General features: G+C 40.8%; 51 protein-coding genes (1 of these 51 running past the window's edge). 27 read left to right on the plus strand and 24 right to left on the minus strand.

The window, feature by feature from the left end; all coding sequences use genetic code 11:
- Positions 1-309 precede the first annotated feature (309 nt).
- Together J8M01_RS18160 and J8M01_RS18165 are read right to left on the minus strand one after the other, a co-directional pair.
- The gene (locus tag J8M01_RS18160; RefSeq protein WP_211058878.1) at positions 310-2001 is read right to left on the minus strand and encodes a methyl-accepting chemotaxis protein; all 1692 of its coding nucleotides are present in this window, start codon (positions 1999-2001) and stop codon (positions 310-312) included.
- 15 nt (positions 2002-2016) lie between these two features.
- Entirely contained in the window at positions 2017-2436 is a 420-nt protein-coding gene (locus tag J8M01_RS18165) for a BLUF domain-containing protein (protein ID WP_211058879.1), read from the minus strand.
- 589 nt (positions 2437-3025) lie between these two features.
- Between J8M01_RS18165 and J8M01_RS18170 the strand changes: the two genes are divergently transcribed.
- The 5 genes from J8M01_RS18170 (at position 3026) to J8M01_RS18190 (ending at position 9513) form a co-directional block, all read left to right on the plus strand.
- On the plus strand, positions 3026-5599 hold the full coding sequence (locus tag J8M01_RS18170; RefSeq protein ID WP_211058880.1) for a reprolysin-like metallopeptidase: 2574 nt from the start codon (positions 3026-3028) through the stop codon (positions 5597-5599).
- Complete coding sequence (locus tag J8M01_RS18175; RefSeq protein WP_211058881.1) at positions 5592-5945, plus strand: hypothetical protein; 354 nt, start codon at positions 5592-5594, stop codon at positions 5943-5945. Before J8M01_RS18170 ends, J8M01_RS18175 begins: the two co-directional genes overlap by 8 nt.
- A gap of 98 nt (positions 5946-6043) precedes the next feature.
- Positions 6044-6730, plus strand: a complete 687-nt coding sequence (locus J8M01_RS18180; protein ID WP_348772763.1) for a response regulator — start codon at positions 6044-6046, stop codon at positions 6728-6730.
- Between the two features lies 1 nt (position 6731).
- Positions 6732-8015, plus strand: a complete 1284-nt coding sequence (locus J8M01_RS18185) for an ATP-binding protein (protein WP_211058883.1) — start codon at positions 6732-6734, stop codon at positions 8013-8015.
- A gap of 328 nt (positions 8016-8343) precedes the next feature.
- Positions 8344-9513: an aspartyl protease family protein gene (locus J8M01_RS18190; protein ID WP_211058884.1), complete on the plus strand. Its 1170-nt coding sequence runs from the start codon at positions 8344-8346 to the stop codon at positions 9511-9513.
- 84 nt (positions 9514-9597) lie between these two features.
- On the opposite strand, the gene J8M01_RS18195 is transcribed toward J8M01_RS18190, so the two are convergent.
- The gene (locus J8M01_RS18195; RefSeq protein WP_211058885.1) at positions 9598-10128 is read right to left on the minus strand and encodes a cytochrome b/b6 domain-containing protein; all 531 of its coding nucleotides are present in this window, start codon (positions 10126-10128) and stop codon (positions 9598-9600) included.
- Between the two features lie 99 nt (positions 10129-10227).
- Between J8M01_RS18195 and J8M01_RS18200 the strand changes: the two genes are divergently transcribed.
- Entirely contained in the window at positions 10228-11151 is a 924-nt protein-coding gene (locus J8M01_RS18200; protein WP_210995937.1) for a LysR family transcriptional regulator, read from the plus strand.
- Positions 11152-11507: 356 nt separating this feature from the next.
- Here the strand turns inward: J8M01_RS18200 and J8M01_RS18205 are convergent, their stop codons facing one another.
- The 3 genes from J8M01_RS18205 to J8M01_RS18215 are packed head-to-tail and all read right to left on the minus strand — an operon-like array spanning position 11508 to position 13697.
- The gene (locus tag J8M01_RS18205) at positions 11508-12479 is read right to left on the minus strand and encodes a glutathione S-transferase family protein (protein ID WP_211058886.1); all 972 of its coding nucleotides are present in this window, start codon (positions 12477-12479) and stop codon (positions 11508-11510) included.
- Positions 12480-12520: 41 nt separating this feature from the next.
- Positions 12521-13216, minus strand: coding sequence for a pirin family protein (locus tag J8M01_RS18210; protein ID WP_211058887.1), 696 nt, complete (start codon positions 13214-13216; stop codon positions 12521-12523).
- Positions 13217-13253: 37 nt separating this feature from the next.
- The gene (locus J8M01_RS18215; protein ID WP_192506444.1) at positions 13254-13697 is read right to left on the minus strand and encodes a DoxX family protein; all 444 of its coding nucleotides are present in this window, start codon (positions 13695-13697) and stop codon (positions 13254-13256) included.
- 158 nt (positions 13698-13855) lie between these two features.
- On the opposite strand from J8M01_RS18215, the gene J8M01_RS18220 reads away from it, so the two are divergent.
- The 3 genes from J8M01_RS18220 (at position 13856) to J8M01_RS18230 (ending at position 17920) form a co-directional block, all read left to right on the plus strand.
- Entirely contained in the window at positions 13856-14749 is an 894-nt protein-coding gene (locus J8M01_RS18220; protein WP_211058888.1) for a LysR family transcriptional regulator, read from the plus strand.
- A gap of 197 nt (positions 14750-14946) precedes the next feature.
- Positions 14947-16239, plus strand: coding sequence for a hypothetical protein (locus J8M01_RS18225; RefSeq protein WP_247671192.1), 1293 nt, complete (start codon positions 14947-14949; stop codon positions 16237-16239).
- A gap of 418 nt (positions 16240-16657) precedes the next feature.
- Entirely contained in the window at positions 16658-17920 is a 1263-nt protein-coding gene (locus J8M01_RS18230; RefSeq protein ID WP_211058889.1) for a peroxidase, FMP-type, read from the plus strand.
- 162 nt (positions 17921-18082) lie between these two features.
- Here J8M01_RS18230 and J8M01_RS18235 read toward each other — a convergent pair whose 3' ends face one another.
- From J8M01_RS18235 to J8M01_RS18250, 4 genes are all read right to left on the minus strand, one after another.
- Positions 18083-19624, minus strand: a complete 1542-nt coding sequence (locus J8M01_RS18235) for a lipase family protein (protein ID WP_211058890.1) — start codon at positions 19622-19624, stop codon at positions 18083-18085.
- Positions 19625-19948: 324 nt separating this feature from the next.
- A complete protein-coding gene (locus J8M01_RS18240) occupies positions 19949-21679 on the minus strand; it encodes a hypothetical protein (RefSeq protein ID WP_211058891.1) in 1731 nt (576 codons plus the stop codon).
- A 47-nt stretch (positions 21680-21726) separates the two neighbouring features.
- Positions 21727-21885 (minus strand): hypothetical protein, encoded by a 159-nt coding sequence (locus J8M01_RS18245; RefSeq protein WP_211058892.1) that lies wholly within the window; start codon positions 21883-21885, stop codon positions 21727-21729.
- A 212-nt stretch (positions 21886-22097) separates the two neighbouring features.
- Entirely contained in the window at positions 22098-24053 is a 1956-nt protein-coding gene (locus tag J8M01_RS18250) for a hypothetical protein (RefSeq protein ID WP_211058893.1), read from the minus strand.
- 277 nt (positions 24054-24330) lie between these two features.
- On the opposite strand from J8M01_RS18250, the gene J8M01_RS18255 reads away from it, so the two are divergent.
- Entirely contained in the window at positions 24331-25170 is an 840-nt protein-coding gene (locus J8M01_RS18255; protein ID WP_211058894.1) for a GNAT family N-acetyltransferase, read from the plus strand.
- A gap of 185 nt (positions 25171-25355) precedes the next feature.
- Here the strand turns inward: J8M01_RS18255 and J8M01_RS18260 are convergent, their stop codons facing one another.
- On the minus strand, positions 25356-27179 hold the full coding sequence (locus J8M01_RS18260; RefSeq protein WP_211058895.1) for a serine hydrolase domain-containing protein: 1824 nt from the start codon (positions 27177-27179) through the stop codon (positions 25356-25358).
- Between the two features lie 50 nt (positions 27180-27229).
- Positions 27230-28303: a type 1 glutamine amidotransferase domain-containing protein gene (locus J8M01_RS18265; RefSeq protein ID WP_211058896.1), complete on the minus strand. Its 1074-nt coding sequence runs from the start codon at positions 28301-28303 to the stop codon at positions 27230-27232.
- Positions 28304-28856: 553 nt separating this feature from the next.
- Here J8M01_RS18265 and J8M01_RS18270 point away from each other — a divergent pair.
- Complete coding sequence (locus tag J8M01_RS18270) at positions 28857-29348, plus strand: hypothetical protein (protein WP_211058897.1); 492 nt, start codon at positions 28857-28859, stop codon at positions 29346-29348.
- A gap of 105 nt (positions 29349-29453) precedes the next feature.
- Here J8M01_RS18270 and J8M01_RS18275 read toward each other — a convergent pair whose 3' ends face one another.
- Entirely contained in the window at positions 29454-32027 is a 2574-nt protein-coding gene (locus J8M01_RS18275) for a fibrinogen-like YCDxxxxGGGW domain-containing protein (RefSeq protein ID WP_211058898.1), read from the minus strand.
- Positions 32028-32300: 273 nt separating this feature from the next.
- On the opposite strand from J8M01_RS18275, the gene J8M01_RS18280 reads away from it, so the two are divergent.
- Positions 32301-32636 carry a zinc ribbon domain-containing protein YjdM gene (locus tag J8M01_RS18280; RefSeq protein ID WP_211058899.1) on the plus strand — a complete coding sequence of 112 codons (336 nt, stop codon included), beginning with the start codon at positions 32301-32303 and terminating at the stop codon, positions 32634-32636.
- Positions 32637-32698: 62 nt separating this feature from the next.
- Here J8M01_RS18280 and J8M01_RS24015 read toward each other — a convergent pair whose 3' ends face one another.
- Positions 32699-33010 carry a biopolymer transporter ExbD gene (locus J8M01_RS24015; protein WP_348772765.1) on the minus strand — a complete coding sequence of 104 codons (312 nt, stop codon included), beginning with the start codon at positions 33008-33010 and terminating at the stop codon, positions 32699-32701.
- A complete protein-coding gene (locus J8M01_RS24020; RefSeq protein WP_247671193.1) occupies positions 32926-33102 on the minus strand; it encodes a biopolymer transporter ExbD in 177 nt (58 codons plus the stop codon). The genes J8M01_RS24015 and J8M01_RS24020 overlap by 85 nt, the downstream gene beginning before the upstream one ends.
- Before the next feature lie 401 nt (positions 33103-33503).
- Here J8M01_RS24020 and J8M01_RS18290 point away from each other — a divergent pair, with 401 nt between their 5' ends.
- Positions 33504-35498, plus strand: a complete 1995-nt coding sequence (locus J8M01_RS18290; protein WP_211058900.1) for a methyl-accepting chemotaxis protein — start codon at positions 33504-33506, stop codon at positions 35496-35498.
- Positions 35499-35693: 195 nt separating this feature from the next.
- Here J8M01_RS18290 and J8M01_RS18295 read toward each other — a convergent pair whose 3' ends face one another.
- Entirely contained in the window at positions 35694-36389 is a 696-nt protein-coding gene (locus J8M01_RS18295) for an amino acid racemase (RefSeq protein WP_211058901.1), read from the minus strand.
- An 11-nt stretch (positions 36390-36400) separates the two neighbouring features.
- Here J8M01_RS18295 and J8M01_RS18300 point away from each other — a divergent pair, with 11 nt between their 5' ends.
- The 4 genes from J8M01_RS18300 (at position 36401) to J8M01_RS18310 (ending at position 41318) form a co-directional block, all read left to right on the plus strand.
- A complete protein-coding gene (locus J8M01_RS18300; RefSeq protein WP_211058902.1) occupies positions 36401-36538 on the plus strand; it encodes a hypothetical protein in 138 nt (45 codons plus the stop codon).
- A gap of 328 nt (positions 36539-36866) precedes the next feature.
- Positions 36867-36998, plus strand: coding sequence for a hypothetical protein (locus J8M01_RS24250; RefSeq protein WP_282100536.1), 132 nt, complete (start codon positions 36867-36869; stop codon positions 36996-36998).
- An 893-nt stretch (positions 36999-37891) separates the two neighbouring features.
- On the plus strand, positions 37892-38458 hold the full coding sequence (locus J8M01_RS18305) for a hypothetical protein (RefSeq protein WP_211058903.1): 567 nt from the start codon (positions 37892-37894) through the stop codon (positions 38456-38458).
- A 622-nt stretch (positions 38459-39080) separates the two neighbouring features.
- On the plus strand, positions 39081-41318 hold the full coding sequence (locus J8M01_RS18310; protein ID WP_211058904.1) for a TonB-dependent receptor: 2238 nt from the start codon (positions 39081-39083) through the stop codon (positions 41316-41318).
- A gap of 87 nt (positions 41319-41405) precedes the next feature.
- Here the strand turns inward: J8M01_RS18310 and katG are convergent, their stop codons facing one another.
- A complete protein-coding gene (katG, locus tag J8M01_RS18315; protein WP_211058905.1) occupies positions 41406-43676 on the minus strand; it encodes a catalase/peroxidase HPI in 2271 nt (756 codons plus the stop codon).
- A 38-nt stretch (positions 43677-43714) separates the two neighbouring features.
- Between katG and J8M01_RS18320 the strand changes: the two genes are divergently transcribed.
- Complete coding sequence (locus J8M01_RS18320) at positions 43715-43867, plus strand: hypothetical protein (protein ID WP_211058906.1); 153 nt, start codon at positions 43715-43717, stop codon at positions 43865-43867.
- Positions 43868-44660: 793 nt separating this feature from the next.
- Entirely contained in the window at positions 44661-45374 is a 714-nt protein-coding gene (locus J8M01_RS18325) for a hypothetical protein (RefSeq protein WP_211052552.1), read from the plus strand.
- Between the two features lie 16 nt (positions 45375-45390).
- Here J8M01_RS18325 and J8M01_RS18330 read toward each other — a convergent pair whose 3' ends face one another.
- Positions 45391-46293 (minus strand): LysR family transcriptional regulator, encoded by a 903-nt coding sequence (locus J8M01_RS18330; protein WP_211052553.1) that lies wholly within the window; start codon positions 46291-46293, stop codon positions 45391-45393.
- A 126-nt stretch (positions 46294-46419) separates the two neighbouring features.
- On the opposite strand from J8M01_RS18330, the gene J8M01_RS18335 reads away from it, so the two are divergent.
- Both J8M01_RS18335 and J8M01_RS18340 read left to right on the plus strand, forming a co-directional pair.
- A complete protein-coding gene (locus J8M01_RS18335; protein WP_211058907.1) occupies positions 46420-47109 on the plus strand; it encodes a pirin family protein in 690 nt (229 codons plus the stop codon).
- A gap of 23 nt (positions 47110-47132) precedes the next feature.
- Positions 47133-47351, plus strand: a complete 219-nt coding sequence (locus tag J8M01_RS18340) for a hypothetical protein (protein WP_211058908.1) — start codon at positions 47133-47135, stop codon at positions 47349-47351.
- 51 nt (positions 47352-47402) lie between these two features.
- On the opposite strand, the gene J8M01_RS18345 is transcribed toward J8M01_RS18340, so the two are convergent.
- Positions 47403-48146 carry an alpha/beta fold hydrolase gene (locus J8M01_RS18345; RefSeq protein ID WP_211058909.1) on the minus strand — a complete coding sequence of 248 codons (744 nt, stop codon included), beginning with the start codon at positions 48144-48146 and terminating at the stop codon, positions 47403-47405.
- A gap of 391 nt (positions 48147-48537) precedes the next feature.
- On the opposite strand from J8M01_RS18345, the gene J8M01_RS18350 reads away from it, so the two are divergent.
- Positions 48538-49644 (plus strand): MBL fold metallo-hydrolase, encoded by a 1107-nt coding sequence (locus tag J8M01_RS18350; RefSeq protein WP_211058910.1) that lies wholly within the window; start codon positions 48538-48540, stop codon positions 49642-49644.
- 142 nt (positions 49645-49786) lie between these two features.
- Entirely contained in the window at positions 49787-50359 is a 573-nt protein-coding gene (locus J8M01_RS18355) for a hypothetical protein (RefSeq protein WP_211058911.1), read from the plus strand.
- Between the two features lie 47 nt (positions 50360-50406).
- Here J8M01_RS18355 and J8M01_RS18360 read toward each other — a convergent pair whose 3' ends face one another.
- The 4 genes from J8M01_RS18360 to J8M01_RS18375 all read right to left on the minus strand — a co-directional run bounded on the left by J8M01_RS18360 (position 50407) and on the right by J8M01_RS18375 (position 53768).
- On the minus strand, positions 50407-51849 hold the full coding sequence (locus J8M01_RS18360; RefSeq protein WP_211058912.1) for a hypothetical protein: 1443 nt from the start codon (positions 51847-51849) through the stop codon (positions 50407-50409).
- Between the two features lie 460 nt (positions 51850-52309).
- Entirely contained in the window at positions 52310-52702 is a 393-nt protein-coding gene (locus J8M01_RS18365) for a DUF6463 family protein (protein WP_211058913.1), read from the minus strand.
- A gap of 2 nt (positions 52703-52704) precedes the next feature.
- Positions 52705-53268 carry a TetR/AcrR family transcriptional regulator gene (locus tag J8M01_RS18370; RefSeq protein ID WP_211058914.1) on the minus strand — a complete coding sequence of 188 codons (564 nt, stop codon included), beginning with the start codon at positions 53266-53268 and terminating at the stop codon, positions 52705-52707.
- The gene (locus J8M01_RS18375) at positions 53265-53768 is read right to left on the minus strand and encodes a DUF2867 domain-containing protein (protein ID WP_211058915.1); all 504 of its coding nucleotides are present in this window, start codon (positions 53766-53768) and stop codon (positions 53265-53267) included. The genes J8M01_RS18370 and J8M01_RS18375 overlap by 4 nt, the downstream gene beginning before the upstream one ends.
- Before the next feature lie 71 nt (positions 53769-53839).
- On the opposite strand from J8M01_RS18375, the gene arfA reads away from it, so the two are divergent.
- A complete protein-coding gene (gene arfA, locus J8M01_RS24380) occupies positions 53840-54016 on the plus strand; it encodes an alternative ribosome rescue factor ArfA (protein WP_348772764.1) in 177 nt (58 codons plus the stop codon).
- A 148-nt stretch (positions 54017-54164) separates the two neighbouring features.
- Here arfA and J8M01_RS18385 read toward each other — a convergent pair whose 3' ends face one another.
- Positions 54165-54713, minus strand: coding sequence for a rhomboid family intramembrane serine protease (locus tag J8M01_RS18385; protein WP_211058916.1), 549 nt, complete (start codon positions 54711-54713; stop codon positions 54165-54167).
- A gap of 296 nt (positions 54714-55009) precedes the next feature.
- Between J8M01_RS18385 and J8M01_RS18390 the strand changes: the two genes are divergently transcribed.
- The 3 genes in view from J8M01_RS18390 to J8M01_RS18400 are tightly spaced (at most 26 nt apart) and all read left to right on the plus strand, a layout consistent with a single transcriptional unit that may run on beyond the window.
- A complete protein-coding gene (locus tag J8M01_RS18390; RefSeq protein ID WP_211058917.1) occupies positions 55010-55963 on the plus strand; it encodes a CHAD domain-containing protein in 954 nt (317 codons plus the stop codon).
- Between the two features lie 26 nt (positions 55964-55989).
- A complete protein-coding gene (locus tag J8M01_RS18395) occupies positions 55990-56889 on the plus strand; it encodes a DUF350 domain-containing protein (protein WP_192506479.1) in 900 nt (299 codons plus the stop codon).
- 3 nt (positions 56890-56892) lie between these two features.
- On the plus strand, positions 56893-57671 hold the beginning of the coding sequence (locus J8M01_RS18400) for a polyamine aminopropyltransferase (RefSeq protein ID WP_211058918.1). Its footprint extends 958 nt past the window's final position; the window shows 779 of its 1737 coding nt (coding positions 1-779); its start codon is at positions 56893-56895; the stop codon falls past the right edge of the window.

The following is a 57671-nucleotide window of genomic DNA, read 5'->3' on the forward strand; positions in this document are numbered from 1 at the left end:
AGCGCCTTGATATTGAACAAAATATCATCATTGGATTGTACGTAAGTTTTTTCAAAACATTTTCTATTCCAAAACCTTTATCCAAACCTGAGGTTAAATAGAGCTGTATGGTATTGACTCACCCTAAATGAAATAACGCCAGCTTTGTAAAAAAGGTGGTGTTTTATCATTGGCTGTGTGTTGCGTACGGCATGCATTTTTGGCTAACAATAGGCACTAATGCTTAATTATATAGGCGTGTTTTTATTGACACAGTTCTATGTAAACCAAGCTGTTTTTTCTCACGTAATTTACTACGTACTGTTTAGCTTAAATTTGAAACATATTCAGGTTTTTATGCAAATCAATGACACTTTTAGCGATACTTTCACTGGCATCAGCTGTATTTTTAGTTTCATTATTCGTTACTTCTGCGACTTCTCTGATACTCTCTAAACTCTCATGAATTTCTTGAGCCACTTCATGTTGTTGTTCAGCAACGGATGCAATTTGTTGGTTTAAATCTGCAATTTCATTTACTGATTCGGCAGCTAGAGAGAACCGCTGGGCAGACTCGGTACTTCTAGTCAGACACTCTTGCGCACTATCTGTTCCTTTGTTCATACTGTTAATGGCATTTTGGGCTTCCGCTTTTAAACGCACTATTAATTGTTGTATACCAACAGTGGACTCTTGTGTCCTTTGCGCTAGCGATCTCACTTCGTCGGCTACAACTGCAAACCCTCGCCCGGTTTCACCTGCTCGAGCAGCTTCAATTGCGGCATTCAATGCCAGTAAGTTCGTTTGCTCTGCAATGCCTTGAATTGAGTCGAGTACCACTCCTATATTGTTGGTTTCTGCAACTAAGTTTTCAATAACAGATGAGGCTTCGGCGACTTCATCAGCCATATTAGTGATCACATCTTGAGTGGCAATGGCTTCTTTATGACCATCAAGTACACGCTGTTTAACCGTGTCAGTTACGGTTGATGCATTACTGGCGTTTTGTGCGACTTCTTTGGTGGTGATGTTCATTTGGTTAATAGATGCCGCGACATTTTCAATATCTTCTCTTTGTTTTTCAACGTTCTTAAGCGTACGTTGCATTGCAACAAGCGCGCTCTCACTTGAACGTCCTAGACTTTCAGCGCCTAAATTGACTTGGCTGATCATACTGCTAAGTACTGATAAAAAGTGATTAAATGCGCCTGCTACGGCACCAGTTTCATCTTTGGATGAATCATCCATTTTTATGGTCAGATCACCGTCACCACTTGCAATTTGCGTTAGCCTGCTTGTCATCGTTTGGATGGGTTTACGGATCGCATTGGCAATAGTAAATGGTAAAAATGCTCCAATAACGCTAGCAAAAACAAAAATAGCAACCATCCATTTAATGGCCTCTTGTTCATCATGCTCGGCTTTTAATGCACTATTTAAGGTAAAATTTTGCACCTGTTCTAGCAGTTCAATTAATTTTTTATCAAGCTGGTCTTCCAATTCTTCAACATCATGAGATTGCGTTAACATCGCCGCTATTTGACCATTGCTGCCCAGTGTCAATACCTCATCGACCTGAACAATGAGCGTGCTGTAAATAGTTTTTATTTTTTCTAGCTCGACTAGTAGCTCTGAGAATTCATTTTTGGCTTTATCGGAATGGAGTACGGGGATAGCGATTTCAATAAAGTTTTGCACTTTAGTGATTTCTTTCGCTGTGCTTTTTACTAAGCTTTTCGTGTCATTTATGGCTTTATCAAACGTGGCACGATCTTCCATGTTTTGTTCATACCTAATGGCTTTTATCATTGCCCGCTCAAAGAGAATGGCTTGCTCTAGTTGGTGTTCGGTTACACTGGTGAGCATTTTCGTTAACGGAATGTCTTCCTCTGCAATATCTACCAATGATTTACCAATTTTATCCATCTGAGCAATGGAATAGGCCCCCATAATGGCCAATAAAAGAAATTGAGTAAAACCGAGGAAATAAATTTTTTTGCCTATATCGATTTTATGTAGCATGGTTATTCGTTCCAGTTATTGGTTGTCTCTAAAATATCGCAGCATTTTTATTGCGAAATTTTGTTGATTTGATAAATGTTCGTATGAATTTTTTGCTTGCATAAACTGGCTAAACCCTTCTAATTCTGCGACATTTTCGTTGGACAATAATTTAAATCCCATTTCCCATTGCCCAAAGCTTCTTTGGGCAATGGGCTGATAGCCAATCCGATTAATATTAGTATGCCGGTTGTCATTTTTGATATGTTCGAAGAGTGTTTTTACGTCATTTTCGGTACCTTCAAGTACTTGGATAAAGCTGCCAAAGCCATCATAAAGTAACAAGCCAGTTATCTTATTGTGCGTATTATTTCGTCGAGAAACGGCCAATAATTCTGCAAGCTGCTGCTCGTTAAAACGTTTCTGTGCTCGGCTTATATAAATTAATTCAACCATGTAAACCTCTTATTTTAACTTTGACTAATCGTTAGTGAAGTTGAGTTTAAAGTTATAAGTTGCCTAGCTGCAAAAAGCAAAATGGGTGTTACTTAAGAAAATAAAAGTCGCCATTTGCATCGATATTTACTCAGCCTTATGTTAACGCTAAAGGTACGCTCTATTTTTTATCTTGACGAATGTACAAAAAAATTAAAATCAAATGTTTAAGAGTTTTTTCTCGTTGTATTACAGATTGAACGGGTGTTAATTTTTAAGACTAAGTTCATTACCAAGTTTAGTCATAAAACGAGGTTCCTGCCAAATTTGATGTAATGAGCAAATACCGTGTGAGAGAGGTCAATGCTTAAAGAGTCAGTGCTTGTTTTACTGAGGAAGTTGTCGCTGAAAAAGGCTGTAAAGGTGAGATCAGTTGCCTGCAAAGAGGCCTTTTAACTCAGCCACTGAAAACGGTTTTTAACAGCCATATTCTTGATAACCCTTTGTATCCAGTTTGATACAAATCAACCACAAACGGATACCCTATACAGGTTGCGAACCAGATAGAGTGTTTTATGAACAAAAACACTCTCACAACAGGACACTCGCAATGAAAATCGCAATAAAAAAATCTCTCGTCGCCATTGTTGCGGCACAATTTATTGGCCTCACTGTTCATGCCGACCCGTTATGGCAACCCATTAATAAAGCAAAAAATACACCTACCAGCGAGACACAAAGTACTCATCAGTTAAGTACGTCAGCTTTGCTAAGTCGCTTGGCTGTTGAGGGGACAACCGAGGTAGCTGTACCGTTGCCGTCTGGTAAGCTGGTTACTTTTAAACTAACCCCTTCAGTGGTTATGGCGCCTGAACTCTCTCAAAAATACCCGCAAATACAAACATTTCACGGTGTACAAATTGATAACCCTGCTAATACAGGGCGTTTCGACATGAGCCCGAATGGGTTTTATGGGGTGTTTAATTTTCAGAATGAACGGGTATATATTGATCCGGTAAAAGGCACAGATGCAAGGCTTTATAGAAGTTACCGTGCAGCGGGGGCGCAAAGTGATGCAGCGCATATGACACGAAGAATGCCACGCAAGAAACTGGGGCAATATCAAGCGAAAAATACGCTTCTGAAGACGGCTGAGTTGCCAAACACCAGCATCGTATATCGCATTGCTTTAGCCACAACGGGAGAATATGCTGCATTTCATGGTGGGACCAAAGAGAAAACACTCGCGGCTATCGTCACCATGGTGAATCGCCTTAATGATGTTTATCATCGTGACTTAGCGATGACGTTTGAACTGATTGCAGACAATGATAAATTGATTTATCTCGATGCCAGTAATGACCCCTTTAAAAATACCGATGAAGACATTGATAAATTGACAGAAGTTATCAATACCGCGGTTGGCGTGGATAATTATGATATTGGTCATTTAGTGAGTACTGGTGGCGGGGGACTCGCTGGTTTTGAAGTTGTTTGCACTGATTTAAAAGCTGAGGGGCTAACAGGAAGTGAGACGCCGACCAATGATGCGTTTCATATTGATTATGTGGCCCATGAAATCGGGCATCAATTGGGGGCTGATCATACATTTAACGGCTCGTCAGGTGCTTGTGGCGGCGGGAATAGAGCCGATAATAGCGCCTATGAACCGGGCAGTGCGTCAACCATTATGGGGTATGCGGGAATTTGTGACGAACAAGATTTACAGGCAAATTCAGACCCCTTTTTCCATATTCATTCATTGGATCAAATGAATGCATTTAGTCGAATGAAAGAGGGGAAATCATGTGGTAAACACACTGAGCTGACTAACAACAAACCAGTCGTCAATGCTGGTCGTGATTATACGATTCCTGCCCGTACACCGTTTACATTAAATGGCAGTGCCACAGATGCGAATACAGATACATTGTCTTACTCATGGCAACAATTTAATTTGGGCGCAACATCATCAAGTAAAGTACAAGACAGTGAAGATGATGGTAAACGACCACTCTTTAGAGCGTTTAGCCCGATAAAGTCAGCGAGTCGCACGTTGCCAAAAATGGTGGATGTTTTGTCTGGCAATCTTAGCTATGGAGAGGCATATGCTACATCAACCCGTGATTTAGACTTTCGCCTAATTGTACGAGATGGTAAAGGTGGAGTGAGTGACGATGCCGTGAAAATTTCCGTCGTCGGTGGTGACAAGGGGTTTAGCGTACTTTCACCTGATGGCAGTTCGAAATGGCAATCAAATACGCAACTTGTACAGTGGCATACGGCAAATTCAGACAAAGCGCCGGTCTCATGTGCACATGTTAATATTTTACTCTCTTTAGATTCAGGGTTGTCTTTTCCTATAACGCTCGCAAATCAAGTAGAGAATAATGGCCAATATGAAGTGAGCCTACAAGGTCAACAAAGTGCCAAAGCGCGTGTGTTAATAAAGTGTAGTGACAATATTTTTTTTGCTGTCAACCAAGGGGATTTTACCATTAATCCAGGGCCGGATTCCCCAGTTAAACCACACATAACAGGACAAAGTCCGCTACAGTTCAATGAAGATAGCAACTTGACACTTAAGGTCTCTGATATACAGTTCGCGACAGCGCAAACAATTGATAAATTGACATTATCATCAGGTGAAAACTATACCGTCAACAACAATAGTATCACGCCAAAACAAGATTTTAATGGTGAGCTTAATATTGCTGTGACCGCGACACGTGGTCAATTAACGAGTGATGTATATATGCTTAAGGCGACAGTACTGGCCGTGAATGATGCACCAATCGCGCAAGATGATGTGCGTACTTTGGAGCATGACCAGCAAGACTCTGCAATTGATGTACTTAGCAATGACACAGATGTTGATAATGATAGCCTTAAATTGACGTTAATCGATTATATAGGCAAGGCGACGGTGAGTATTAAAAGTAACAAGTTAAGCTATACACCAGAAAAAGGCTTTTCGGGTATTGAACACATTATTTATACGGTGAGTGATGAACAAGGTGGGACTGCCACAGCGACTCTAGCAGTGACAGTCAGCCCAGCTAAAAAAACGGAAACGGGTAAGAATGAAGGGAAAAAGTCGTCGTCAGGCAGTGTGTCTTTGTGGTTGATATTTATCATGCTGTTAAGTGTCTCAACGCGTTACTATAGGGTGAAATATGATTAGAGCCATAGGTGCTGTACATGTAATCATGTTGACAGGCTGTGCTATGCAGCCTGATACATCATTACATAACACGACTGCAGTTGAACGTGTTTTGGCAGATGCCATTGAGCAGGCCAAAGCTCGTGATGACACGCGCTTACTTGCGATGCGCACCCGACGGTTGGTTATTCCGGGGTATGAGCATTTGGATAGTCATAAAATTAAGGCTCAGTGTGGCGTTAAATATCACAGAGAGAGTAAGGATACGTTAAAAGAGAATGATGATAGAAAGCAGCAACTTGTACAATATCAATTTGCCCGAGAATACAATTTGGCACTCTATCCTTATTGTTATTTAAGTCAGTAACCTAAAGTGGGTAAGAGATATTTACCCACTGTTTTTATTTTTATCCAGTGGTAAGCTTTATGCTCAGCAGTCAATTAAATAAATTGGGGTATTTGTACGTGCACAGAATTTTAATCATTGATGACGATGCTGAATTAACGAATCTAATTAGTCAGTTTTTAACACAAAATGGCTACCATGTTGATGTTATTAATGATGGTAACCGAGCTGCTGAACGCGTTGAATTACTCTTACCTGATTTGATCATCTTAGATCTTATGCTGCCAGGGACAGATGGACTGAGTATTTGCAAAACGATTCGCCCACGTTTCACCGGCCCAATTATTATGCTGACCGCGCTTGTGGATGACATTGATGAAGTAACCGGGTTAGAAGTTGGCGCAGATGACTATTTATGTAAGCCACTAAAACCACGCGTACTACTGGCTCATATTAGAGCACAATTACGGCGTCAGTCTAACCTTAATGATGTTACTCAAGAGTTAAAGTTACTTTGTGATCAAAAGCTTAAAATAGATACACGAAGTCGTCGCGTTACTTTTGATGAGCAGAATGTGGTTTTATCTAGTGCTGAATTTGATCTACTTATCGTATTAGCCGACTGTGCTGGTAGTATTATTTCTCGAGATGCGTTACATCAAAAAATATTTAAACTAGAGTACGATGCTATGGATCGCTCTATTGATTTACGGGTATCGCGGTTACGCAAGAAATTAGGCGATGATCCAAAACAGCCAACCATTATTAAAACAATAAGAAATAAAGGCTATCTCCTTGCTCTTTAATATGAAGCACATACTGATTGGTATGTTAAGTGTGATCTTACTTAATATCATCGTTGCAAGTTTGACTCAGACGCATTTGGTATATGCATTAGATAACATCATATTTGATCAATATGGTGCGTATCTCATAGAGGGTAATCGGCAAGTTCAGGGGATCATGACTTCCACATCAGATATTAATCTTGCAATATTAAAACTTAACAACCAATTCGATATAGAGGCTTATACAGCTACTCTGTCAGAGTTTAATCAAGATGTTTATTTGATGGCGCAATTGAGTGAAACGGCTGTAAATTCCAGTTTTATTGATGTTGAAACGGCAAGTATTTATTATCGAATAGCGGGCGAAGAACTTTTAGTATTAGGCCCCATTGTATTTGAAAATACGTTAACACGACTGGCAGACTGGTTACTGTGGTTAATCGCCGCGGGGTTGAATTTATTGATTGCACTGCTGACTGTATGGAGAATTAATAACAAGTATGTTCAGATATCGACTCAAATCCAACGCTTACCGATCACCTTCAACGTAAAAAATGATGTGACGAGTGAGATTGATGAAATTGAGCAGCACTTATATTTAATACAGGCACAAACCCTAGAGCGGATCAATTTACAGCGAGATTTATTGCATGGAGTGGCGCATGAGTTTCGCAGTCCTATGGCAAGGATGCAGTTTGCACTCGATATGTTAGAGGATGCTCAACCAAGTGAAAAAGCCGAGCTGACGGCAACCATTCATAAGTCTTTACAGGGCTTAGATGACTTAGTGAAAGAGTTACTATATTACGCGAAGCTTAAAGATGGCAGTGCTTTATTGCACTTTACGCCCACTAACCTTTCAGAACTGATTGACGATGCCATTGCGGTTGTTTCAGGGTTTTATCCCCATGTGACGTTTGTAAATAGTGGTAAAAATATCACTCTTGATGCCGACAGCAATCTACTAAAACGATTACTGGTGAATATACTTCGTAATGCGGGTCGTTTCGCTCATGCTCAGTGTAACGTTACAATTTTGCGTTTACATTATGAGGTTAAAATTTATATCGAAGACGATGGAATTGGCATTCCACCGGGGAAAAGTGAGCGAATATTTGAGCCATTCACCAGACTCGATCCCAGTCGTTCTCGTGATTCAGGAGGGTGTGGGTTAGGGCTTGCTATTGCCCATTCTATTGCTCAATTGCATCGAGGCCATATCTTAGTTGAAGAGGCTCAGGGCAGTGAAAACGCATTGAGCGGTGCTTGTTTTAGTTTGACGCTGCCACTCACACAATCATAAAGTGCGTTATTAAATCGATTGTTTGTGTAGAAGGAACTACACAGCACGTTGGCCGCTATATTTTATTTGTTCATCTGAAAGCCCCCTTTAAAAGCGCATCTAAGACAAGCTGATACTTTTAGGCGGGTTATGCAGTGCGTTTACCATGATGCGGTTGTTACAAATATTAAGTTTGCTTACATTTGTATTTTGCTTTGTGGTTTGTATTTCAATTAAGCTGAACTTTTCGTGTTGAAATTTAACTTAGCTAAAGGCAAGCGCAATGAAACGGAATTTTTATATATGCATTATTGTTATTATGTTGATACCGCTTATAGGGTGCGACGTAATGAATACGGTTAGTATGAAATGGGCCAATAATGGCATTACACCTACATGGTTAGGTAATCAAAGCAAAGCGGCGCTTAAGGTACGTTACATCGGCAATAAACCTCATGTTTATGCCAAAGTGAATGGCAAAGAATTACTTTTTTTACTCGATACAGGTGCAAGCTTTACTATTTTGGATAGCACTGAAAAGGTTAAGTCACTGAACTTAACAATGGGTGATAAATTAGCTGTTGGTGGTTGGGGCGATGATGGGGCGACTTCAGCCCATAAAAGCCATATTGATCACATTGATTTCGGGTCGTTTAGCTTTCAAGATGTGAATATTGCGTATGTGCCTATTATAAAAAGTAAGTACTATCTACGTGCAGATGAAGCGGTGGTAGATGGGGTCATTGGCCATGATTTAATGCAACATTTTGCGTGGACATTTGACCGAGAAACCGAAACCATCTTAGCGTCAGCAACACCTTATGTCGCACCAGTAAAAGCGCAAGCACTGCCGTTTAACCGGTTTTTAAGCAAAATCAGTGTTAATGCTCAGGCTGATTTTGGTGATGAGCATAAGGTCACGGAACCTTTTATTATTGATACAGGGTCTAGGCATTACGTTAAATTAAGTGCGCTATATGTTGAAAATAATAAGATAGAAGTCGGGCCCACGGTAACCGCGTCAGATTTTGGCTTATCGGGCCAGATGATACATACACGTTTTACTATGCCTGAGCTGCAATTAGGCAAGATTAAAATCCCGAGCGTTAAAACCAACTTAGTACCTAATGTAGATGAAGATGATTTGTGGGTGATTGGCAGTGCAATTTTTAAGAACTTTGTAACGACCATTGATTATCATACTGATACACTTTATTTGGAACAGAAGCGTCCAATTGTAGTGAGATATAACTTAATTGGTTTGGAATTACGAAAGATCCGCAGTGGCGAGTTTGTTGTACGTTATGTGATGCCAGATTTACCAACAGCGAATTTAGCTATTAACGTTGGAGATTTAATTACAAAGCTCAATGGAGTACAGGCAAAAGATATTACGCAAGAACACTGGTTAGACATTGCAGGGACCGCCGCAAAGCATACGGTTTGCTGGGTTAACGAAAACGCCAATGAGACATGCCACACAATTCAAGCCAATGCGATATTTGGCTATTCATCTTAAGGCGAGCATCTTTATTCTATCCGCGTATGATTGCAATGCATCATACGCGGACAGATGCTGAGTATTCAGAGCGCTTAGCGCTCTTTACTTGTTCGCAAACCAAGGCCTCATTTTGTAAAGCGTGTTGTCCTTTAGAATAAACTTATGTCTAAGCACGCCAGCAATATGCAAAATTACCAATGCGATTAGCGCTTTAACACAAGAAGCATGGACGAAACGCGCGGTATTAAATAAGTCTGTGTCATGATTGCCATTAAGTGCAATGCTGGCAAAAAGTTGTACTGGCAACTGATGGAAGTTGGCCGTGATGTAACCTGTAAGCGGTACTAACACCATGAGTGCGTATAAAGCATAATGGGTGAGTTGTGCGATGGTTACGAATGTTGGCGGCTGCTCATGCTTTGGCTGCTTATGCTTTAAAATGAAACGCTTGAAAAGGCGTATCATTATTAACAAGCTGATGAAAGTACCTATGCTAGAGTGGCCTATCAGCATGACACTGTGGTCAGTGTCACTCATTTGTTGGTTAAAGCCGACTAATGCAAAGCACATGAGGATAATAAGCACGGCGGATAACCAATGCAGCAATTTATAAGACCAACTATAAGAAGTCATTGTTCATCTCCAATTTAAAATAAATGGTTTAAGATTGATAGTTTAATTGATATTTTTATATAGATAATCAGGCTGAAATTTAAAAGACTGTTTTTATATATGAACAATGATTTAAACCAAATCCGTATTTTTTGCCAAGTGGCACAATTGCAAAGTTTTACTCAAGCCGCGGAATCGTTAGGTATTGAAAAGTCCACAGTCAGTAACAAAGTGAGTCAATTAGAGGCCCGCTTAGGGGTTAAGTTGTTGCAAAGAACCACGCGTTCGGTGAAATTAACCGATGAAGGAGCGCAGTATTTACAGTTTTGCCAACAGGCAATGCGCCAACTTGAGCTGGGTGAAGCACTCATTAGTGATATGCAGCAGCAAGCTGTGGGTCATTTACGCGTTGCGGTGCCTCAGAATTTTGCCGATGTTATGGCTGCCATGGTGGTTGTGCCTTTTTTATCAGAGCACCCGAAAGTCACGCTTGAAATGCAACAAGGCGCCCAGAATGTTGATCTTATTAAAGAGGGCTTTGATCTTGCTATTAGAGCCAGTTTTAGTGAAGTGGATGATTCGAGTTTAATTTATAGGAAAATTTATCAGTCTCAACGTATTTTTGTTGCGTCAGCTGAGCATGTGGCTAAATTTGGCAATGCAGCCAATATAAAGCAGTTGCGTGAGCAACCTTATATTGCAAGTTATGCCGGTGAGCGCAGTGATACGTCATTTAACCAAGTGTATGTTGATGGCCGCTGGCATACACTGCAGGCACGTTTCACGGTCAACTCAATTGCAGCCATTGTTCAGTCGATGCAAGCTAATTTGGGTTTCGCTATTATGCCAATTACCATGGTGCGAGATAAGTTAGCATCGGGTGAGCTAGTACAAATTGCCCCTCACGTTGCGTTGACGGACTCTGTCATTTATTTGGTCTACCCCAGTCGAAAAGGGCAACCCGCAAAACTCAAAGCGTTTATTGATACTCTGGTGTGTTGGGGTGATAAAATGATGCGGGAAAATCACCGACGAGCAGATTAATTAACCTCAGATTTGGGTAAGGGTTTTGGAATAGAAAATGTTTTGAAAACAAACTTATGTACAATCCAATGAGGATATTTAGTTCAATACCAAGGCGCTTTTATACAGTAATAGCGGGCTATTACAAATGAAAGCAACGCCGAGAGTGAGAAAAATAGCTTTATTGGGCAAATTCGCTTATCCAGAGCTGAGGTTAATTAATAGGGCGCTGAATATAGGCGCCTGCAGCGCCCTAATTACTTTGTAGATATGGGGCTGTAGGTGCCACTTATAGCATGTTAGGCCATGATTTAATCACCGCGGTTATACGCCATAATATTCGTTTATATAAAAATACCGATGACATCGGATACCTTTTAAACCCGATTATGCTCAGTGGTATAATCAATATCAGGCCCTAGCGGGACTATTTGTGTCGGGTTTATCATGGTGTGACTGAAATAATAGTGACGTTTTATATGATGAAAATCGACCGTGTCAGCAACTCCTGGATATTGATATAACGCACGAATGTAGTTTGCAATGTGTGGATACTGCTCCAGTTGACGTAGGTTACATTTAAAGTGGCCAAAATATACGGCATCAAATCTAATCAGTGTTGTAAATAAGCGCCAGTCAGCCTCGGTGATAGTATCACCTGTTAAGTAGCGCTGCTGAGATAATTGTGTTTCGACCTTATCTAATGCTGAAAACAAATTGTGGTAGGCAACTTGGTAAGCATCTTGGGTGGTGGCAAAGCCCGTTTTATAGACACCATTATTTATGCTGTGATAAACCAAGTTATTCATTTCATCAATGGCTGCTCTTTTTGATTCAGGGTAGAAATTAAGTGTATTGTTAGTTATATCGTTAAATGCGGTATTAAACATGCGTATGATTTCAGATGACTCATTACTAACAATACATTTTTGTTTTTTATCCCATAATACAGGCACTGTGACTCGGCCACTGTAATGTGCTGCATGGTGTGTATAAACCTGATGCATATAATCAAAGTTAAATAACTCATCACCACTGCTGTTTTTTGAGGTGTCAAAGGTCCAGCCATTTTCTAACATATCTGGACTAACGACTGACACAGAAATATGTGCTGTTAAGCCTTTTAAGGCCCTAAAAATGAGTGTGCGATGCGCCCACGGACACGCCAGAGAAACATATAAGTGATACCTACCAGATTCAGCTTTAAAGCCATTTTTACCCGATGGCCCAGCTTCACCATCATGGGTAACCCAATTACGTAACTGTGCTTCTTCACGCTCAAACTTTCCTTTACTTGTATTTGTGTCATACCAGCGGTTATGCCAAATGCCATCAACTAATAAACCCATAATATTGTCCTCTTTCCTGTCCTGATTTGATCAACTTTTTATTACAGCAACTCAAAGATTAATGCGGTTGTATCGCGATTACTTTGGTTATGGAATGTCAGTGTGTTTTCATCCGTGATTTTTGCGCCATCGCCTTCATAGAGCATGGTATGATTTATTCGTACCGTGCCTGCGATGATATGCACATAAATATTGTTGCCCATTGTTTTTTGAAAATCGAAGCTGTCAGTTGGTTTAACAATCAACTGATGTAGCTTTGCCGTTTGCTTAATTTGTAGGGTGTGGTTTTCTCCTGATGGGCTTGCAATAGTGCTTAAGCCATATGCACGACCAAAGTTTTTTTGTTGATAGCGTGGTGTATCCCCTGTTACATTTGGCGCTATCCAAATTTGTAAAAAACGTAATGGCTGGGTTTTTGAAGCGTTGTACTCGCTGTGGTATATCCCTTTTCCCGCCGACATTAATTGAAACTCTCCCGCTGATAACGTTTGAATATTGCCAGCACTGTCTTTGTGCTCTATAGCGCCTTCGAGTATATAGCTGATGATCTCCATATCGAGGTGACCGTGGGAATCAAACCCTGCACCTGGGTGAACGATATCATCATTGATCACCCGCAGTGCTGAGAAACCCATATGGTTTGGATCGTAATAGTTTCCAAATGAAAAGGTATGTTTGCTATTGAGCCAGCCAAAGTTTGCGTTTCCTCTATCTTGTGATTTTCTGACACTTAACATGTTATCTCGCCTCTCAATACGTAATAAATATAGGCACTTAAGCGAATCGATTCGCCAAATGATTGTCTAAAGCGAGTTTACCGCTACCAGAAATAACCAAAGAAGCACTGGCAGCGAGTAACGCGAGCGCAAACTCATAACCGTTATTGCTCATAAATAGACCATGGGTCAAGTGCACAGCAAAGATGGCAACGAGCATTGTGATAGCGAGTACAGATGCCGCAGGACGAGTTAATAAACCAAGTAAGATGAATAACCCGCCGACGAATTCACTACAGCCAGCCAAAAGTGCCATTAGTAAGCCCGGCGCAAGACCTATTGATGCCATAAACCCTGCGGTTCCATCTAGCCCGTAGCCACCAAACCATCCGAATAGCTTTTGTCCGCCATGCGCCATAAAAATAACGCCCACAGGCAATCGAAGTGCGAATGACGCATAACTTGAGTGAGATGCAGTTAACGTTCTGAGTAATGTTTTCATTCTATTATCCTCAATTTTTTTAAATAAAGAGTACAGCATGATTTATTCACCAAGTTGCTGTTTAAAGCCAGTATAGATATGGTAGTGTCAGTTAAAAATCGAAATGTTTTGAATTATTAGTTCAAAAAAATTGAATGTTGATTTGTAAGAAGGTGATTATGTATCCGGCTATTACTATTGAGGCACTTAAAGCGCTTGACGCGATTGATAAAAAAGGGAGCTTTGCGGCGGCAGCCCAGTCTCTTTATAAAGTGCCTTCGGCGCTAACTTACACGATTAAAAAACTGGAAGAAGATATCGGCACTGCATTATTTGATCGTTCAAAGCAAAGAGCGGTACTCACTCCTGCAGGAAAGTTGGTATTGGCACATGGTCGAGATATATTGCAAGCGACAAATGAGATGGTAGATGCAGTTGCTCAGTTAGCATCAGGGTGGGAGCGACAATTACGGATTGCACGTGATACGGTGATCCCTCCAGATATTTTGTTTGAGTTATTGGCTGAATTCACTCAGCTACCACAAAGCGTTGATGTAACTTTGAGTGAAGAAGCCTTAGGGGGCGGTTGGGATGCTTTGCACAGTAAGCGGGCTGATATTGTCATTGGTGCATCAGGAGAGCTGCCAAAAGGGTTGTTTAATACGCATAAAATATCACAGGTGCATTTTGTGTTTGCCGTTGCATCACATCACCCACTAGCCAGTGTCAGCGAGGTGATTGATATTGAACATTTAAGGCAATATCCCTCGATTGTGGTTGCAGATAGTTCGCAAGTACTCCCGGCAAGAGACAGTGGTTGGTTTAACAGTAAACAAGTGATTCGAGTGAATAGCATGAGTGCAAAGTTAATGGCTCAATTACAGGGAATTGGTGTGGGGTTTTTACCACGGCATTTAGCTGACCCTTATTTAAAAGAGGGCACTTTGATACAAAAAAAGTGTGCGATCCCTCGGCCAAATCAAGACTTATATATTGCTTGGAATAAAGGGCAAGAAGGTAACGCTTTAACGTGGTTTATACAGCGGCTTTGCCAGAGTGATTGGGCGTGCTAAGTCATTGCATTTGAAAATTAAAGACGCTTTTATTGTTTAGGTAATGTCATCGAAAAATAGAATCACAAAGAGTACGCTGAGCATTAAAATAGCGCCCTATCGAGCGTGTAAATAAGTGCACTTGTAATGCGCTGTAATCGCACATTTCCTAAGCTGTGTAATTCTTTTACTTAATATTAATGTAAAGGAAGAGCGACATGAAAGCATATATTGATAGTAATTACTTCTGTATCTATCACGCACTGAGGACAAGACTATATCAAGCAAATGGTGTCTTTTTGTTGGTAGCGATGATGTTAGTAACCGTATTTTCATCGCTTGCGCAAGCTGCGAATCATCCAATGTCAACCCCAGCAAATGATGATGGGCAAGGTAACCTTATCTACTTAGATAGACATGCGTTAGATTGTGCAAACAATGTAATAAGTTCATTGCGCTTGTTTAGACCATCAACGACGCAAATAGCGTATGCATATACGTGTACTGAAACAGGTGACATAGCTGGAGCTAGCACATATACGCCTGCAAATAGTGATGGTGCGGGCAATATCATTTATTTGGATCGACATACAGTCAATTGTGAAAACAAAGGGCTGCAATATTTACATTTAGAAAGACCAACGGGTAATACGGTTCAATATCACTATAAATGTGGTAGTAAAAGTTTAACGGATGTACAAGATTATTTTACGCCTGCAAATGCAGATGGCGGGGGCAATACGATTTACTTAGACAGGCATAATGTGAGCTGCCCAAACAATAAAGTACTGAGTTATTTAAAGTTAGAAAGACCCACAGGTAATACCATTCGATATCACTATAAATGCGGCACGTTTGATAACGGCGTAATTAACGGGTTTGTTGATGCCTTCGCGCCAGCAAACTGGAACATATCGGGTGTTGCTACAACCAATATGACGGCCGCAGCATTAACGGCATCAGTGAACTTTGGTGGTGGCGGTGTGACGGCGGCTATTACAATACCTGAGACAGGACATATTAATTTTGATTGGGCTATGACGCTCCATTCTGCAGGCCAATATGGCGATGTTATTAGGTACGTAATAAATGGTACTGCGTATGACTTATCTACAGCGGGAAGTGCCTCTGGTTCTGTTGCCAGTGTTGCTGTAGAAACAGGGGATGTATTTGAGTTTTTAACTTGGGGGACGACTCAGTCTTCAAGCTATAACGCAACGTTTGATAACTTTAGTTTTGTTCCCGAGAATCACATGTTAGCCCCGCAATGTGCTTTTTCAGGAGACAACCAAGGTCGCAATGATGTCGGTTTTTCAGGGCAAACATTCGTTTATCATAATACCAGTTATGGCTCAAATCGGTTTATGTGGGATGGTGTAAACAAAGGGGACGTACCAATTGGGACGCACTCTGTAACGGATACTCAGGGGAATGTATTTACATTCGGGGCTGAAGTATCACATCCATATGCTGACCTTTGGTATTATGAAATTTGCGTAAATATGCCTTGAGTTGCTTTGTTTATCGCAATAAATATTAGAGCAGTTTTAAAGGTATAAATAAAAGGGAGGGGTGAGCGACATTCTATGCTGTTCACCTTTCATTATTACCTGATCTTTATATAAGGTATGGGCGTCACTGTAAGCATATGGTGCTATAACTGGCTGATTAGCAAGTGCACTAGCCTATCGCATATTCAATACTGTTCTCATACGATACATCATCTCCCTATTTCGTTAGTGAATGCATGTTAGTTTGCATGGATGTAATGCGTTGTAATTGGTTTGAGGTGCTTTTTGGCTTATCTTTTTTTAGTACTTATTACCGTCACCAGCTTTTTATGCCAAGCACTTAGGGGGTTGTTTTAATGTGCAAGGACATTGGCTGGGTCATATAACCCCTCAATACTGTAAAGTTATGGAGAGTAAAATGTCTAAGGAACCACAAGTATCTTCTGTTAAACCATATAAAGAGTGGCAAGAAAATCAACCGTCTGGGCCTCAGTTCGGAATATTATCAAAGCTGCATGGCACATGGGTGAATTGGAAAGATGGGCCAAGTGGCCTACACACAACCTGCATGCCTTCACCAGGGACTTCTTCAGAAACGATTTTCGGTGTTTTCCACTTTAAATCTCAACAGTACCGAGAACAACTCAAGTTCACACGGGTTAACGCGCCGGTTCGTAACCGCGGGGGATCTAACGAGCAGTTTAATGGTGCGCTAAAATATGAAACCGCGATCATCGATAATGACAATGCTTTACAGCACTTTGAAAATGGCATGTATTTATGGCTAGGTGATAACACTATGCCTTGGCAAGAAGATAGCCCTTATCAAAACCCTCCGACTATGTTTAAGCATAGGTCGAGCGCTGAATCGGTGAAAACCGATGCCGCCGAGCCCGTAATGGGAGCCGGGGAGTTAGGGCCACAGTTCGTACCGCCACACTCAATTTCTCGCTCTGGGGTGATCCCCCATGGCACGACAATTCATTTAACCGGTCAGGTAGCGCAAAGCAGTGATGAGGGCATAGCACCAGACATTGGTGCGCTGTGGGAACAGCAGTATTTATCCATATCGCCAACGATGGGAATGGATCCAGCGCGAGATTTAATCGCAGGATCGCGTGAAAAACCTAAGTGGACCGTTCTCCCACGAGAAGATCAAGAGGGCGGAGGGGTTAATAGTGCTCGCGCTTATTTTCAGCGTATTTTTAATTATGATCAATTTGGTGCCAAATACCCCTATACCGTGCAACCTAACCTGCTGTTAACTGATGCTAATAAAAATTTGAAATTTAAAAGATTCGACTTGATTGAGCTAGATTCGCAACATGACACCGGAGTACAAGGGGCAACGGTGAATAATGTGATGATAGAACGCTATTGCCGAGTTGCTAGAATGCGGCACCGTATGTGGCTAGAAGAAATCGAAGTTAAGGGCAAAGATGGCAAGATAAAGGTGATTGATCAACTGCAATACGAGCAAATAGTGGATTTTGAGTTTATGTTTGGGTCAAGTGGTGACACGACATTATGGCCGCATATTCAAGTCAATACGTTACGTAGAGTGGAAGATATTCCGCTTGATGAGCAGCTCCCAGCTATTAAACTTCCTGAAGAAGAAGATAAAGCCACTGATGGGGCACCAGAACCTGTAGTACGTCACATGAAACACACACTCGACTAATGCGCATTTGAGCCCAGAGTATGGATGGGGTCGCCGTTGCAATATGCTGAGCTGGTTGTTTGGTGATTGATGTTGAACATGAATATCAATCACCATTTACCAGGCTTCGTTGTACATTTTGTCAGATGATTATTCTCTTGCGTACAGTTATGTGTCGTGTGGTTAATTGCGTTTACGCGCAATGGCGGTCAACTTTTTCCGGTATAGTTGCATAGAATGAAACTTAATGGGCATGCCGACATTCACCAAGGCATGCCTGAAAAACCAAGTCATGCGGTCATGAAGTGATGGGTTTGGAATTAACTCAGTTTGCTGACCATCACTTTTAGCTGGTATGTCAGTGAGGTAGCGCAAGTCACCTGTGTGGCGATACAGTGAAAGCACATCGAGCTTTTCTTCTATGGAGCGTAAGGTTATTTGCGGCCCAGAGTTATTGCGCCCCTCTTTCCATTCAAGCAATAATCGCATGGCTTTCGGTAATAATGAAAATAGGCTTAAAACGTAATTTGACGGTAGTCTAGGCACAATATCAGAGCAGTTAACCACCCGATAAATCGGCGTTTTGAGCCCATTAAAATAATTGTAGTCAGCCGCTTTTGGTGCGCCATAGGTATAACATGCGCCATTACTATCTGGTGCGAGCTCTCTGGTTGCTATGCAGGCCAAAGCACCACCAAGTGAGTGGCCGGTAAAAAATACCGGGGTTACATCATTGGCGAGCGGATCATAGGGCTCGCCTTGTGATTTTTCGAGTATGTTTATTATTTGTGCTTTGACGCTCATAAATGAGCAGAAAAAGCCGCTATGAACGCTGAAGTTGTTGCCAACACTTTGATGTGCGTTACTCACTTGTTGTTGTTCTTGCGATAAGGGCGTTGCGTAGATATTGGTAAGCCAATCTTCGAGACGGGTTTCTGAACCTCTAAATACCACAACAATATAGGGTTTTTCATTATCGATGTTACCCGCTGCAGGTGTGTATTTACACACAAACCCTTGTGCACTCAGTTGGTGTGATAGCCCGAGTGGCTGACTCGCAAAATCCATCGTGTGTTCATCACCTGCGCTATGAAAAGTACCGTCAAATGTGCCTTCTAAGGTAAACCCTGCTTTTTTCAACGATGATTTTAGTAATGTTTCGCCCACAATAAGCGCGTGCTCCTTTTGAGTCACTAAACTTTCAAGTGGGGCTTTTACATTGTGAGCGTGTGGGTTGACACTAAAGTGGCTATCGAACACCGCGTTTATTTGTGCTGTTAAGCCTTGGACTTCGTTATCAATGACACTAAAGCGGATGTAAGCCAATTGTGAGAGCTCAGCCATAATATAAGAGACGCGGTCGCTATAGCCAATACGTCGCCAAGGTAGCTTAAGTAGGTTTGGGTGCATGAAATAATCATGGGTAACTGTATTGGTTGTGACTCGCCCAAGATAGACAGAGAGTAATCCATAGCCTGCGGCGATCAGGGCTAGCGCACTTTGCCAAAAGTGGTGAGCGAATAGGCTGTTTGCTAAAGAGGATAAGTGTGCAAGATAACCTTCAAGCGTACGTATAATGGCGTCAAAACTCAGGCCCTCTAGGGCGCCACCTGTCATCGCGATACCAACCAGCAAAGAAGACATCACGGCGTAGATGACCCCTAAAAACCATAATGAGATGCCGATGCTTCTAAATACTCTGGCCTTACTCGCTCCGTGTTTCATAGTTACCTTTTCAGCATACGGTTACATCAAAAGTGTGTTTTTTAACCATAAACCGAAAGGTACAGGTTTTCAAGAGTGCCTAAGAACACAATAGATGTTTCTGTTGATTGTATGAGGAGAGAGTCGTAGCACTGAATGGCATGTGTGTCATGGGGTTAAGTGCATATTTGGGAATTCATGAACGCAACGTATGTGAATGTGCAATTAGGCGTTATAGCTCTTGTGTGATGAAAAGCATTAGCACAGCGTATTTTAGTACAAAAGAGGCTACCTAAATTTTAAAGGTAGCCACATAGTTACGAACAAATTCAATGTGAGCTAAGATTAATCGCGCTTTTCAAATCTTCTCGTTGTTTCGAATGCGTGTAATTGGCCATAGTACATAGCCATATAACCGTATTTAAAGGTATAAATATCCCCTTCTATTTTGAGTAGTTTGATATTTCTGACTCTAGGGACACCGTACTTTTCTGTAGCAAATGCATGACATTCATCAAAATCACGGGATTCAATCTCTTGACAAAACCTCTGTCTGATAAATGTGTAACTGCCATCTTCTTCTATTTTGAAAATATCACTTTCTAATGGTACAAATATGTCAGGATATAGGTAATAGACTGCTTTATCAGTACCTAAATACATATTGTAAGGAGGCGAAAGTGGATAGGTAAGGTGTGTGTATGAACCTATATAATCACTTGAAGTAAAAGTTGTATCGAGTTCATAGTGAACAAAACCCTTATTATCATACGCTTTGTTACTGTCTTGAGCGGTTAGTTGCATACTCATGAAGGCTTTGCCTGAGGGGGATGTGTATAGTTTGTATTTATGAAGGGTTTCACCGAATGTTAGGCTGAGTTCGGAACCGCTTTGTGAATAATGAAAAGTACGTATTTCATCAAGTGATTTATCGGCGGTAGAGAGTGTAACGGTACCTGTACTATCGTCAGTAAGGGTAAACTCTATTCCCCCTTTATAATTATAATCACCGAGTGTCCACTTTAGTTGGTCAGGTGCAATTTTACCCGCATATGTTTTTCCCGCTTGCAGTGGCGTGGTAAATCCGCTTAATACATCTATCGGGTATGCAATGAGGTCTGACTGAGGAATTAACAGTTCAGATAAAGTAGACTTCCATTCTGGGCTCGCGTCAATATCAACTCCTTGTGTAATGAGTTGATACGTGTAACTAGATTCAATAATTAGATGATCTTGTATTTTACCTAGTATCTTTAGGGTGTCGTATTGTATTGCAAATTCTAATCTTACATCTGGGTAACGGTAATAAGTGAAACTTTGATTGATTGTTTGTTCTTCAGGGGTAAATTTACCTGAACGATTATTATACGTACCGATTACTGAGTTTATATCGTAGTGAATGTTAGCAGGGTCAGCTGATGAGTAATGTTTGGGCATAAGTGAGCGGGCGCTCAATGTAGCAAGGCGCTTGTCATTACTGTTAAGATTAATAATATCTGCGTGTATCTCTGATTCAGGTGTTCTTGCGTACACTTTTTCACCTGACACAGGCGATGTTTTACGCAGCATATAGGTTTGTTTGTCATTGTTGTCGGTTGAAAGTACGACGTAGAGTTTGTCAGGAGACTTGGCAAGAATTTTTAGCCCATTGTATTGTTCAAGGTCACAATCGTACTTACATCCATACTGGTACATATTGAGTTTATCTAAGTAGTCACTGTTGTATTCAAAGCGACTGAGAGCACCGTTGTTAATTAATAGGCCTTGTTCTTTCTGGTCGAAAATTAAACCGAGATGTTGTTGTTTGTCTTCCCATGCGCCTGTAAGTTCTGCCGCGGAAATATCAATAGGCGCCCACGCTTGGGGGTTATCAATGACATTCACAGTAAGCTCATAAGAGGTTGAGGCTTTGCCATCTGATACACTGATGGGGTACGTGTGGGTCTCGATATCTAAAAAGTCTGGCGATACGCTGAGTTTTACTTGGTTATTTTCTAGGGTATACGACAGCCAATCAGGTTGATTTTCGATACTGATAGAGAGTGGGTCACTCTCTTTATCTTGTGCGTTTAACACGAGGTCGTATTGTGACTTGGCCTTCGCATCAAGGGTGAAAATACCGCTTAACGTTGGGGGGTATTAACCGGGACTTGTGGTGTGCTGGTTCCGCCATTTGATGACGTATTATTTGATGAAGTAATGCTTGATGAGTCGTTATTTGATGAGCCACCACATGCGCTCAGTGCTAAGCATCCTGCTAATATGAGTAATTTCTGTTTCACGGTAATTTCTGACATCCTGTTTTTAAAAGTGGGCGGAATATACCATAATACGGGATGGTTTTGTTTGTTTTTTAGGTAATGCACGGGCTGTGACAGGGGGGGGATGATAGGTCAAAGTAGCGGTGACGTTGGCTTGTATGTTTTTATATGCCTATATGATGATGTGATTGCCTGAGTTTTAAAGGTAATCACATTATTATTATCTAACTAATTTAGTCTAACTTTTCAAATACCCATGTAGATTCATGCGCAATTTTTTGACCATCGTTGTCAATATACATGGTGCTATATTTAAAGGTATAAATGTTGTTTTCTACTGTGAGTAATTTTATATTCCTAGCCCTTGGAAAACTATGCTTTGCAGTTGATGAGGCAAGACAAGCGGCGAAGTCGTTGTTGTTAACTTGTGGGCAATCCTCATGAATAACATACGAAATGCTGCCATTGTTTTCAACTTTAAAAACATCCCCCTTTCGTAGTGGGTCATCGAGTTTATAAAAAAGATCAATTTTATCTGTTGCTAAATACATTACTGAGTGGCCATGGGGAAGGTGCTTATATGTACCAAGGTAATCATCGAAGGTGAAAGTAGTGTCTACTTCGTAATGAGCATAGGCTGTACGCTCATATACTTTGCCACTGTCTTCATCAGGTAGTAGCGCACTCATAAAGACGATACCCGATGGTAGGCTGTATAACGAGTATTTATAAGTTTTTTCACCAAATGTAATACTTAACTCAGATTCGTTTTGCACATACGTAAAGGTACGTACTTCTTTGATTGATTTATCCGCCGTTTCTAGCAGCACTGATCCAGTATTATCATTACTAATGGTGAACTCTAATGCACCACTATAACGAATTTCCCCTAAGGTCCAGTTCAATTTGTAAGGGGCAATTCGACCAACATATGTTTTGCCAGCCTCTAACGAAGTGACATGCTTAGTCAATTTATTTACTGGAAAAGCCATGAGGTCTGTTTTTGGTCGCAAGAATTCCGTGAGTGCAGCGTAATCTTGAGAATAAGGGTCAACATTTACGCTTTGTATATCGAGTTGATAAGCGTATCTAGATTGAATTATAAGGTGGTTTTGTGTTTTGCCAAGAACCTGTATTTTGTCATAGTTGACTGTAAACGCCACGAATTGATCACCTGTAGCTTCAAAGAGGGATGTGTGATAAAACACCTTCTTTTTACTAGGCGTAAATACCCCTGAAGCTTGATCATATAGGCCATTTAACTGATGGAATGTGTATTCATCATTGTCAGTATAGCTAGAACCCATATTGGGGGGGTTATGTGTACGAGTTTGTAATGTAGCAAGCTGCTGATTATCACTGTTAAGGTTAATTATATCGGCGTATAGATCGGCGTATGTATCTGAATATAAATTTTCATCGAGCGCCGCACTATATTTAATACCACTTTTTATAGAAGAAGGTTTGCGCAACATATACGTTTGCTCTTCATTGCGTGTATTTTTGAACGAGAGATATACCTTATCGTACGTTTTTGCGATGACCTGTAATTCTCTAAAGTGTTTAACTCTGCAGTCGTACACACATCCATGTTCGTAAATCCACAGTTTATTGATAGAGTCACCATTATATTCAAACCGACTTAATTCACCATTTTCAATCAATAGTCCTTGCTGTTGTTGGTTGAAGGTGATGGAAAAGTTTTGCTGTTTGTTTTCCCATACCCCCGCAAGTTCTGCCGCGGAAATATCAATAGGTGTCCATGCTTGGGGATTATCGAGGACATTCACAGTAAGCTCATAAGAGGTTGAGGCTTTGCCATCCGATACACTGATGGGGTATGTGTGGGTCTCGATATCTAAAAAGTCTGGCGATACGCTGAGTTTTACTTGGTTATTTTCTACTGTATACGACAGCCAGTCAGGTTGGTTTTCGATACTAATAGAGAGTGGGTCATTCTCTTTATCTTGCGCGTTTAACACGAGGTCGTATTGTGACTTGGCCTTCGCATCAATGGTGAAAATACCGCTTAACGTTGGGGGGGTATTAACCGGAACTTGTGGTGTGCTGGTTTCGCCATTTGATAACGTATTATTTGATGAAGCAATGCTTGATGAGTCGTTATTTGATGAGCCACCACATGCGCTCAGTGCTAAGCATCCTGCTAGTATGAGTAATTTCTGTTTCACGGTAATTCCTGACATCCTGTTTTTAAAAGTGGGCGGAATATACCATAATACGGGATGGTTTCGTTTGTTTTTTAGGAAATAAAGTCTGAGCTGTTGAATAGACAGTGTTGGGCAGAATCAATCATGGGTGTGTTACGAAATCAGATATGCAGGTGCTTAAAAAAATGATGAAAGACCCGTTAAATTATTTAACGTTGGCTGCATACAGGCTGTGTGTAGTCGGCGTATAATTTACGGTAATCGCCGATGGTATTGGAAATAGAAGGAACATAAGGGGATGTCAGAGTTAATCATTCGTACCATGTTGCCGCATGAGCTAAAAGTGGCCATAGAGTGGGCTCGCATTGAAGGGTGGAACCCTGGGCTTGAGGATGCGGCATTATTTTACCAAGCAGACCCTGAGGGGTTTTTTGTAGCAGAGCTTGCGGGTGACATTGTTGCAGTTGGCAGTGCGGTCAGATATGACGCGAATTTTGCTTTTTGTGGGCTTTATATCGTCGCACCAGAACATCGTGGAAAAGGGTACGGGTTAGCTCTAACCAAACATAGACTAGCGTACTGTGGTGAGCGGAATATCGGCATTGACGGGGTATTAGAAAACGTCGAAATATATCAGCGTGTGGGGTATCAGCCTTATTATCAAAATAAACGGTTTCAAAAGTGTGCCACTGCCCACGATGTATCATCCACTATCCAAGATGTGACTGTACAGCATATCGATGCCGTCATCGCTTATGATCAGCAATGTTTTCCAGCCAAGCGAGACATGTTTTTAAAAGGGTGGTTACAGCAAAAAAATGGCAAGTCACTCTGTGTGATAGAAAATGGCCAAGTTCGAGGGTATGCAGTAAGGCGACAATGCGTTGAAGGGTATAAAGTAGGGCCATTGTTTGCAGATTCGAAAGCGGTGGCCACACAGTTACTGAGTGCTTTGCAGCAGGATATTATCGGTGAGATTATCATTTTAGACGTACCGGAAAATAACCCTCTTGCGATTGAATTAGCGGTTGGTGAGCATATGGACGTGGTGTTTGCGACATCTCGCATGTATCAACATGGGCTACCTGATATAGCACATCATAAAATCTACGGTATTACCACGTTTGAGCTGGGGTAATGGATAGATAAATATGATTTTTTGAAATTAAGAAATTGATTACTTCTATAGCAAAGCCCTCAATTGAGAATGGTCGTTACCAGTATCAACAGAGGGCTTCGTTTGTATATACTATATAAGAGATATGGTTGACTCATTGCAACATTGATTAGAGTGAGTATTTGTCATTACTCGCAATATGCTGCCTAGCGCCAAAATATTAGCGGATATTGTTCCCACCAAATAACTATCAGGCAAAATTGTAATGCACTGATGATGGCAATTAATTCAATTACTTCCCAGCGGTTTTGTCTAATTTTTGCAAACTGATGAAATACACTATAGCCCAACGTGATGGGTAGAATGGTTGATACAAGGATCAGTGACATACTGGCAATATTGAGCATACCAAACTCTAAAAATGATTGGTTGAGGTAAAAATACACGGGGATTGAAAACAGTAATACATTGATAAACGCCAGATGAGTCCTTTTTAGCGGATGTGACATAAACAGCTTTACGCAGCCAATAATAATAAACAATAGCAACCCAAATATCCCAACAACCATGCTTACCCAATAAGGTAAAAGGGTTGTTACAGGCACTTTTTTAAATGTTTTTAAGCCATTACTCATGAATAACTCATCGTCATTCTTAGCATAAACAACGTGTGATGCTTGGGTTCTGCCTGCTTGTTGATATAAATTATTACCAATATAACTTAAGCGTATTGGCGAGCTTTGCAATGAGTTGATCACCATATGTTGTTCAGAAGCAGTAACCCAAATAAAATTAAACAGCTTATCGATAAATGCAAATTCAGCCATATTATTAGGTGCTAAAATATAGAAGCCGTCAACATCGCTATTGTGTTGCAGCTCAGGTTTTGGCTCTGGTAATTTGGCCGATTTAAGTTTCAAGTATTGTATAAACAAAGCGTTGAACTGTTCAGTGTTGGCGGTTTCGCTGTCGGTGTTAATCGAATAGAAAAACCCTTTTTTCTCATTGGGATAAAGACAAATATAAGCTTTAAATCCAAAGGTTCCACCGGGGTGGCACATGCCCACTGCATCATGCCTATCGCGCGTGGCGAAGGCGAGCCCGTGGCCCATGGGTAACCCTGCTTTTTTAGCATCCGTGTTATCGGCAATGGCAAGTAGTGCCATTAAATCTGCCTGAATAAATGCTTCACCCTTGAGCTGTCCGTTGCTTAAAATAAATGCCATAAATTTAGTCATATCAGGGGCGGTAGTCGTGAATTGACCCGCGGCTCTTAAGTACATAGGTACCGCTTTTTGCATCACTGCGTTTTCATGATAACCCATGGCTAATAATGGGTCTTTGCGTGGTCCACTTTGACTAATAAATTCGAAGGTGCTGTCATGCATATCTAAGGGGTGCAATAAGCGACTATCTAAATAAGCTTCATAGCGCTGTTGTGTCACCGCTTCAATAATCATAGCAAGCAGCGCATAGCCCATATTTGAGTATGAATACTGAGTGCCTGGCTGAGTTCTTATGGTTAGTAAGTCGTGCTGATTTTTAGAAAAAGCAGCTTCCAGCGGCATATCCGGTGTTGGGGTGGTACTTAAAAATTGCCGCATTTTGATGTTATCTAAGCCAGCTGTATGTTCAAGCAAGTGTTTAACGCGAATAGGGGTATTGGCTGACCATGGGTTATTTAATTGCAGCTTAGATAAATAGGGCGTGACTTCTGACTCTAATGTTATTGCACCTGTTGATATTAAACGTAGAACTCCCATCGCAAGCACCGTTTTTGAGACAGACCCAACGTGCATCTTTTGTGCGTTTATCATGGGTAATTGTGTTGCAATATTGGCTTGCCCCGTGCTACCAACATAACTTTGATTACCGTCAATAACCGACCAGGTTATACCGGCTAATTGCTCTTCGCTAAGCACGCGTTCAATGTGTTTTTCAAGCTGTTCAATTTCAGTAGCGTGGACGATATTCATTATCAGTATTGCTAGGCAGAGCATCGCAGTGTGTAATAGAGGTTTAATGTGCATGAAAGTCCTAGTCTTTTGCGGTGTATAACAAATTACCACCGCTTATTTTTTTAATTTAATTGTTTAAGCTGATTAGCCAAGCTGAAGATATCAATGCCTTTGCTTATATCTAATTGCATGAATGCAAGGACGCCGTGCATTACAATCAGAATGCGTTGGTATGCCTGAGGCTGTTGTTTTAGTGCTTGTTTTGCTGCTTCAAAGCCATGTTCGTCATAGGTTAATAGCAATGCAACTGCATACTCTTCAGGGGTCCGTTGTCTGGTTTTGGGTTCATATCCTAGCTCTGCAATTACTTTTTCCGCGAGCGTCCAAACTGACCACGGGTTCTGGCCGGTAATGAGTTTACCATCTTGAGTTACTTTTTCTAAGTAGGTTGTACCTGCTTGAAATTGCGCGCCTTGTGCGATGAGTTTGTCTTGTAGTAAAAATGGAAAGATTTGCTTTGCATCAGGAATGAGGAACAGCTCTTCTTCATTGGTGAAAGCACTGACATTTTTATTACTCAGTAGCATGTCACCGTTGTCGAGCCGCACGTTCACGAGTGCCGCAGGGCCATGACATACCGCACTGACGACTTTATTATTTTGGTATAAGGTTTTTGCAATATTTTGTATATGGGGGTTGTTTGGGAAGTCAAACATGGTGCCTTTGCCGCCGACGAAGTACACAGCTTCATATTCATCTGGGTTGATGTTTGCTAACGGGATGGAGTTGGCGACTTGTTGTTGAATGGTTTCATTATTTAAAAACGCATAGTCATATGCGCCCATATCTTCGCCATCGATGACAACAGGTGGTTTGCCGCCTTTTGGGCTGGCAATATCAACCGTAAAGCCATTGGCAATAAAGACCCAATAAGCACGAGCAAGTTCGGTATGCTCATAGCCTGTTTCTTTATCTTCGGTCATTTTATCAACGCTTGTGACCACCGCGAGGATTTTCCCTCTGGGTGCGGGAATATCGTCAGTTAAGTAGGGGAAGTCACTCATTTTAGATTCTTTTAAGGCTAGAAAGTGGGCTTTTTCAGGCAATAAGCTTTTAACCCAGCCTTTGGCGCCATAACCGAGTCCAACCACTAAAAGTGCAAGTATGACGAGTGTAAAGATAATTTTTTTCAGCATAACAGTAACCCAATTAATAATGTGGCAACGAGCATAAATAAGGCGGTGTGAAATTTGTGTGAAGTTCGCTTTTATAGGGGAAATAAATTTTGGGTGATAAATATCGCGTCGATGACTTAAAAGTGACAAAGCACCGCATTGAGGTTGGTTACAGCAAATTATGCGAAGCCATATAGTTTGGGGGTCGTGCCATAGTATGTTAACTCATGTCGTTTTTTTTGTTTTTTTTTGTTAATGTTTACTCGCTGGCGGTTGGTCTGCGTTTAAATTAACAAGGACTGATTAAATGAAAACAATGATGTTATTTATCGCGCTACTGTATAGCGCAACGGGCTTGGCTGCACTTGAAAAAAAGGACTGTTTTTTCAATCTCAAGGCTATGAGGTTAATATCGGTTTTGAAGGCAGTTATACCGATACCACAGCGGTGGCCTTTTATGTTGAATGTGTAGCAGAGCACAGCTGTTCTTCAGCGGCGTTTACCGAAAGAGTGTTGTACGATTTTTTCAGTACACTAAAGCATGGTGGCTTGTACGAATATGTGTGGGACAGTGATGACCCATGTTTGGAACCAGTGGATAGTTGTAGTCCAAGTTGGTAAAGGCAATAAAAAGGAAGATGTAAAAGAGTCGCTAGAACGACACATTAATTTTGTTGGCAAGCAAACCAAAGCCGAGTCATCTGCGATCACTGAATTGGTGAAGTATGCGCAGTCATTGGCAAATTTAACACCAAACCAACGCCCGACGAATACGCCGGTGTATCGTATCGTTACAACCAAGCGAATCGGCGATCAGGTTAAGCCTATATTAATGTGTAAAGTTACTGAATCATCGTGTGAAATACAGAACAATGTTCGTTTTGTTCACTATGATAATGACTCAATCGATGTGTCGTTTGACTACAGCAGTGGCTGGGGAGAGGACCGAGAAATTAGAGATAGCATTGATACCTTTCTTGAGCGCTTTTCATATCAATGTCAAATAACTTATACAGGTCAGCCTGGCAGCTTAGTGGGTCAATATGTGTGTTACCTTGCACCTTAAATAGAGTAAGGTGCACAGCATATGTATTGCTGTTGGTGATTTAAATTATTGATAAAAAGCCAAAAAGTAGTGTGATTTACTTTTTGACTTTGACTTAATTAAGTGTTATCGAACATAAATATATGTCGTGTTCTCAACAACATAGGTGGTTATGTTGGTGTCTTTATACACGTCACCCGTGTAGTTATAAATGTTGTGGTAATTGAGCATTGAATAATCAGTGCCAACGCCGCTGCACCCTGACGTTTCGTGCCAAAATAAGCGAAATTGATGTTCACCGGCTTTATTGGGCAGTCGGCCGAGTGTGTCTGCCAAAGGAATACAATTGGCATTTTTAAGGGTACTGATATCCGCCAAGGCATAAATCCCCACATCGTTCATGCTTAACAGCAGTTCTTGGCTGTTGTTTTTCAGGTATTGCCACTGAGCATCCCCTAAATGGTAGTTGTCATCAAACGAGGTTATATTCGATGTTTCAGTAAACAACACGTCAAAGTCATTGATATGGTCATATGCTTTTCCTGGTACGTACCTAATCCCAACCAAAGTCCAGCCACCGCCTTTTAAATCCATGTCACAGTAAGTGGTAAATGCCGGCAGCCCGCCAGCACCGTCAGGGTCCATGTGAAAATACCCCGAAGCGGCACTGCTATTATTGGCTTGTATTGATTGACACGTTGTACCTTGGCTGACTGGCGGCGTGGTGTGCTCTTCAACAAAAAAGCCGTAATACTCCATTTCATCAATTTGGGTATAGTCTGTGGAGCCGTGTGTTGTTAAGGTCAGTAACCTGAAATACTTACCGAATGCCGCACGGTTTAATGTCACATTAGCGGTGCCTTTTTCCATGGTAATGTGTTCATGGTCGACAAAGTTCACGCCATCGTCTGAAACTTGAAAAATAACGTCTTTGGGGGTTCTTGGGCTCGACTCAGCAAAATGCGTGGTAACCTGAGTTTTAAACCCTGTAATAACGGTTTTTTTGCCAAAGTTGACCTGTAGCCATTCGTCAGAGGGGGTTGGGCCGAGCCAAATACCATGGGTAATAAGGTTACCTGCATGGAGATTGATTTTGGCATTGGGGTCGGTGTAATAAAGGTGTCCATCAAACGCGCCAGCTGGGCTGAAAGCGTTGACTGTGCCACTGGCTCTATAGCTGTTGGGTAATAATGCATTGGTATGTACTAAAGCAATGTTATCACCTTCGCCAGTGGTTTGCCCTGGCAGTGTGGGTCGTGAAGCATCGACATTTTGCATATCGCAAAAGTATTGCTGAGCTGCTTCGCCACCAGGACCATCGGCATCAATTAAGTAAATGTTACTTGGCGCGTTCGGGTTTTGGGCTAAAACACTCGCACAGCTAATGCCATCACTTGGGAAAACTTGTTTATTTAAGGTCGTTAGCTGTGCTAACAATGCGTTGTATTTAGTCAGTAAGTCGGTATTAACAGCATCGACATATTGTTTGGTAACAAGGTGGTTTGGCAAGGTTGGTGTATCAGCGATAGCGTTGCCAATGACTTCTAAGGCCGCACTGGGAGAGGTTGTACCTACGCCTACTTTAACGTTGGTAGAGACGGTATTTGCGCCATCGTTCCAGTGAGTTGTCCCGGGCACGCCTTGAATCCCCTGTATTCCTTGAACCCCCTGTATTCCTTGAATGCCGGGTATGCCGATTGGGCCTATATCTCCGGTTTCTCCTTGAATGCCTTGGACTCCTTGAGTGCCTTGTATTCCCTGCACACCTTGAATGCCTTGTTCACCTTGAGCCCCTTTAAACTCAGTCCAGAGGTTGCCGTCACAAATAAAAACTTTACGCTCTAATTTGCTGTAATAAATAGAGCCTTCATGAATAGAAGTACAGTTAATAGGCTCTGATGCACTCGGAATAAGTCTTATTGCGCCTGCTACTTCAACATTAGAATTGAAGTAATGAGGGAATAGGTTGGGGGTACTCGTCGGGTCGTTAGGGTCAGTGGCAGCTAAAAATTCATTTAAGTTAGCGGCGTTGTCGTTGTCTAAGTCTAACAGTGCATCATTGGCATCAGTCGGATTTAAACCGTATTGGATTTCCCAAATATCACTCATACCATCGTTGTCACTGTCGCGCTGTTTTGGTGCGACATGAACGGAGACATCATCAAAGTCAATGATGCTAAGTTGCGTATCAGAGTTCTGCAGCTCTAGAATGATGGTGGCGCCTGAATCAATAAGTGCTTGATGGCCCGCGTTGGGTGAAAATTGCGCTGAAACTTGAACAAAATTGCCTTTGATAAGCTCAGTTGAGGGGGTCATATCGATAAACTGGTCGTTAATACGCAGCCCCAATTTATAGTGATAAGCATCATTATCATGACGCCAACCTACTTTTACATGAATGGTATATTGTTGCTCTAAATCAAGCGGTTGACCAAGATCTTGTGAAATGCTTGCGCCTGCTGATGCAAAAGCGATGTTATGTAACAGCGCATGATTCTCGTATTGGCTGGCTGTGGGGTTGAAAATGCCGGCCCCATTTGATGATGAAAACTGCCAGTTGTCAGCAGTATGGCTTTGTGAGTTTTCGGTTAATGTATTGCCATCAAAACTACCGTTGTTTATTAACTCTTGTGCATATATACCAGTAGATACCGTGCTAAGCGCAATTGCAATCCAATTTGCGACGACGTTTTTTTTCATAACTATTTGTTCCCTTATTAGCGTGTAAAATCAATAGAATTATATTGAAAAAGGGCATGATAGATAGTGTGAAAAAGTATGGTTTATTCTAGCTGCCCGTATATAGGAAAATAAAGGTAGAGCGGCTATATATTATAATGAAAGGTCTGTTTTATTTAATAAAGCCGTGGAACAAGCAATTCGCTTGATTAACGAATTGCGCGCAATTGTTACTCGCTTAGGCGGTAAAAACTGATTAAAATAACATTAAATTTCTTACAATAGTGATAGTGTATGTCGTTACCTGTTTGTCCTAGCTGTGCATCTGAGTATGTATATCAAGATCAATCTAATTTAGTTTGCCCGGAATGTGCCTATGAGTGGAACCCTGAAGAAAAGCGGGCTGAGGAAACAATAACCGCAGAAGATGCCAATGGAACGATGTTGGTTGATGGTGATAAAGTGACGGTAATCAAAGACCTTAAAATAAAAGCGAGTTCTCAGATTATCAAAATTGGCACTAAAGCGCTTATTAGGCGAATTAAAGATGCCAAAGATCATCAACTAGACTGTAAAGTGGATGGTGTGGGTGAAATGATGATCACGGCAAAGTTTGTGAAAAAAGCTTAAACGCAATGAAGGGTTTAAGCCGTGATAATAAGCCAGCTGTTTGAGCTCCCTCTCATAGGTCTTTAATTCAGTATTTCGCCAATAGAAACCGGTGCTGATGTTTGTGCTTTGATGGCATTGAGCACCGATACCAATGTGTTGTGTTGGCTATTTGGATGGGCGCGCAGACTGATGGAATTTATATTCCCAACAGCCGCTAAGCGGGCGATGTTGACATTAACGGCTGTTATTTCTATCAGCCTTTGATTAAGAAATATTTGGTTTTTGCTGTTAATCGTAAATTGGGGTGTTAGTTTGGGCTCAATGGTACTGACACTGTTTTTTGTTCGCTCAATATCAAGTACCGTGTCGCGGTTAAAGCTGGCAGTGACAATAAAAAAATCAATAAAATGAACACAATATCTAGCATAGGGTTCATATCTACAGTCGCATTCATTTGTTGATAAGCGCTTCTTGTTTTATGCATATTATTTCTCCTGAGTGGTTCATAGTGAGCTTAGAATATGGTTGTTTTTATTTTGGAAACGCATTGTTAATATTCATATTCTCTTACAAAGTTGTCTTTATTTTGAACGATTTAGGTGTCGGGTACTGCGAAAGGGATAGATACGATGAATTTGTTAGGTTTCGTTTTTCCTCAAAATTCATCATCTAAACTGCTTGGAATAAGCAGATGCTACTGTGTCAATTAACTTTGATGATATGATTTAAGTTGTTGTTTATATTGTACTTGTGTTTTTTGGCATGGTCGGTCGGCGGCGTGATTGATAACTTGCATGCGCTTATTGAACGCCTCACTATGAAATAGTGATCTATCCTATAGGTTAAATCGTAGACATAGCTGCGAATACTTTATTGAGATGTGTCATGCTCCGAGCGATATCTAAGTATATTTCTAGTCATTTAACCTTTGTTGCTTTATTACCTTGTATTCTGCTGGCTGCTGTTGTCTTTTATGATGTTTCAATGTCATTGAAGCGAATGAATGATGCACATGAAGCAGAATATAATGCATTTTTGAGTCATGCAGTATTAGGCGTGGTACATGAAAGCCAAAAAGAACGGGGCTTATCTGTGGGGCTTATTGCCTCGAAAGGGCGTAAGTTTAAGACTAATTTATCTCAACAAAGAGCGGCAGTAGATCGCGTTATAAAAGAATTGCGTGCAAAACAAGCTAAGTGGCAGCTGAGCGCAACGATGCAAAGAGAGTTGCGTGAGTTTTTACGACATTTTGAAAAACTCGATCGGGTAAGAGGCAAAGTCGATGCACAAGCAATGCCGCTCCCCGAAATGTTGAAATATTATACGGGCATTAATGAGAAAGGTTTGCATATCGTGATCACTGCCTCGCGTTTAAGCAATGAGCATATTATCGCGGCTGAACTTTTTGCTATCTATAACTTTTCTAGTGCGAAAGAATCAGCTGGCATTGAACGGGCAGTTTTAGCCAATGTATTTAGCACTGACAAACTCAGTTATGCATTAAAAGCAAAATATATACAATTACGTACTAAGCAGGAGGTATATCTAAATGAAGCGCTTGAAGCCTCACCAGAGGTAATGAAAGGGATATTTGAACAGGTATTATCTTCCAATGAAAATACAGCAGTGGATGCATATCGGCTACAAATTGAAAGCAAAGAAAGTAACTTTGGCGTTGACTCTGAGCAGTGGTTTAAGGCCGCAACAAAGCGTATTAATGTGTTGAAAGAGGCCGAAGAGCAAGCGTTGGCTCTGGTTGATGAGACCGCAAAAGAGATATACGAAGCAACAGTTTTTGTGTTAGTCGTTGAAATAATAGTTTTTGTTTTAGGTTTACTGATCACCTTTGCGTTATTTACGGCGATTCGGATGCGCTTTAGTCAATCACAGAAGATAGCCAGTGGTATTGAAATTGCGATTTATAAAAAAGACTTAGCGCACGAAATAGAAGTCACCAGCTTTGATGAATTGGGGAAGTCGGCTGAAAATATTAACCAATTAACGATGCAGTTTGGTAGTGACCTGATGGAGTTTGGACAAGTAGCTACAGAGATTGCAAGCGCGACACAGGCAACATCGACAGCGATAGCACAAAGCCAAGATAATTTAGTTGAGCAGCAAAATGGGATAAAAACCATAGCTGCGGCATCTGAGCAAATGAGCAGTAGTATTCAAATGATAGCACATTCAATGAATGAGAATTCAGACGCTGCCCGAGTTGTAGCAAATGAGTCGATTCATGGTCAAAAAATAGTGAGTGACGCTGTTATTGTGATTCAGCATGCATCAGATGATATGGCCAAATCAGCAGTTGCAGTTGATGCGTTAAATGAGCGTGTTGGCAGTATTTCAAGTATGGTTGAAATGATCAGCAGTATTGCGGAACAAACGAATTTGTTAGCATTGAATGCTGCAATAGAGGCCGCTAGAGCTGGAGAGCAAGGCCGAGGGTTTGCGGTTGTTGCAGATGAAGTAAGAAGCTTGGCGAGTCGAACACAAAAATCAACAGAAGAAATATCGTCGTTGGTTTCACAGTTGCAAGCAAGCTCAGAAGAGGCAGCAAAGGTCATTATAAAGGGGAAGGAAAATGCGATTGAAGCGGCAGAACGAGCCAATGAAATTAAGAGTGCACTGAATAAAATAGTGACTCAGGCGCAACAAGTTGAAAAGGTCACAGAATCTGTTTCAATCAGCACACAGCAACAAAGCGAAGCGATTGGCGATGTGAGTGAGCATATTGCAGTCATATTTAACAAGTCGGCAGAGAATGTGACCGGCGCAGAACACATAGCCTTAGCGGCACAACGTATTGCTGATTCGGCTAAGAATATGGATAATTTAATTGAACAATACACGGTGCAAAATGTAAATAATGACTAAAAAAAGAGAAGGTAGTCCGTATTTAATGTTGTAAAACATTACTGTAAAAATCATCTGGCATTATGAGTGATTGTCACAGGCGTCACTGGTGAGACTAGAAGTTTTATCGATAGAGTGCGGGTTTTTGGCTTTGGTGCACCTGAGCCAAAAAATAGAGCACCGATTACTGAGCAGCGTTTGCCTAAGTCTTGTTTGTTATATTCTTAAAGATTGTTTCGAAAGGAGTTTAATACTTTCCTGAGCCAGTAATAACAGAGGATCAATGAGTGGCAAATTAGCCGGTCGAGGTAAATCAGTACAGCCTAAAACAATATTTTGTGCGCCGTGTTGTGCAAGATCTTTGGTAATTTCAATAAGTAATTCCGGTGTATGTGTCGTTGTTAAAGTGGGCGCATAACTGACTTGGGAAAGAATCAACTTATCCAGATCGTGCTGGTGACTCGAATTTGGAAGTATAAGCTCAATATCATAAGAACGGGCAGCTTTTGTGTATAGGCCATAATTTAGGGTTTGTGATGTTGCGAGTAATCCTACTTTGGTGATTTGGCTATGTGCCAGTGCTTTTATCGCCAAATTAATGATGTTGAGCACTGGTATATTTACGGCACGTTTTATATCGTCGATAAAGTAAGAAAGCGTATTACAAGGCAGCACCAAGAAAGTTGCACCGCTTTTTTCGAGGTTGATGGCTGCATTCACGAGTATGTCTTTGTAGGGTTCAACACTGGCACTGTTAAGTAGTATACCGTGCTCCAATACATGGGGCACTGCGATACTATTGATTAAAATGTTAGGGCGATACTTGGTACCCGTAAAGTGCCTTTGTAAATCGAGATAAAATTGTGCGGTGGCGCTTGGGCCTGTACCACCAATGATGCCAATCGTATTCATAGTATATACTTGTGATTAATTCTGAAATTGACGCTATTTTCATAAACTGTGCTGTTGAAATCTATTACACGCGTATTACACCGAGTGAGCTGGAAGAAACTAAGCTAGTAGAAAGTAGCATGGTGATTGTCCGTTTTATGCCGTGCTAAAATAATGCGTGATAAGGGCTATTTTATAGTGTCTTAAATATCTAATGATATCTACGTTGTTGTTCTTTATTTGGTATGTCACCGATGTCGATATGTGTTTACATGTTTGTTGCATTGAAAAGCGATTGGTTGTTATTTTTCATGCTTTGATAATAAGTGATAGTGTTACATCACGTGAGGAGCAGACACAGATATTGTTATATAACCTCAGGTTTGGATAAGGGTTTTGGAATAGAAAATGTTTTGAAAATAAACTTACGTACAATCCAATGAGGATATTTTGTTCAATATCAAGGCGCTTTTATGCAGTAATAGCGGGCTATTACAAATGAAAGCAACGCTGAGAGTGAGAAAAATAGCTTTATTGGGCAAATTCGCTTACCCAGAGCTGAGGTTATATAGTGAAAGTATGCGACTATTTGTTGAAGAAGTTCGTCGACAAGTGCAGTCTTCTTTGTAAGCCATAGATGATACGCGTTACAAAAGTGAGGTTTTTTGTTTTTTTATTAATTGCTTGTGTTTTAGTCTGGTGAGAAAGGTATGTTACATAGGGGCGTATTTGTAGTGAGAAGTATGTTAGAAACGCCATTAGTAACAGTGTTACACGATAGATAATAATTTATATTATTGCAATTATTAATTGGAATACTCCCTAGAATAGCGTTTATTATTTACTTGTTTTTGTATCGTGGCTTCTATATGTTGTCTTTGTTTGTTGATGGTAAGTTTATGGAACGTATTTTTTACCTATTAAAAATAGGAGGGTTATTTAATCTAGGGCGCTGGGTATTTCATTTTTAACTCACGAGTGAGATGTTTTTATATTTGAAATTTAACTTTTCTATATCTGTGCAATATTTGAATGGAGTTGTTTGGTGTTGCTTATACGAATTAAATAGATGTAATTAAAAATTGCTTGATTTAATTTTGTTTGATTGTTAATGTTTGCCTCGTTGCCTTTAGGTGTTTATAAAAACACAATTTTAGTTGATTTAAATTTTTATATATTTAATACCTTGAATAGTACATGAGAGGTCATTTTTATTTCTATTAATGATGTTTTCTCCATGTGTATATTTGAACTGAGCTATTTCTAAAATCTGATCTTAATTTTGGTCATGTTATATGTGCATATTTTTATCATCACTCTATGCATGTACTTTTGTAGAGCCAGTTGGTATTTCGAGCATTCAAATATTTCTTTATGTAATATCATATAGGTATTTACGTATGCTGATTACCTATACAAGCCTTGGTATGTATGAATTAAATATAGATTAGCTAATAACGGTGATTAAACATCTTGAGCGCAAGGAGTGCATTAATATTAAATACTTACAAGGGTGTTAAAAAATGAAAAAAGCAATATTTTTGATTGGTTCTACAGTTCTAAGCAGTCTAGCATATGCGGGTGATGACCCTGTTAATTGTCGTAGTGAGACCCATAACGTTAGTGTGTATGGCGGTTATGTCGCTAGCTGTACAACTCAGTCAGGCACAGATATCCGACAATATGTTACACCATCAACGACTAGCTTTATTAGGTTACACAGTCATGGACAAAGTTGTACTACATCGTTGCGTTATTATGGAAAACAAACCGTAACAAGTACACAATGTGATTATACACCTAAAGCAAACTTGACGTTGAGAGCTCTACATGATGGCACTGCATATGAAGCTGCGTTGCGTGTTTCTGGAAGTGGTAGTGACCGTGATGGTAGCATTGTTTCTGAAAAATTTTGGTTGAATGGTGCATATAAAGGTTCGTCAATCAGTCCAATTAAAGTACGTACTGCAACACGCTTCACTGTTAAATATGAAGTGACGGATAATAGCGGTTATACAGATTCACAAACAAAAACGATTTGGGTGAACCCTCAAAGTGATCCATGTCGTGAAGGTGTTTCTAGTTGCTAATATAGGACAATTCAGTTTCTTAAAGTGAATTAATTTTATTTAAAAAAGCTGGCTTTTCATTAAGCTGGCTTTTACCTTTATTTAACATTTTTGTGTGGGTTAATACATAAATATTCAATGGTGCTGTGGCAGTTCAACTTTTTAAGTTATGTTTTGGCAGTTGCTAGATTGAAGAGATTATATTAGAGAAATATGATCTTCTTTGTTCCATGCTAAATGCACATCATAGCAGTGCTTTCGCTTACACTTATAAAAAGTCAGTTAAATACTTACCATCGAACAGCCAATAAATATGATTTATAATTTCACTGAATGGATAAAAGTTGGTTTTTCTATTCAAGCTAATGTGATTTTGCGCTACTTTTATAAAAAATCCATTGCTTTTATTAGGCAAGGAAGGGTAAAATGTCTGCCCAACCGAATAGCAGATTTTTGCTATACTTTTCGTCTTTATTTTCTCACGTTTATTATTGCAATCTCATTAGTAGATGGCGTTTTCGTGCGCGTGTATTTTATAAAGATGATCATGTATGCGTCGCTGCTTTCGCTTTGGTTGGCGCGCCTTTGCGAGAAACCAAAACACACGAGATTAAAAATTAACCGTTTCTAATGAGGAGCAAGTATGACCATCACGAATAAGTCGATTAAAGGGGTTTGTCACTTAAATCCTATCGCTGCTGCAACGGCGTTTGCATTGGCTAGCTTGTCTATCACACCCGCTTTGGCCGAAGAAGTAGAAGCCAAAAAAGAATCAAAAATCGAAGCGATAACAGTAACTGCAACTAAGCGTTCGCAGGTTATTTACGAAGTACCAATTGCTATGAGCGCTTTTTCTGGTGATGAATTAGCATCACAGGGTATTTCAGATATTACTGATGTGGGTAAATTTGTTCCAAACTTGAATATCACCGGTTTTTCAGCGGGCCATAACTCATCGGCAAACCCCTTTATTCGCGGTATTGGTCTTCAGGACCATTTGATCACGACAGACCCAGGTGTCAGTGTTTACGTTGATGGGGTATATCTTGGTCGCCAAGTTGGTCAAAACTGGAACCTAGCAAACATTGAGCGCATCGAAGTATTGCGTGGCCCACAAGGTACTTTGTATGGTCGTAACTCAATTGGTGGGGCAATTAACATTATCACCAAACAGCCAGATCAAGACGCGGTTACTAAGGTCAGTGCTGAAGTTGGTACGCGTGGCCGTTTGAAGGGGAGCATATTCACCAACCAAGCAGTGAATGATGACCTCGCTTTTAACTTCAACCTTGGTTTTAATCGCCGCGGCGGGCTTGGTGAGTTCACTAACCTACCAAATGCAGAATTTGATGTTGGCGAGAACCAAGAGTTTCATGGCCGTTTTTCATTAAAATATAATGCCAGTGATGATTTACGCGTGGTGTTTACCGCAGACGCAAATGATGGTGAAGGGGGCACGCGCCCATATACAACATTGATAGATGAAATGCCGAATGGCCGCTTGTACCAAAACGGGCTGCGTAATTCCGATGTTGCAGCAGACCCGTACGACAACGCAACAGGTACAATTGAAACATCGACAGTGTCTAATAATGCAAATGGTTTATCGTTAACCCTCGATTATGATATCAACGAAGATTTGGGTACTAAATTTATCTTTAGTAAACGCTCTTCTGAATATAAAGCCGGTTTGGATGATGATGGGACACAGCTTGCCTTGGATCATTACCCAGAACGAGGTACTGCCGATCAAACTTCTGTTGAACTACAGTTTACTGGATACTTAGGCAATGTTGACTTTGTGACCGGATTATATTGGTTTAACGAAGAAGGTAGCAATCGTCAGAGTGCCTCTGAGGCAAGCTTTGATGGCGGGCCAACGAAGTTAGAGCTTGACCAAGAAACGACAAGCCGCGCAGTGTTTGTAAATGTAGGCTACGATGCCACCGATGATTTACGTTTATCCGGTGGTGTGCGTTACACCGAAGATGAAAAATCTGCATCTACCAATGTATTTGACCCTGTAGGGACTATTTATTCCCACAGAGAGTGGGATGACGTGTCATGGGAAGTGGCAAGTAACTACACCTTTGAAAATGGCTTAAACTGGTATGCAACGGTGCAAACGGGTTATCAATCTGGCCAATATCCAGCACGTCCTTACTTCTTGATTAATCAATTCTTCGGGGCTGGCGGGTTTGATAACCCAGAAGCTGGAGCAATTGTACGTGCTAACAATGCATTTATAGCCAGTGAAAATATCAGTGCTATTAACTATGAAACAGGTTTTAAAGGCCAGTTAACGAATGACTTTAGTATGAGCGTGGCTTTTTTCAATACTGAATATGATGATTTGCCGTATCAAGTGAGTGTGGTAACTGATACGGGCTTTGATACAAATAACTTAGTCGTTGAACAAACAAGTCGTGGTATTGAATTTGAAAGTACGTATTTAATCACAGATAATTTCACCTTGCATTCAAGCTTAGGCTTTATGGATGTGGATGTGGAAGAGCAAAATGGCGTAAAACCTGTCGCGCCTTTAACACCAGAGCTTACAGCGTCTATCAGTCCATCATATGAGTTTGAGCTGAATAATAGTGCATTAGTGACAACCCGATTAGACATATCTTATCGTGATAGCATGTATGGAGAGCCAAGTTCAGACGTCCGTCGTATGACGCAAATTGATTCACGTACCACAGTAAATTTTGATATTTCGTATGCGCCAATGAATGCGGATTGGACAGTCTCACTGTATGGACGCAACGTGTTTGATGAACGTTATGACGATGCGCGTTTAAACACAGAGGATTACATTCTATTAATTAAAAGCAATGACGCCAGTGAGTTTGGTGTTCGTTATAATGCGACTTTTTAAATAATACATAAGCCTGTTGCACTAAACTAAAAGCTCGCAGTGAATGTTTTCACTGCGAGCTTTTTAATGGTGCGCCAAGTATTGAATTTACTGCCTATCTAAATTCATCACTTTGACCCATGCCTTTACAAAGTCATTAATAAAACGCTGTTTTGAGTTATCAAATGCGTATACTTCTGAAATTGCACGAAGTTCTGAATTGGAGCCGAATATCAAATCTACCGACGTTGCTGTCCATTTGGATTGTTCGGATTTTCTATTGATACCTTCAAATACACCTGGTTGCGATGATTTTTTCCATTGAGTAGACATATCCAGCAAATTGATGAAAAAGTCATTAGAAAGTACTTCAGGTTTGTTTGTTAAGACCCCATGCGTAGCGCCTTTGTAGTTGGCATTTAAAACACGCAACCCCCCCACTAAAACGGTCATTTCAGGCACTGATAAGTCGAGCTGATCCGCTTTATCAATGAGCATTTCGGTAGGCGATTTATGACTTTTTTCAGTATCAAAGTAGTTTCTAAAGCCATCTGCATGTGGAGTGAGGAGGTTGAAAGAGTTGATGTCGGTTTGTGCTTGGCTGGCATCGCCACGACCAGCGGTAAAGGGGACAGACACATTAGTACCCGCATTTTTAGCGGCTTCTTCAATTGCTGTCGCACCAGAGAGTACGATTAAGTCGGCCAATGACACATGGCGGCGCTTTAAAAAGCCTTTATTTGCTGAAGTTTGTATTTCTTTCAGAACATTTAAGACCTTGGTGACCTCTGCTGGGTTATTGGCAGTCCACCCTTTTTGTGGTGCAAGGGCGATGCGAGCGCCATTAACACCGCCACGCATATCTGAATCACGGTAACTGGCGGCTGCACCCCATGCTACACGTACTCGCTCAGATATGCTCAGTCCTGAATTTAAGATACTTTTTTTCAATCGTTTAATGTCTTTGGATCTCAATTCTGACTTAGTGCTGTCTGAGATGGGATCTTGCCAGATATGAATATCTTCAGGTACCTCGTTACCTAAAAAGTGGCGTGTAGGGCCCATATCTCTATGTGTTAATTTGTACCATGCTTTCGCAAATGCGAGTTGATATTCTTTGGGATCAGCTAAAAATCGTTCGGCAATTTTGCGATAAGCCGGATCATATTTTAATGCCAAATCGGCAGTGGTCATTACGGGTGGATTAAACTTACCTTTAATATGGGCATCAGGCACAATTTTATGCAAAGATTTGTCTGTCGGCACCCATTGAATTGCACCTGCTGGGCTGCGCGTTTGCTGCCATTCAAATTGCAGTAAATTACTTAAATATAATGATGTCCAGCGAGTAGGTTGCTGGGTCCAAGCTCCTTCTAAGCCACTTGTCACGGTATCTTCAGAATGGCCTTTACCACAGGTATTTTTCCAACCAAGACCTTGTTGTTCTTGCGGCGCTGCGGCAGGCGCTTTTCCAAGGCATTTAGATGCTTTGTGTGCACCGTGCATTTTTCCGAATGTATGGCCACCAGCAATAAGAGCAAGTGTTTCTTCATCATTCATGGCCATACGCGCAAAAGCATGGCGAATATTTTTTGCTGAGCCTAATGGATCAGGTTTGCCTTTTGGCCCTTCAGGGTTGACATAAATGAGGCCCATATGAGTGGCACCTAAAGGGCGTTGCAGTTTTCCATCTTTGTGTTGTCGGTCACTGGCGAGCATTTCAACTTCAGGACCCCAATAGACTCTGTCAGGTTCCCAGTCATCTGCACGTCCACCAGCAAAGCCATACGTTTCAAAACCCATACTTTCTAAAGATACATTACCGGCTAACACCATTAAATCAGACCAAGATAATGCTTCTCCGTATTTCTGTTTTACAGGCCATAGTAAGCGTCTTGCTTTGTCTAAATTACCGTTATCAGGCCAGCTGTTTAGTGGGTCAAAGCGTTGTTGCCCACCACCAGCCCCACCTCGGCCATCAAGCGTACGATAGGTGCCAGCACTGTGCCACGTCATACGAATAAAAAAGGGTCCGTAATTACCAAAGTCAGCTGGCCACCAGTCTTGAGAGGTAGTGAGCAGCTTTTCTATGTCACTTTTAACTTTGGCTAAATCAAGGCCCTTAAATGCTTTGGCGTAATCAAAGTCGCTACCTAATGGGTTTGACCGCACATCGTGATCTCTCAATGCGGATAAGTCGAGTTGGTCAGGCCACCAAAATTGATTAGATTTAGCATGGCCGTCTTTACTAATACCGCTCCCTAGCGCACCTTTTGGTTTACTTATTTGATCTGATTGTGCAACGGCGACACCTGACGCTAACGCGAGTCCCGTGAGTATTGCGATAGTTGATTTAGAAAATACTTGCTGTTTTTTCATTGTCCCAGTTCCTGTTTTAAAACGAATGTAATCGTTTCGTGAATGACTTTATCAATTGCACAGCATGGATTGGTGATGTTGCCAATACACATGAATACAATAATTGTTCGACCGTCGTATTCATTGCTGTTGCTGAAGTGCGTTTTCTCACAACTTGGTTCCATAAAAAGAATATGGAATATGTTGTGTAATGTATTTTGAATTAAACCGATTAGTGCAATCGGAAAACTCAATTTGCTTAATTGTTATTTATAGGTTATTTAGTTGTTATTCTTTGCGTTGCTAGCCATTACTATTCATTTCAGTAAATGTAGAAGAAAATTAGGCATGATGTTTTTCCAACTATTTGAGTTTAATGTTTTTATTTTTATTAAAATAATAAAAACTAAGAGTTGGGTAGATGTTAAATAATATTTATCACATAAATATCACAAAAAAATAACATTTAGATGGCAGTTAAAGTATGTTTTAAATTCGTATGTTGTGTGACTGTGTGACTGTGTGACTGTGTGACTGTGTGACTGTGTGACTGTGTGACTGTGTGACTGTGTGACTGTGTGATCGACAGGAAAAGTTGACGATGATGCGTCAACTTTACTCAGGCTGGGTGGCAGGAGAATGGGGGGAGCTTTATCTATCTGTCAGGCTCGTTAAGAGATATCAGCCCACTTAATACCAAACTTTTGCAAGTATTTTTGTAGGCGACTTGAGTCATTCTGTTGTGTTTTTAAGGTGCGACTGACATCAAATAAGGCTCTACCCGCAGAGGCCATGGTTTTATGTTGAGTGCAGGTAGATAAAACAAAGTTAAGTTGATTGGCATCGAATATATCAAGTTGGGCGATTTGTTGTGTTGATAGGTGTTGTGCGGAACAGTTTTCACTTTCTCACAGTTCGCGAACACTTTCCTACAGCTGAATACACGAATATTACAGGTTGTATCGGTATTATCGTTGTTATTGAAGCAAGTAATAGGACATAACAATGTTAAATAAATTTTCTCTTTTAATTGCGCTGGCATGCATCGGTGCAAGTCAGGCGAGTGAATTGAGTGACCGTAATGTCGTCACTCGTTCATTGACGGTACAAGACAGTGAATTACAAGTTGTTGGTGCTTTGGGTTACGGTAAAAACGGTGATGAAGACGGTATTGAGGTTGGTTTTGATGCGCGGTATGGCTTAAATGATGATTGGACAATTGGCTTAGGGCATACTCGTTATCGATTTTTAGACCGAGGAGATAGTGACTTAGGCCTTGAGCTGACTCTGGGCGCAGGTTTAAAAGGCATGTACGAAAAATTAGGGCAAGGCAATGTTGATGTGCTGGGCTACGGTGCTGATATTATGGGTAAATATGTCTACTCTCAAGATACTGCCTTACTATTTGGTGCGCAATATGTGTTTTGGAATGTACAACATACCGATAAAAACGCGGATGAATATCGGTTTAACCTAGGAGTGCAGCATCAAGTGCTTGAGGATGTAGTAGTGAGTGCTGACTATACACTCAGGAGTTTAAATGATATGACTCAATCAACCGCACATGAAGCCTCTGTGTCAATGAATTATGCACTTTCCAGAAGCTTAGATGCTGGAGTGTATTTGAAATACTCGAGCTTTAACCCGCAAGAGAATGGCTTTACGGCTGACAGTGCCAACAAACAAGGAGTTGGTGCCTATGTGAGCTACCGTTTCTAGTGTGACTCAGTTGGTTTTATTCATTTAGTACTTGATGATACAGCGTTTCAATAAAGGCTAAAAAAGCACTAACTTTCGGTAACTTTGCTCGATTACGAGGGTATAGTGCATAAACATCAACTTTTGGCATTCCCCACTTGGGCAGGATCTGAATTAAGCTACCTGCCTTTACTTCTTTTGCACACATATATTCAGGTAGTACAGCAACGCCTAAGCCATCTATTATGGATTGTTTAAGCAACGCAAAATCGTCAACGAGTAAACGCGGCTTGTTAGCCAAGGTGATTGACTGGCCATCTTCTGAATTCAAATTTAACTTTGTGCCGTTACTCGCGGGGTTCATAATCAGCAGTTGATGCTCAATGAGTTGCTCAGCAGAGGTGGGGTTACCGTACTGTGTTAGGTAACGTGGGCTAGCAAATAGTTTACGTGAAACACTGCCCAATTTTTTCGCAATTAACAGTGAATCTTCTAAGTGACCAATACGTATTACAACGTCGAACCCCTCTTCAATGAAATCGACTCGTCGATTGACTAAATTGAGCTGCACGTTGATTTCAGGGTATTTATGCATAAACTTGCCAAGTGCTGGGCGCAACACTTGTTGGCCCATCGCGACCGATGTGCCAATCTTTAGCTGACCTTTATAACGATGTAACTGTTCACTGACTGAGCTATTCGCTAAATCAATCTCTTCATGTATGCGCTTGCAATGTATAAGATAATGTTTACCTGCTTCTGTTAAGTGCTGTGACCGGGTAGAACGCTCCAGCAAAGTAATATCTAACTGCTTTTCTAAGCGAGATACTTTTCTGCTGACATTTGCTTTGGGGATCCCCAACCGTTCTGCTGCTAATGTGAAACTACCAGCTTCTACTACAGCTAAAAAAACCATCATGTCATTTAAATCATATTGCATAAGTCAGCATCTAATTGTTGTTGATTATGAGAATATCATATCAATTAATGTGCATTTATCAATCTAATTAGACAGCGTACTATTACCACATCAACCAGATAAAATGACTTTACGAAGGGGAAATAGATGCAAGTATTAACAAGAGAATCATTACCATTAGGTGGCTTTGCCGGTTTAACTGAGCATCGTTTAGTGACTGACAGTCGCGTGTTTGCAGGTAGAAAAGCGCCAGATACATTCGAAGGCATTGGTAATTTTGTTTACCTAGCGGATGCTCAATTTAACCCAATGGGTGAAACGCACATGCACCCACATAAAGAAATTGATGTGATCACCATTATGATGGATGGACGTATTAGTCATGAGGGGTCGTTAGAGCACGGACAAAGTTTAGTCGCCGGTGAGGCGCAGGTACAGCGTGCTGGTGGTGAAGGTTTTGAGCATAATGAGGTGAACCCTGATATGACCAAAAACCGCTTATTGCAGTTATGGGTATTACCGGATGAATTCGGTGAGCCTGCTGGTTTTAAGCATTATACAGTGCAGCAAGGAGTAACGCGTATTTATGGTGGAGATAAGACGCAAACTGAGATCTTTTATAGCTCAACCATCATAGACATTGTGCGTTTAAGAGCCGGTGAAGTATTCACTTCGAACAACGATGTATTGGTTTACGTCAGTAAAGGTGATGCGGTATTAACGGATGGCAGTGCGTATTATGATGCAAGTGAAGGGAGCTTGGTACGCAGTGAAAATATTCGTATTGAAGCAAATAATGACACTGAAGTGGTGGTTGTGACAGTGGCAACGGCATAAGTTTACTGGTTAGGGCTATAACTATGACACATTTAAATCGGTTTTTTATTGCTTTGATTAATTATATTGCATTAGTGCCACTTGTGTATTTTATTCCAAATTGGATAGCGCCTTATTTGCCTAACAATCAACTATTACACGTAGGTATTATTGTTGCATTGATAGTACCTATTATGTCTTATGTTGTGAACCCTGTAGCAATGTACTTTTTAGGGAAGGCCTTCAGTGTTGAGTCACACTGAAGGCATGCTATTTTCATTATATCAGTAGAATGAACCAAGCTTATGTTTTCATTATAATTGTTGGTTCAGCCAACTTACCATGAGTTGCGCCAAATTAGGGTCCTTGGTTAAGAGGGGATATCCGTGTTCAGACCCTTTGTAACTGATTAATTTACTATTAATATGCATCGCGCTATCAAACAGCGTTTTGGCGCTGCTATAAGTTCTTCCATCTTGCTCAGCTGCGATAATTAGGGTGGGGACGTTTGCCAAATCGGTTTTATATCGTGCAATGTTAGTCTCATTCTGAGCCGATGAAAAAAACACGATAGCTGACATAGGTGTACTTTGTGCCAAATTCACTGCTTGGGTGCCACCACAACTGGCTCCTATTATCGCGATACGGCCATGATTACCAATTTTGTTTTTTAGGTAATTATATGCCAGTGCTACATCATCAGGCCAATTTTGAGAGAGAGTTAACCAAGCCGAACGTCGAGTGTCATCTGGTTGCGATCTTACTTTTTCAATATCATATTGATGATTTACGCTTTCTCCAAATCCTCTAAAATCTAAACTTAATGCGTGAATACCTAATTGTGCCAATTGCTCACCTATCTTGGTATACATACTTCGATTGTAATTACATTGATGAAGCATTAAGACGGCACGGTCGCTGGCAATGTTAGGTTTGAAATAGTCTGTTTTTAGAGCAAAGTTGTCGGAGGTGATTAGTACATTCTCTGTAGCGTGTGTCACAGTAGAAAAGCTCGCAAGGAATATGAATACGCTGAGTACTTTATAATTTTTTTTCATAATCGTTCTTTTAATTTAAGTGTTGTTCCAACTTAACGATAGCTTGTTTTTTTTTCAGTGATTTTCGTTCAGTGAGACAATAAACGCGTTAAGGTGAATTATTAGGTGATTCTAATTGCGGCACCTCAACAGGAGACCTTTGGCTATGAGTATGTGTTTGGTTGTTGGGGCAGATCATTATGAGGAGCGGAGAGCGTATTTGTTGTTAAAGTAATATTGATATGATGCTCGTTACTTTTCCGGAGAATAAATTTATCGTTTTGATTTTTATGGTTATATTTTTATTTTTTCTTTTTGTTTTCTATTTTTAGCAAATAATAAAAAGTGGTTAAGATTTAGGTAAACCGTAAATGTACAATGAGAGCATGTTTTAGGAAAAGGTATCATAACAATGAAAAATAGACTTTTACTTACGCTTTTAAGTACCCTGTGTTTAAGCGCTTGCTCTCAAAATATCACCCGTATAGAGAATGAATTGTTCCCGGGAACAGGCAAGAAATATCAAAATATTTATCCTGGTACATATCAAGGCCGCGGCCCTCATCATGCTTATGATGATGTTGACTTTTTATTACCAACAGAGAAAAAAACAGTCGAACAGGGCATGATCAGTTTTGCGCATTCTGGTATTGATAAAACGTTTGGGTTTGATTATGAAAAGCTACTCTCACCGACGGCGGAAATAAATAGCCGCAATGCAGGTCATATTACCTGGCTTGGGCATGCAAGCTTTTTGATACAGAAAACCAATGGCGATGCATTCGTTACCGATCCTGTTTTTGGTGAGTTTGATGGGTATGGTTGGGTTGGCAGTAAAGTCATTGATGACTTAAACCGCTTGGGCGATGCACCTATAAAAGCAGATCAACTAGATTTTGTTACGGCAATCATGGTTTCTCACAATCATTATGATCATCTTAATAGTGAAACTTTGAATCGTTTTAATGGCAATACGGCTTTGTACTTACCACTTGATACCGCTGATGATGTCAACTATCAGCAAGGTCCCATTACTGAAATGGGATGGTATACACAAACCAAACATAACAATACCGACCTTCATTTTTTGCCTGCGAATCATACGTCCAGTCATGGCGCGTTTGATACAGATGAAAGCTTATGGGGAAGTTGGTTAATGAACGATGGTAAACACACAGTCTACTTTGCTGGGGATACGGGGTATAGCCCTATTTTTAAAGACATACAGCAACAAGTTGGCGATATAGATGTGTGCCTAATGCCTATTGTTGCATACCCTCGGGGAGCAAGAAAAATGCATATGTCACCAGAAGATGCGGTGCAGGCAGCACTCGATTTAGGTTGTAAGGTGTTTATTCCATGGGGGTATGGTACTTGGGCGTTAGGATTTGAACACGTCAATGAACCGTTACGCCGCTTAGCAAGAGCCGTTCAAGATATGAAACCTCACTTTATTGTAAAAACACTGCTAGTAGGAGAAGGCGTAAATTACGCTGAGTTATTAAACACGTCTAATTAATGTGTAGTCTAACAACCACAATTGTTTTTGTTATACAGTGTTTTGGCGGCCGTTGTATGAAAAATACAGCGGCGCTTTTTACTATTTATTTGATCGCGTCTTATATAATATGTATTCAAATTCAAAGGTATGGAATGTCATTATGTTACGAATGGGCTTATTTTTGGCTGCGATCACATTAAGCGGTTGTGTTAGTTTTACCGATGCAGATCGGTTGCTGGCTAAAGACTGGCGTTATGCAACAGATTCACATGGAAGCCGAGCCATTTTTGAAGGAGGCTTGGTGAAAGATGGACAGATTGATATGGGTTTTTCGCGAGTTCCCAGACTTGATAAGGCGAATAACTCGTGGGTTGAACTAATTTATGATATTCCGCAGCGTTCTCTCGAAGGTTACGAAAGCGTCACCGTGACTTATCAAAGTGATAGGGCACTTATTATTAAATTGTCGCAAAAAGACTATGGTGGGCAGGGTGATAAAAGCTATGCGCATTATCAGGTTACCTTACCAAAGGCAGATAAAAAGACGACGCACACAGTCATGTTATCTGATTTTTCTCGCCCAGATTGGACACCAAAATGGTCAACGGGCAAAGGGATGATAAAGGCACATATCAATGCGCTTTATTTTGTACCCAGTTTAACAGATAAAGACGGTGGCAAGGCCCAGTTGAGCATATCAGCATTGACGCTCAACAAAAATGAGCGCGCTTAACAGTGATTGCCCATACTCAACACCTCATGTTTGATTATTATCTGAGTCTATTGAGGGTTGTTAATGAGTGTCCTTTTGGCATGAGTAGATAACCGCTTACTATGATTTTGCTGTGATAATTGTCGCAGTCGTTTGACGGCAAAAAACGCAGTAATCATATTAGCTACAGCAATGGCTATAAACATACCGGTTAGTGGGAGGTAGTACAATCCAATTATAGCCAGAGGCAGTGTGAATAGAATTTTATGGCTAAGACTGAGTACATTTGCTTGGGTTGCGTGATTTATTGCGTTTAAATAAGACTGCGTTAGCATAACAAAGCCTGCGCCAATTAAGCTAATAGGTACAAACAGTAAAAATGCATCTAGATCTGCTTTTAACACGTTGCTCAAGTTTAGCGCGATGAAGATAGACTGAGCGTTAGCAAATAAAAGCAGTGCAATGGCGATTTGAATGATAAAAACTATCGCAAAGCTATTTATAATAAATGACTTTACTCGAGAATACTCATTGGCCCACCAGTTTGCTGCAAGAATGCCTGGCAGTGATGCCGTGAATACCATCGGCGTTAGCAAAGCGAGTGCTTCAATTCGAAATACAATGCTCAAAAGTGGTAGTTTTTCGTGAGCAATGCTTGCAACAAAATAGGTGAGTACACCAATACACACAGGCATATACAATTGCTGTAACGTTGCATTTAGCCCTGTGATTGATATTTGCCTGAACGTGTTACGCCATTTTATTTTCTGAATAACGATGTTATCGATACCGAGCATGCGAAACGTTATCAATAATGACACAAACGCAAAACAGGTATCAGAAATTAAATGGCCGTATCCCGCACCCATGATGCCGCTATTTGAAGATTGGGCACACGTACCATCACCAATTAAAATATAGCTTAATGCAAATTTACTGAGCATCCATAAAGTCAGTACTGTGCTCGCTGGTTTTATATGGCCCAAACTACGCAGTATGCCATTACATTGCCAAATGAGTACCAAGGGCAACCAAGAGACTAATCGTATATTGGTATATTCGGTAGCGAGCGAGGTGACCGCTAAGTCCACCGCGGATGTAGGAGAGGAAGTTGTCCCTAATACGGAATATATCAAAGGGGTCGTCATGTAAAGTAGTAGTGAAATGAAGAGTGTGAATAGGCCCACCACAGTTAAAGCTCTTATCACATTGACGTTTAATCCTCCCATCATGTTGTCATCAGAGTATGTTGATGTTTCTGATTTTACACGGCATATCCAATTGTTGGTTGCAATTGATAAAGCGATAGTGAAGCCGGTCATCGCGATTGTAATGGGTGCGCTGAAGCTTAATGCTGAAAGGTGCTCAGAGCACAGTTTCGCAATTAAAGTGATTTCAAATAAATCATATGCAACCAGTAAAAAAATAGCAGGAAAAATTGGCAAAGAACTATAAATAATAAGCTTTAAAACTGAAGTCTTTAACATCCATTGTTGTTTGCATAGTGGCATGTATATTTTATATTCCGTTAGTGAATAAGAAGAAGGTAGTGCTTGGTAAACAATAGACCGTGCAATTGGCAAAAAAGTTCTTAGTGGAATGCGAGTTAGCATGAATATGTTTTTATCGTAAGATATTGCGACAATGGATTGAACCGAAGGGGTAGGAAATAGTCATCATCAAAGCACATACGTGAATTTGTAGCGATATGCCAATCGAGTTGATTATTTAAAATAAATCAGCTTGTGTGTCATTGAGTGAATCTAAGTATGTAGAAGTACTCAGTATACAAGAGCATTTCTGATGCTAAATTAAGGCGTCATATAGATCTCATGTGCAGTAAAATAATTCACCCTTCCAGTGTTACCCCTGACTGCCTGCGATATCTGGAGTGTGGTTTTCAGCTACATCGGTTTGGTGAAAATGAAGAGGTGTATGTCCCTCCTCATTTTGACAATATGTTATACAGATTTAAATAGCGGTTGATGTGTGTGGTGTTTTGCTGCGACTTAACACAATAAGCCCACCTTGGATGATAAATAAATAAGCGCCAGATACGGGCATGATATAGGCTGCCACGGTGCCTAAAAATATAAAGCTCCAGCCCAATTGTGGTGGCACTTTTAGACCTTGTTTAATCATTGTTTGCAGTGCGTGGCCAAATGTTATCCAAAAAGCGCCAGTTAATAGGAACCAGATAATGGCTTCCCTTTTGAAGTTCATTTCTCCATTGGTGATAGTGGCGCTAAACCAACCACTGTCATGCATTTCTAATAGAGTCGGCCAGCCCAAAATCAACCCTATCATGGTGTGAAGCACACCAGTAAAAAATAAAGCATATCCTGAATATTTAGTTAAGTTCATGGTTAATCTCCTTGTTGTATGACGGGTAAAAATTGTCGAGCAATTAATGCTGATAGCTTTAGGCATTGCGTTACATCAGGTTGCGGTTTTATGTGTAAGAGGCCTAAAAATTGTGCATACGATATTGCTGCGAGATCTGTGGCTTGCTCAGGGTTGAGTCCTAATTGTTGATAACATGAGGCTAAAAATGCTTGGCGTTGACTGTCTATTTTCTCTAAATGCGTGACGATAAATGTTTCAGTGAGTGACCAGGCCCGAATATGTATTTCAGCCTCAATGTTATTGCTTGCAATGACTTGGTCAAGTTTTTGTAACTTTTCTAAGGGCGAGCTTTGGGTGTTAGCTTGCGCGATAAAATTGACTGTGGTTTGCTCATACCAATACTGCATTAATGCATGCACAAAGTCATCTCTACTTTTAAAGTGGTGATAGAATGAACCTTTGGTGACTTCAAAATTTTGGCATAAATTTGCAATTTTGAGCTGTTGTGGACCAAATTTCACGAGCTGTGTGAGCGCTTTTTCGAGCCATTGGGCTTTACTAAGTTGTTGGGATTTTTTATTCATAATCGCTGCTCTTGCACAGCATTGTGGATAACCACTCGGGCAATTATCCAATGAAATGGCGTGATGAGTGCCATATATAATCGGCCTATAGGGGTTTTAAGGTTGACTAATGTTGAAACGGTTGCTTGTTGACCATCTGTTGTCACGCTCATATAAAACTGCATATGCTTATCTTCAGCAAAACTAATGATCTCTTGATCATGGACAGAGATGACGGTCATAAACCCCGCAGAGTCGCCGAGTTTTAAGTCTGTTTTTTCCATGTGTAATGTGCTGTCTGTAGCTACCTTGAAGCCAAAGTACTTGACGGTTTTGTTACGGATATTCATCAATGTATCTACCCACTTAGGCATACGAGAAAATATATTAAGTTGCGCTTTCGCAGCGCTTATTGATGGTTGGCTAACAGGGGCGCTTAAGGCATCTCGAAAGCTATGCTTGCTGCGTTTTGATGCTAAAAAATCATTTTTTGGTACAGAAACTGCTTTTACTTTCCACATAAACTATTCCTTCAACTACATACCATACCTTATGGTATGTATATATTGTACTTTTATTATGCAGTTGTAAAGTGATTAATAACTTTGATGTTATTAAACATGCCCACCAAGGCGAAGAAATAAAAGACAATGCGCTTAAAGCATTGGTTACAAGCCCACTATTTAAAGCAAAAATTGAGCAAGTAAAAAAAGTAAGGGGCGTTTTAAACGTAAAGCGAAACATCAAGACCAAAAGCCTTATCTTATAGCAGTGTCGCGAGCTCTAAGATAAGGCTTTTCTAGAGTGATAGCTTGGTTTTATGGTAGGAGCTGAAGCTTTAATAGTGCAGTGGCCATCTGGTTTTTGACCTTCGGATAAGCAGGTATTTTACGGAGTTATTTAGCTGTAAGGCCATACTATTTAACACCGTTATTTTTGAACAGCTGAGCGGCGAGTAAACCAGCTAACATGCCAAAAAAATGGCTACTCCAACTTATGTTTGGCTGATAGCTCAGCAGTGAAAAAGCAAGTCCTCCGTAAATAAAAAAGACCACAATAGCGATGAAAATATTTTTAACGTTACGTTGAAAAAAAGCCAAGGCGAGTAAGTAACCCCATAATCCAAATATCATCAAACTGGCGCCTGCATGATGTGCCGCTGAGCCTAATAACCAAACACCGCTGCCAGCGACGAGCGTAATAAAAGCGAACACGAGACTATATTGTTTAAACCCATTTTGTAGAGCAAGAAACGATAACAAAGCCAGTGGGATCGCATTTGATGCTAAGTGTAGCCAGTTGTGATGTATCCAAGGTGCTAATGGAATCCCGATTAATCCCATTGTGGTACGAGGAATAATACCAAACTGCGAAATGATGCCATTTGTTACTGTGTTAAGTAGCTGAATAAGCAGCATGATTAAAAGTAGTACGGCGATGATCTTGATTGACTGTCTAAATGGCATTGAACGTTTCCGAATATCAAGTTTAAAGTGTTTTTAATATGACAATAATTACCGTAAAGGTGTGGATATCTTATGTGTATAATGCATTAATTACCCCATGTAATTGTAACAGCATATTCCCATTTTGGTTATTCATAAAGAATTAAGTTAAATTAAAATAAAAGCTTACATAATTTATTTACGCCAAGTAATTTATTACACAAATAGGGATTTTTAGTGAGAAGCACTTGGTTATCTTGCCGGGGTATGTAGAATGGGAGCTTAAACTTTTACTAAAGCAGATCAGGTGACAATGAATGTCCGATTTTAAAGTTTGGAAACTGATTAGTCTGTTTTGTTTGTTTAGCTTAATGCTGGGTTGTGAATCGAAGGAAGAACGTACGCAACAAACAATCAAATACACACTACAAGAAGCTTCACGTGAGATTAATGCCTTAGGTGAAGCGCTTGAAAAAAAACAAATACGAAATGCGGTATTACTCAGTGAATATGGCAACGTACTCAGTCAGCAAAACCCACAATTTAGTGCCATTGCAGAACTTGTCGCGCAAGATGCAACGACGCAAGGCCCTTTGTATCAAAATTTACTCACCCGCTATCGTCAGTTGAAAGCACCAGAGCCAACGATGCACAGTGATGACATTATTACGCAAGCGATGTTATTAAAGGAAGCCGCGACGCGAAGTCTATTTGCAGACGCATTAACCGACCCAATTAATGTATTGGCAGATATGTCAAATGGTACGCTGGCACGTGTAGGGGCCATTAGTAAAGCGGCTGAAGATGCCGCCAATGGCCAAGCCAGTGTCGGTAATCAATTAGTAGGAAATGCCAACTACGGTCAATGGGAAACCCAATCTAATGGCACCAATTTTTGGATGTGGTATGGCATGTATCGAATGTTTGGTGATCTCGTTGGAGGAGTGGAGTATGGCCGTTGGAGCAAACACAGGAAGTATAGTTATTACAACGATTATGGACGAAAACGCTATACCAGTTATAGTAACTATAAGCGTCAAACCGCGGTTGAACAGCGCACTCGCCAGTCTTATAAAAGCCAAGGGAAGCAGTTTACTAGCCCTTATGCCAAGACCAAAGCTGGCGCATCAGGATTGAGTCGTAGTAGCCATACCCCATCATCAGCAACGCGCAGTAGTTACTCGAGAAACAGTAGCTATGCTAAGTCAAATTCTGGCTCGGTGCGTAATAGCTCAAGTAGAACCTCGCGCGGTGTTAGCCGAGGAAAGTAACGAATTAGATAGCGGAGTTTATAAAAATGTACCAAATTAACGGATTAACGGCTTGGTCTCTTCAAGCGCTATTGATAGATATGATTGTTATCATAGCGTTGTTTGTGAGCCTTAAATACATAAAAGGGTGGGTCTCGAACCTCCATGCGAACGATGAAATAACAGAAAAAGATAACTTTGCATTTGGATTAAGTTTTGCGGGCGGGCTTGCTGGGCTCGCAGTGGTCTTAACCGGTATTACCAGTGGTGCTTTTGCTGATTCATTATTAGAAGAAGCGACCCAGATGGCTGGTTATGGTGTGGTGGGAATCGTTTTAATTAAAATAGGGCACTTCTTTCAAGATAAAGTGGCCTTGAAAAAGGTCGATTTACATGGCGAGATCCTCAAAGGCAATATTACCGCAGCCCTGATTGATTTTGGTCATGTGTTAAGTGTTGCAATTGTGATCCGCTCGGCATTAGTTTGGGTATTAACAGAAGGTTGGTATGGCTTACCTATTGTTGTAATTGCGTTTGTCATAGGTAATATTTGTATGCTGCTCGTGAGTCAATATCGCGTACAGTTATTTAAGCGTACGAATCGCAATGGTGACTGTTTACAGCAAGCTATTTTAGATAACAATATTGCGGTTGGGATCCGCTATGCAGGGTTTTTGATTGGCAGTGCATTGGCGTTAACAGCGGCGACTGGGATTGCACCGTACGTGGCAGACACGATTACTTCAAGTTTGATTTATTGGAGCGTATCAGCACTGGGCAGTATAATCGCATTTATCGTGTTGCATTTAGTGATGATCAAAATAATTCTTGCAGGGAAAGACATTTCAGATGAAGTGAATCGTCAGAAAAATATTGGCGTAGCAACAATTTCAGCGGCAATTTCGTTTGCGGTAGGTATCACTATGGCCACATTACTTGGCGTATAAACTTTGACAAGTGCATCTTCGCAAAACTCTGAAAACGTGACCAGCAACCTTAAGTTACTCGGTCACGATATCTTACTAATTAGTGTCATGGCGATTCTTGCTGGCTGTGGCTTAATTTATGAATATTTATTATCTCACTATGCAGGGCGCGTTCTAGGTTCTGTAGAAAGCGCCATTTATGCCATGATTGGGACAATGATTGTTGCCATGGGGATAGGTGCATTTTTAGCCCGTTGGTTTAAAGACCCATTTACTGCATTTGCATGGCTTGAAAGTTTAATTGCGCTGCTAGGCATGAGTAGTATTTTGATTATTGCCAGTGTTATTGCCTTAACTTATACCCTTCCTCATACATTTTCCAGCCTGTATAACTTACCTGCTGATGCGGTAGTTGATGGCAGAATATTTGAATCACTGCAAAGTGCCGCACGTTTTTTACCGTATATTTTTGGATTAATGCTCGGTATTTTTATTGGTATGGAGATCCCTTTGATTGCGCGTATTCGTCAGCATGTTTATGGGCGATTTTTAGAAAACAACGCAGGTACAATTTACGGTGCTGATTATATTGGCGCGGGTATTGGCGCTGCAATATGGGTGATGATCATGTTGGCGTTGCCGATAATGCAAGCCGCAGCATGGACGGCATTATTTAACGTGATTGCGGGGCTGATGTTTTTGTGGCGTTATCATCAGCATGTGCGTTTCGCTAAGCTGTTATTGTTATGTCATGTGTTGCTGCTTGGATTGTTTTTAGTATTGCTAAGTTATGGCTCTGTGTG

The sequence above is a fragment of the Pseudoalteromonas sp. MMG005 genome (assembly GCF_018101015.1).
Classification (GTDB): Bacteria; Pseudomonadota; Gammaproteobacteria; order Enterobacterales; family Alteromonadaceae; genus Pseudoalteromonas; species Pseudoalteromonas aurantia.

Coding starts and splice junctions, on each gene's coding strand:
- J8M01_RS18340 (WP_211058908.1), top strand. CDS start 47,133: ATGACACATTTAAATCGGTTTTTTATTGCTTTGATTAATTATATTGCA.
- J8M01_RS18165 (WP_211058879.1), bottom strand. CDS start 2,436: ATGGTTGAATTAATTTATATAAGCCGAGCACAGAAACGTTTTAACGAG.
- J8M01_RS18215 (WP_192506444.1), bottom strand. CDS start 13,697: ATGAAAACATTACTCAGAACGTTAACTGCATCTCACTCAAGTTATGCG.
- J8M01_RS18265 (WP_211058896.1), bottom strand. CDS start 28,303: ATGCTGAAAAAAATTATCTTTACACTCGTCATACTTGCACTTTTAGTG.
- J8M01_RS18260 (WP_211058895.1), bottom strand. CDS start 27,179: ATGCACATTAAACCTCTATTACACACTGCGATGCTCTGCCTAGCAATA.
- J8M01_RS18220 (WP_211058888.1), top strand. CDS start 13,856: ATGTATCCGGCTATTACTATTGAGGCACTTAAAGCGCTTGACGCGATT.
- J8M01_RS24020 (WP_247671193.1), bottom strand. CDS start 33,102: ATGCATAAAACAAGAAGCGCTTATCAACAAATGAATGCGACTGTAGAT.
- J8M01_RS18295 (WP_211058901.1), bottom strand. CDS start 36,389: ATGAATACGATTGGCATCATTGGTGGTACAGGCCCAAGCGCCACCGCA.
- J8M01_RS18225 (WP_247671192.1), top strand. CDS start 14,947: ATGAAAGCATATATTGATAGTAATTACTTCTGTATCTATCACGCACTG.
- J8M01_RS18280 (WP_211058899.1), top strand. CDS start 32,301: ATGTCGTTACCTGTTTGTCCTAGCTGTGCATCTGAGTATGTATATCAA.
- J8M01_RS18170 (WP_211058880.1), top strand. CDS start 3,026: ATGAAAATCGCAATAAAAAAATCTCTCGTCGCCATTGTTGCGGCACAA.
- J8M01_RS18335 (WP_211058907.1), top strand. CDS start 46,420: ATGCAAGTATTAACAAGAGAATCATTACCATTAGGTGGCTTTGCCGGT.
- J8M01_RS18190 (WP_211058884.1), top strand. CDS start 8,344: ATGAATACGGTTAGTATGAAATGGGCCAATAATGGCATTACACCTACA.
- J8M01_RS18200 (WP_210995937.1), top strand. CDS start 10,228: ATGAACAATGATTTAAACCAAATCCGTATTTTTTGCCAAGTGGCACAA.
- J8M01_RS18290 (WP_211058900.1), top strand. CDS start 33,504: ATGCTCCGAGCGATATCTAAGTATATTTCTAGTCATTTAACCTTTGTT.
- J8M01_RS18360 (WP_211058912.1), bottom strand. CDS start 51,849: ATGCCACTATGCAAACAACAATGGATGTTAAAGACTTCAGTTTTAAAG.
- J8M01_RS18175 (WP_211058881.1), top strand. CDS start 5,592: ATGATTAGAGCCATAGGTGCTGTACATGTAATCATGTTGACAGGCTGT.
- J8M01_RS18310 (WP_211058904.1), top strand. CDS start 39,081: ATGACCATCACGAATAAGTCGATTAAAGGGGTTTGTCACTTAAATCCT.
- J8M01_RS18350 (WP_211058910.1), top strand. CDS start 48,538: ATGAAAAATAGACTTTTACTTACGCTTTTAAGTACCCTGTGTTTAAGC.
- J8M01_RS18275 (WP_211058898.1), bottom strand. CDS start 32,027: ATGAAAAAAAACGTCGTCGCAAATTGGATTGCAATTGCGCTTAGCACG.
- J8M01_RS18395 (WP_192506479.1), top strand. CDS start 55,990: ATGTACCAAATTAACGGATTAACGGCTTGGTCTCTTCAAGCGCTATTG.
- J8M01_RS18325 (WP_211052552.1), top strand. CDS start 44,661: ATGTTAAATAAATTTTCTCTTTTAATTGCGCTGGCATGCATCGGTGCA.
- J8M01_RS18375 (WP_211058915.1), bottom strand. CDS start 53,768: ATGTGGAAAGTAAAAGCAGTTTCTGTACCAAAAAATGATTTTTTAGCA.
- katG (WP_211058905.1), bottom strand. CDS start 43,676: ATGAAAAAACAGCAAGTATTTTCTAAATCAACTATCGCAATACTCACG.
- J8M01_RS18330 (WP_211052553.1), bottom strand. CDS start 46,293: ATGCAATATGATTTAAATGACATGATGGTTTTTTTAGCTGTAGTAGAA.
- J8M01_RS18230 (WP_211058889.1), top strand. CDS start 16,658: ATGTCTAAGGAACCACAAGTATCTTCTGTTAAACCATATAAAGAGTGG.
- J8M01_RS18270 (WP_211058897.1), top strand. CDS start 28,857: ATGACCCATGTTTGGAACCAGTGGATAGTTGTAGTCCAAGTTGGTAAA.
- J8M01_RS18255 (WP_211058894.1), top strand. CDS start 24,331: ATGTCAGAGTTAATCATTCGTACCATGTTGCCGCATGAGCTAAAAGTG.
- J8M01_RS18235 (WP_211058890.1), bottom strand. CDS start 19,624: ATGAAACACGGAGCGAGTAAGGCCAGAGTATTTAGAAGCATCGGCATC.
- J8M01_RS18210 (WP_211058887.1), bottom strand. CDS start 13,216: ATGTTAAGTGTCAGAAAATCACAAGATAGAGGAAACGCAAACTTTGGC.
- J8M01_RS18195 (WP_211058885.1), bottom strand. CDS start 10,128: ATGACTTCTTATAGTTGGTCTTATAAATTGCTGCATTGGTTATCCGCC.
- J8M01_RS18355 (WP_211058911.1), top strand. CDS start 49,787: ATGTTACGAATGGGCTTATTTTTGGCTGCGATCACATTAAGCGGTTGT.
- J8M01_RS18385 (WP_211058916.1), bottom strand. CDS start 54,713: ATGCCATTTAGACAGTCAATCAAGATCATCGCCGTACTACTTTTAATC.
- J8M01_RS18390 (WP_211058917.1), top strand. CDS start 55,010: ATGTCCGATTTTAAAGTTTGGAAACTGATTAGTCTGTTTTGTTTGTTT.
- J8M01_RS18185 (WP_211058883.1), top strand. CDS start 6,732: ATGAAGCACATACTGATTGGTATGTTAAGTGTGATCTTACTTAATATC.
- J8M01_RS18305 (WP_211058903.1), top strand. CDS start 37,892: ATGAAAAAAGCAATATTTTTGATTGGTTCTACAGTTCTAAGCAGTCTA.
- J8M01_RS18365 (WP_211058913.1), bottom strand. CDS start 52,702: ATGAACTTAACTAAATATTCAGGATATGCTTTATTTTTTACTGGTGTG.
- J8M01_RS18160 (WP_211058878.1), bottom strand. CDS start 2,001: ATGCTACATAAAATCGATATAGGCAAAAAAATTTATTTCCTCGGTTTT.
- J8M01_RS18345 (WP_211058909.1), bottom strand. CDS start 48,146: ATGAAAAAAAATTATAAAGTACTCAGCGTATTCATATTCCTTGCGAGC.
- J8M01_RS24250 (WP_282100536.1), top strand. CDS start 36,867: ATGAAAGCAACGCTGAGAGTGAGAAAAATAGCTTTATTGGGCAAATTC.
- J8M01_RS18205 (WP_211058886.1), bottom strand. CDS start 12,479: ATGGGTTTATTAGTTGATGGCATTTGGCATAACCGCTGGTATGACACA.
- J8M01_RS18370 (WP_211058914.1), bottom strand. CDS start 53,268: ATGAATAAAAAATCCCAACAACTTAGTAAAGCCCAATGGCTCGAAAAA.